We start from the raw sequence: 55308 nt of genomic DNA, 5'->3' as shown, positions 1-55308 counted from the left end.
ACGGCACCCGCGATCGCACCGGCGGCGATACCGGCCAGGATGCCCACCGGCCGGTAGGCGACCTTGCTCAACCCCTTGCTCACCCACGCCTCCCTCGAATGATCATCAGCACCACGGCGGTGACGATCGCGCCCGCCGCGAGGGCGACGAACGGCGCCGGCCCGTGCCGCCCCCGCACCGGCGGATGGGTCAGGGCAGCCTGACCACGGACCCGGGCGACGGTCAGCGCCGCCTGCTCCCGGACCCGCTCGCGCGCCTGGTCCGCCGAGGACTTCAGCCGCTTCTTGACGTCGGCCTTGGCGGCCAGCGCCTCCACCGTCTCGCCCAGCTCGACCCGGGTCCGCCGGATCTCCGCCCGCAGCGCGTCGGTGTCGCCGGTGCCGTCGCCGTGGCCGTTGCGCGTCCCGTTGTGTGTCATGCCCGTCCCCTGTCCTTCACGGCCGCGCTGACCACGTCGACGTCGGCCCGCAGGCTCTGCACGGTCGCCTGCGGCACCGGCGGAACCGCCTGGCTGACCTGCTTCTTGCCCAGCAGCGCGAGGACGCCGGCGATCAGGAACACGACCGCCGCCACGATCAGCGCGGCGGCCCACGCCGGTAGCACCAGGGCCAGCAGCAGGATCGCGGCGGTGATCAGCGCGCCGAGGCCCAGGAAGGCCAGTGCGCCGCCGCCGGCCAGCAGGCCGACGCCGATACCGGCGTGCTTGCCCTTCTCTGTCAGCTCCGCGCGGGCCAGCGCGAGCTCGTCCCGGACCAGGCGAGACACCTGCTCCGTCGCCCGCTGGACCAGCTCGGCGGTGGAGGGCTCGCTTCCGTTGTGGGATGTACGGACGTTCGCCACGTCAGCCATGCTGTCCCCCTCTCGTCGTCACCGCGCTGTATGCCCGAAGTAGCCGCCCGCCAATCCTGCGTGCGAAGAAGGAGCAGGGCGTCCCGCACGAGGTCCCCGGGAAACCTTGCGTCAAACCTGTCCGGCCCGCCCCGTTCGGGCGTCCTCACCCGATGAGGGCCGGTGGGCGGTGACGACCACACCGCCCACCGGCCCTCATCGGCACGCATCCGGGGTCAGCGCCGCGCCTCGACGGGCTCGTCGGGGCCGACGAAGGCCTCGCTGCGCGCGTCGCCGTCGTCGCTGCCGCCGAAGAGGCGGGCATCGTCGGGGACCTCCCCGTCCTCGAAGCGGCGGGTCCGGCGCTTGGGGTGCACCCACTGCCAGGGCAGCGAGGCGGTACCGTCGCCGACCTCGGCACGCAGCCGTGGCAGCGCGGTGGGCCGCTGGTCGCGTACCCACGCCACCATGTGCTCGCGGACCAGGCAGCGCAGGTCCCACAACGCGCCGGCGCTGGCGGCGCTCACCAGCGCCCGCAGCTTGACCATGCCGCCGGTCGCGTCCGTCACCTGGAGTACGCAGACCCGGCCGTCCCAGAGCTCGGTGCCCTCCACCAGGCGACGCAACTCCTCCCGCATCGCCTGCACCGGCAGCGACCAGTCGACGTCGAACTCCGCGGTGCCGAGCACCGCCGCCTCGGTACGCGTCCAGTTCTGGAACGGGGTGCTGGTGAAGTAGGAGGTGGGCAGGATGAGCCGGCGGTCGTCCCAGATCTGCACCACCACGTAGCTGAGGGTCAACTCCTCGATCCGGCCCCACTCCCCCTCGACCACGACCACGTCGTCCAGACGGACCGCGTCGCTGAAGGCGAGTTGCAGCCCGGCGAAGACGTTGCCGAGCAGACTCTGCGCGGCCAGCGCGGCGACGATACCGACGACACCGGCGCTGGTCAGCACACCGGCGCCGATGCCGCGCACCGCCGGGAACGTCATCAGCATCACGCCGACGGTGAGCACCACGATCACCACGATGGTCACCCGGCGCAGCATGACGACCTGGGTGCGGACCCGGCGGGCGTGCCGGTTGTCCGGCACGTCCACCCGGAACCGGGCCAGCGCGGTGTCCTCCACCACCACCAGCAGCGAGGTGACCAGCCAGGCGGTGGCCGCGATGACCGCGAGCACCAGCATGTGCAGAAGCGCCTGTCGCCACCCGGTGCCGACCGCGTAGCCGGTGCTGAACCGGACGGCGAACTGCACGGCGAGCACGGTGGCCGCGATCTGGAACGAACGGTGGGCGTGCTCGGTCAACTCCATCAGCAGTCGTGAGCGGTGGCCCCACCGCCGGATCGAGCGATGCACCACCTCGACCACGGCAATGGCGATCGCCGCTGCGGCGAGCGCGGCGACGACCGTCACGAGGTAGCTGTGCACGTGTGATTCTCCTTCCGGACCGACAACAAGATCCACGCAAAGGGGCAAGTTTGCCCCAGAACGCCGTCACCGGCCACCGCAACGCCGCTGCGGTGGCCGGTGACGGAGGGGGCGGAGTCAGACCTTGCGGTAGCGGGCCTGGAGGAATCAGACCTTGCGGTAGCGGGCCTGGAGGAAGCAGTAGAGGCCGAAGGCGGCGATGCCCAGCCCGACCAGCGACAGCAGGATGGTGCCGAACGCCTGGTCCCGCAGCGTCCGCAGGGCGGCGTCCAGGCCCCGGGCCTTCTCCGGGTCGTAGTTCACCGCGGCCAGCACGACCAGGAAGCCGGTCACCGCGAACGCGCTGCCCCGGGCGGTGTAGCCGGCCATGCCGAGCCGCCGGGCGAGCTGGGTGGTCTTGGCGTTCATCTCGCCGGTCTTCAGCCGCTTCATGAACTTCTTCTTGACGCCGTAGATGAACATGCCGACGCCGACGCCGACGAGGACCAGGCCGGCGAGACCGACCAGCCATCGGCCACCGGTCGACTCCATCAGACGGGCGGTCAGCTCCTCCTGCTGGGAGGCGCTGTCGGAGTTGGCGTTGGAGAAGACCTTCCAGGCCGTCCACGCCAGCCAGAGGTAGATGACCGCGCGGGCGGCGGAGAAGACCCGCTCCTTGATCCGGTCGTTGCCGCTCTCGGTCTGGTGCCCGACGGCGGCTTCGAGGCCCTGCCAGATCGCCATGGCGACCATGCCGACGGCGATGGCGATGACCACGAACGTGCCCATCGGCTGCGCGGCGAGGGTCCGCAGCGCGCCGGACTGGTCACCGTCGTCGGAGGAGTTGCCGAATGCGATCTGCAACGCCAACCAACCGAACAACAGGTGCACGATCCCGTAGCCGATGAAACCGGCCCGGGCGAGGAGTTCCAGCCACCGGCTGTCCGCCGTTCGGGCGGCGGTGGCTTCGGCGTTCCGGGTGAGAGACATGGGCCATCAATCTCCGGACGCGAAGATTTCCAAACGTGTCCAGCCGTCGCCGGAAAGCGACGGCTGGACGGCCGGATCAGGCAGTTGTCGGCGTCAGCCGGAATTGCGCGAAATGCGTACCTTGACCTCGGCGTCGGTGACGCTGTCCAGGGTGACCGCCAGGCCGCCGACGTCGGCGGCCTGCTGCCCGACGGTCAGCGACAGTTGCTCACCGGCGACCTCGATGGTCACCACGTCGTCCTGGGCCTCGACGAGCCGGGCCTCGACATTGAGGATGTTGGCACGCGCGTCCACCCCCCGGTCGAAGGTCACTGTGCAGGCGTCCAGCCCGCAGTCGGTGCGGGCGCCTTCGGAGCTGCATCCCATCAGCAGGGCGGCACCGAGCGCGAGCCCGGCCAACAGACCGGCCGACTTACGGGTGGGGACCCTCCAGGCGAGGGTGCGCCGGCTGCGGCCGGCGGGCGATCGGTTCGTCACCGCCTCAGCGTACGAGACGAAGGCGAACGGCCCCGGCGCGCCGAACCGGCGGTGGAGAATGGGCCGGTGAGCATGCTGGTCGAGGAGAACGCCGCCAAACACCGCTACGAGATCCTGGTCGACGACGCGCTGGCCGGGTTCACCGCATACCTTCCCCGGGGCGAGGCGCTGGTGTTCACGCACACCGAGGTGGACCCGGCCTTCCAGAACAGGGGCGTCGGTGGCGCACTGATGCGCGGAACCCTGGACCAGGTCCGCGCCCAGGGGCAGCGGGTGGTCCCGCAGTGTCCGTTCATGCACGCCTACATCGAGCGCCACCCCGAGTACGCGGACCTGGTCACCAGCCCGACGTGACGGCGGCACCCGCCAGCAGCTCGGCCACGGCCCGGCCGGCGGCCCGGGTCGCCCCGTGCGTGGCGACGTGCACCGTGCCGGCGACCAGTGCGGGCACGCCCAGCTCCACCACCACGGTGTCGGGCCGGTCCGCCAGCACCCGGTCGACGGCGCTCCGCATCCAGTCGTGCCGGTGCAGATCGCGCACCACCAGCACGAGCGGTCGGTCGACGGCGCCCCGGGCCGGATCGGTGGGCACCTCGCCCCGCGCGTAGCGGGCGCTGGTGGTGCCCGGCACCAGCGCGGTCAACGGCGCGGCCACTCCCCACGGGGTCTCCGCCCCGATCGCGATGTTGTGCGGCGGGTGGAACTCCACGACGTGCGCCGGAGCGGCCAACGGCAGCTCGGCGCCTCCGTCGGCGCGGGTGACCCGGATCGCCCGGCGCGCGGCGACCAGCCCGACCGCCGAACCACCGGTCGTCACCGGGGTACGCCCACCGGCCGTACGGGCGGCCACCGTCCAGGCCGCGAGCTGGCCGACCCGTTTCGCCGCCTCGGCCAGCCGCTCCTCCGGCAACTCCCCGGCCACGACCGCGTCCACGATGGCGTCGCGCAGGTGGCGGGCGGTCTCCTCGTCGGCGTGCTCGCCGCCGACACAGATCGCGTCCGCTCCGGCGGCCAGCGCCCGCACCGCCGCACCGGCGAAGCCGTACCGACCGGCGACCGCCTCCATCTCCACGGCGTCGGTCACCACCACGCCGTTGAAGCCCATCTCCTCCCGGAGCACACCGCTCAGGATCCGGGTGCTCAGCGTCGCCGGCAGCTCCGGATCCAGCGTCGGCACCAGCAGGTGACCGGTCATCACCGCCTGCACGCCCGCCTCGACCGCAGCCCGGAACGGGGCCAGCTCGACGGCGTCCAGCCGATCCCGGTCGCCGGTGATCCGGGGCAGGTCGTGATGCGAGTCCACCCGGGTGTCGCCGTGCCCCGGGAAGTGCTTGGCACAGGCGGCCACGCCGCCGGACTGGAGGCCGCGTACCCAGGCGGTGGTGTGCCGGGCCACCACCGACGGATCGGCACCGAACGAACGCACACCGATCACCGGATTGTCCGGATTGGAGTTCACGTCGGCGTCCGGCGCGTAGTCCAGGGTCACGCCCAGCGCGGCGAGTTCGACGCCCAGGTCGCGGGCGACCTCCTCGGTGAGGGCCGGGTCGTCCACCACGCCGAGGGCGAAGTTGCCCGGCCGGGTGCTGCCCCGACCCGACTCGATGCGGGTGACGTCGCCCGCCTCCTCGTCGATCGCCACGATCACGTCCGGCCGCTCCGCGCGCAGCCCGGCGGTGAGCGCCGCCACCTGCTCCGGGTCCACGACGTTGCGGCTGAACAACACCACCGCGCCGAGGCCGTCGCCGAGCCAGCGGCAGACCCACGCGGGCGGTACGGTGCCGACGAACCCGGGCTGCAGGACCGCGGCCGCCAACGCCGCCAGATCCCCGTTCGCTCGCTGACGCTCGCTCATGCCCGCCCTCCGCTGCGCTCCGGGCCGCCATGAGGCACCACCGCACTGCACCGATGATTCGCTCGCTGACGCTCGCTCATGCCCGCCCTCCGCTGCGCTCCGGGCCGCCATGAGGCACCACCGCACTGCGTTGAAGATTCGCTCGCTGACGCTCGCTCATGCGGTCGCGTACCCCCGTCATCCTCCGCCGCGGACTCCCCCCGCCACCCGGCGGTGCAGCAATGGTCACACCGCGCCACCGAATAGTCAATAAACCTTACAGTTGCCTTGGGAGCGCTCTGCCAGCAGAGTGCGGAGATGGACCCGCTGCTGTTGCTCGCCGATGCGACGAGCCCGGCCGACATCCCCGGCGTACGCCTGCTCGGCCTGGTGGTGGGCGGCCTGCTGCTGCTCGTGGCCATCCGGGCGATGTTCCGGCGCTGACGTCGCGACCGGGTGTGACCCGCCCCCGCCGGGGTACCGCCTGGCCCTGGACACCATCACGGCGAGGGGGCACCCATGAAGATCGGCTACTTCCTGTCCACTGAGGAGTACCCGCCAGAGCAGTTGCTGGCGCAGGCGCAGGCCGCCGAGCGCGCCGGCTTCCAGGCGCTCTGGATCTCCGACCACTATCACCCCTGGACGGACGCGCAGGGCCAGGCCCCGTTCGTCTGGTCGATGATCGGCGCGTTGAGCCAGACCTGTCGCCTGCCGGTCACCACGGCGGTGACCTGCCCCACCGTGCGTATCCACCCGGCGGTGCTGGCCCAGGCGGCGGCGACCAGCGCGGTGCTGCACTCCGGGCGGTTCGTGCTCGGGGTGGGCTCCGGCGAGGCGCTCAACGAGCACATCCTCGGCGACCACTGGCCGCAGGCCGGCGTCCGGCTGGAGATGCTCGAGGAGGCGGTCGAGGTGATGCGGAAGCTGTGGGACGGCGGCTTCGTCAACCACCACGGCAAGCACTACCGGGTGGAACACGCCCGGATCTACACGCTGCCCGAGACGCCCCCGCCGATCTACGTCTCCGCCTTCGGCCCCAAGGCGGTGGAGATGGCCGCCCGCATCGGCGACGGCTTCGTCAACACCATGCCCGACGCCGAGCTGGTGGGCCGGTTCCGGGACAACGGCGGTGGCGACAAGCCGTGCCAGGCCGGTTTCAAGGCGGCGTACGCGCCGACCGTGGAGGAGGGCATGCGGCTGGCGTACGAACGTTGGCCGACCGAGGCGATCCCCGGTGAGCTGTTGCAGGTCCTGCCCTCGCCCCGGCACTTCGAGCAGGCCGCCAAACTGGTCGACCCGGAGGCGATGCGGGAGGCGTTCGTCTGCGGCAACGACGCCGACGCGCACCTGGCGAAGATCGAGGCGTACGCGAAGGCGGGCTTCGACGAGGTCTACGTGGCCAACACCGGGCCGAACTGGCAGGGGTTGATGGACCTGTACCAGCGCGACGTACTGCCCCGACTGCACTGAGCGACGACGTGGCGGAACTCGCGCTCCCTCGTGGCCGGACCGGCGTTTCGGCGCTGGTCCGGCCGGGTACCTGCGGCCTTCGATGAAGCTCACCACGCACTCGATGTCGTTGCGCCGCGCGGCGCGCAGCCTGTTCGGCTGGTCCACCCTGCGCCCCAACCAACTGGCCGCGATGCGCGCGGTGATGCGGCGGCGCGACGCGTTGGTGGTGCTGCCCACCGGCGCCGGCAAGTCGGCGATCTACCAGATACCGGCGAGCCTGATCCCCGGCCCGACCGTGGTGATCTCGCCGCTGCTGGCTCTGCAACAGGACCAGATCGCCGCGCTCAACGAGCGGCAGCGGGCGGAGTTGCGGGCGGTCCGGATCAGTTCGGACGAGTCGCCGGCCCAGCAGGCCGAGGCGATCGCCGAGATCCGGGACGGGCGGGCCGAGTTCCTCTTCATCACCCCGGAGCAACTGGCCAACCCGGAGCGCCTGGCCGAGGTGCGCGCGTTGAAACCGGCACTGGTCGCGATCGACGAGGCGCACTGCATCTCGGCCTGGGGGCACGACTTCCGTCCGGACTACCTGGCGCTCGGTCAGCTCATCGAGGGCATCGGACGGCCGCCGGTGGTGGCGCTGACCGCCACCGCCTCCCCACCGGTACGCGACGACATCGTGGCCCGGCTGCGGTTGCGCGAGCCCGAGATCGTGGTGTCCGGGCTGGACCGGCCGAACCTCTTCTTCGAGGTGGCGCACTGCCCCACCGAGGACTACCGGTGGCGACGGCTGATCGCGCTGCTGCGGGACGACGAGCGACCGGGCATCATCTACGTACCCACGCGGCGGGCGGCCGAGGAACTCGCGGCCCGGATCACCGACGCCGGCTACCCGGCGCAGTTCTACCACGGTGGGATGTCCGCCAGCGCCCGTGCTCGGCTGCACGAGGCGTTCCTCGCCGACCAGGTGCCGATCATGGTGGCCACGTCGGCGTTCGGCATGGGTATCGACAAGCCGAACATCGCCTGGGTGGTGCACATGGCGCTGCCCGACTCGCCGGACAGCTACTTCCAGGAGATCGGCCGGGCCGGACGCGACGGCCAGCCGGCCCGTGTGCTGCTGCTCTGGCAGGCCGAGGACGTGGGGCTGCAACGCTTCTTCAGCGGTGGTCTGCCCGACGCCACCGAGCTGCGGGACCTGGCCGCCCTGCTGCGTCAGGGGGCGGCCACCAAGAAGGGGTTGCGCGAGGTGACCGGGTTGGGGCCGCGCAAGCTCGGGCAGTACCTCGCTCTGCTGGAGCAGGTCGGTGCGGCGCAGCCCCGCGCCGGGCAGCGGATCGGCGCGCCGCGCTACTCGCCGACTCCGGTGGAGGCCGCCGAGGCGGCCGTGGCGGAGGCCGAGCGGCAGCAGAACCTGACCCGTTCGCGGACCGACATGATGCGGGCCTTCGCCGAGACCACGGCCTGCCGGGGGCAGACGCTGCTGGCCTACTTCGGCGAGCAGATGACCCAGATCTGCGGGCACTGCGACAACTGCCACGCCGGCACCAGCACCGCCGACGACGGCGCGGTGGGTCCGTTCCCGGTGCACAGCCAGGTGCGGCACCCCGAGTGGGGCGCCGGCCTGGTGCTCAGCTACGAGGACGACCGGATGACGGTGCTCTTCGACGAGGTCGGGTACAAGACGCTGTCGGTCAGCGTGGTGTCCGAACAGGGACTGCTGACGCTGGACTAACCTGAGCCCGCCGCGATGGCGGCGGGGACATACCGGACCCGGCGCGGCCAGCACGGATGGCGCGTGACCGGGGACCGGACGACGAACGGGAGAGGCACGGTCGTGATCGAAGAGCCGACGTACACCGCTTTCGGTTTCTCCGACGAGGAGTGGGGGCTGCTGGTCGGCCTGCCGCAGGCGGTGCTCACCGCAGCGAGCGCCGCGGAGTCCGACAGCACCCGGGCGACGATGGCCGAGAGCGCGGCCGGGCTGGAGACCATCTCCACCGGTCGGGAGTCGGCCAGCCCGCTGGTGGCCGCGGTGGCCGGGGAGATCGTGACCCGGGTGGGCGACCCGGAGGCCGGCGAGGAGTTGCCGGTGATCGCGCCGGAGGACCCGCGCGCGTACGCCGAGGACGTGCTGGGCCGGGCCAAGGCCGCCGCCGCCCTGCTGGCGGCGAAGGTGGACGAGGGCGAGGCCGGCGCGTACCAGCACTGGCTGGTGGAGATCACCGACCAGGTGGTCGGCGCGGCCACCAGCGGCGGCATCCTCGGGCTCGGGGGCAGCCAGGTCAGCCCCTCGGAGCGACGCTTCCGGGACCGGCTGGCCCAGGTCCTCAACGACTGAGCGACGACGACGAGAAGGGGGCGACGTCCGTCGGACGTCGCCCCCTTCTCGCTCGTGCGGATCAGCCGATCCGGCGGCGGAACAGCACCGCCGAGAGCAGCACCGCGACCGCCAGCATGCCCAGGCACCACGCCGCCGCGCGGACCGGCGCCGAACCGACCGGCAGGTCGAGCAGCAACCCGCGCAGCGACTCGATGACCGGCGTGACGGGCTGGTGCTCGGCGAAGCCGCGCAGCCAGCGGGGCAGCGTCTCGACCGGCACGAAGGCACTGCTCGGGTAGGGCAGGAACATCACCAGGAAGGTGTACCCGCCGGCCGCCTCGGGGGTACGGGCCAGCAGCCCGAACGCCGCCGACAGCCAGGACACCGCCAGCAGGAACAGCAGCAGCACCCCGGCGGCGGCCAGCCAGCGCAGCGGTGCCACGGCGGGACGGAACCCGATGGCCACCGCGACGGCCAGCACCAGCACGGTGGAAACCGTGTTGCGGGCGATGCTGGCCACCACGTGACCGCCGATGATCGAGGTCGCGCCGACGTCCATGGTGCGCAGTCGCTCGATCATGCCGTTGGTCATGTCCGTGGTGACGCTCACCGCCGTGCCCGCCGCACCGAACCCGGCGCAGAGCAGCAGCACGCCGGGCACCACATAGGTCACGTACGCCGAGCCGGTGTCGATCGCCCCGCCGAAGAGGTAGACGAAGACCAGCATCAGCATCACCGGCAGCAGCAGCGAGGTGAGCAACGCGTCGACGTTGCGGCGCGACAGCCGGACACAGCGGCCGATCATCACCGCCGTCTGCGATCCGCGTACGGCCAGCTCAGACATGGGTCACCTGCTGTCGGGTGGGCACCGGAGCGCCGGTGAGGGTGAGGAAGACGTCGTCGAGGGTCGCCTCGCGGACGGTGAACCGGACCACCCCGTGACGGTCCGGATCGATCTCGTCGAGCAGGGCGCGCACCTGCGGCGCACTACCGTCGGTGGCCACCGACAGTGTCAACCGGTCCGGGTCCCGGCCGGTGACCCGGTCGCCCAGCCGCCCGGCCGCCTCCCGTATTCCGGCCTCCTCGCGCCAGGTCAGCTCCAGCCGGTGCGCGCCGAAGCGGCGCTTGAGGTCGTCGGCGGTGCCCTCGGCGGCGATCGCTCCGTGGTGCAGCACCGTGATCCGGTCGGCCAGTCGGTCGGCCTCCTCCAGGTACTGCGTGGTGAGCAGCACGGTCACCCCGGTGCGGGCCAGTTCGCCGACGACCTCCCAGAGCCCCTGCCGGCTGCGCACGTCCAGGCCGGTGGTGGGCTCGTCCAGGAAGACCACCGACGGCTGCCCGACCAGGCTGGCGGCGAGGTCCAGGCGGCGGCGCATGCCCCCGGAGTAGGTGATCGCCTGCCGCCCACCCGCGTCGGTCAGCGCGAAGCGTTCCAGCAGGTCGGTGGCGCGCTTGCGGGCCGTCCGCCCGGACAGCCCGGCGAGCCGGGCCAGCATGGTCAGGTTCTCCAGGCCGGTCTGGGTGTCGTCCAGGGCGGCGTGCTGGCCGGCGAGGCTGATCGTCCGCCGGACCTGCCGCCGGTCGCGCACCACGTCGTGGCCGGCGACCCGGGCGCTGCCCCCGTCGGGCCGGGTCAGCGTGGCCAGGATCCGCACGGTGGTCGTCTTGCCGGCCCCGTTCTGGCCGAGCAGCGCGTGCACGCCGCCGGCCCGGACCCGCATGGTCAGCCCGTCGAGGACGACGAGGTCGCCGAAGGACTTCCTCAGCTCGATCAACTCGACCGCCGGTGGTCCGTTCGTCATGGCCACTCTCCATTTTCTGCGTATGGCGTACGCTTATATGCGTAGACCATACGCAGAAGCTACGATGAGGGTCAAGCCCGGCCGGTGGAGGTGGAAGTGAGCGACGGTCCCGACGTCGACCTGCCCGAGAACGTCGCGCTCGCCTGGGGGCTGCGCGAGCGTCCGAGCCGTGGCCCGAAGCGCGGCCTCAGCCTGGAACAGGTGGTGGCCGCCGGGATCCAGGTCGCCCAGTCGGAGGGCCTCGGCGCGGTGTCGATGGGCCGCGTCGCCCGTGAGCTGGGCGCGGCGACGATGTCGCTCTACCGGTACGTGCCGACCAAGCACGACCTGCTCGACCTCATGGTCGACACGGCGTACGGGCCGCCCCCGCCACCACGTGGTCCGGACGAGGGCTGGCGCCCCGCGCTGACCCGCTGGGCCGAGGGGAACCTGACCGCGTTGCGCCGACAGCCGTGGATCCGACACGTGCCGATCAGCGGCCCGCCGATCAACCCCAACCAGGTCCGCTGGCTGGAGTACGGGCTGACCGCCCTGGCCGGCACCGGCCTGCGCGGCACCGAGCGCGTCTCCACCATCATGTTGGTCAGCGGGTACGCCCGGAGCTGGGCCACCACCACCGCGGACCTGATGGAGGCGGCGGTCCGCAGCGGGCAGACCCCCGACCAGGTGGGCCTGCACTACTGGCAACACCTGGCCCGGCTCACCGCCGACGGGCCGTACCCGGCGATCCACGAGCTGGTCGCCGAGGGTGACGACGAGGACGACTACGTCGACGCCGAGTGGCGCTTCGGGCTCGGCCGGGTGCTGGACGGCGTCGAGGTGATGATCCGGACGCGCACGGCGGGCGGCCGGTGACCGCTCAGGACCGGTCCAGCAGGTCGAGCACGGCACGCTCGGCCTGCTCGCGCCCGGTGTCCCGGGTCACCGGCACCACCACGCCGTCGTGGAACAGGTCGACCACCCGGGGGTCCACATAGGACGTACGGGCCACCGTCGGCGTGTTGCCGAGCAGCTCCGCGACCTCGCGCATCACCCCGGCCACCGCTCGCCGTCGCGCGGTGACCGACCTCGGCGTCCCGAGCACGGCCAGCTCGGTGGCCGCCCGGACGGTGGCGTGCCAGGTGCGGAAGTCCTTCGCGGTCATCTCGCCGCCGCTGGCTTCGCGCAGGTAGTCGTTGACCTCGTCGGCCCGGACGTCCCGCCACTGCCGGCCGTCCCAGTAGCCGAACAACCGGTCCGCCTCCCGGCGACGGCGGCGCAGGTGGGTCAGCACCCGACACAGCTCCGGGTCGGAAACCCGGCGGACCTGCTCGATGCCGCCCTTGGCCGGGAACTCGAAGACCACGCAGCCCTGGCGGGACCGGGCGTGTTCGGGGCGGAGGGTGGCCACGCCGAAGGTCGGGTCGTCCCCGGCCGCGTACTGGTCGCTGCCGACCCGGAAGGTGCCCATGTCGAGCAGCCGCGTCACGGTGGCCAGCACCCGCTCGCGGCGCAGCCCCCGCCCGGTCAGGTCGAGGCCGACCCGTTCCCGCAGCACCGGCAGCCGGCGGGCCACCTCCAGCACGTGGTCGAACTTCGCCTCGTCCTGCCGCTGCCGCCACAGCGGGTGGTAGAGGTACTGCTTGCGCCCGGCGGCGTCGATCCCGGTGGCCTGGATGTGCCCGTTCGGGTGCGGCGCGATCCACACCTGCCGCCAGGCCGGCGGGATGACCAGCGCCCGCAGCCGGGCCAGATCGTCCGGGTCACGCACCGGCGCGCCGCGCGGGTCGACGAACGACCAGCCCGGACCGCGTCGCCGGCGGCCGTATCCCGGCCGACCCGGATCGCTACGCCGCAACCGCACGGTCCGCCCGCACCACCCGTTCCACCTCCTCGACGGCGGCCAGCACCGCGTCGACCCCGACGGCGGCGACCGCCGGGTGACCACCTACCCCGTCCCGGGTCGGGCATGCGCCGGCCCAGAGCACCCGGTGCCGCCGTCGCTCCGGCGGCGGCCCCCAGCGGGCGGGCGGGACCGGACCGAAGATCACCACCGACGGGGTGCGGTAGCCGGTGGCCAGGTGCGCCACGCCGGTGTCCCCGCTGACCACCAGCCGCGCCCCGGCGACCAGGGCGGCGAGCTGCCCGAGATCGGTCCGCCCGGCCAGCACCGCGTCGGCGGGCAGACCGGCCTCGTCCGCGACCCGTACGGCGGTGGCCCGCTCCCCCGTGCTGCCGGTCAGCACCACCCGGTGGCCCCGGCCGGTCAGGTCCCGGGCGAGGGCGGCGTACCGCCCGGACGGCCAGCGCTTGGCCGGCACCTTGGAGCCGGGATGCAGCACCGTCACGCCGGTCGGCATGCTCCCCGGCAGCGGCCGGAGCAGGTCCAGGTCGGTCCGGTCGGTGGGGATCCCGTACCAGCCCAGCAGCCGGCACCAGCGCGCCACCTCGTGCTCCTCGTCGTCCCACCCGGGCCCGTCGGCGTGCTCCGCCCGCACGTCGGCGAAGGCGAACAGCCGGTCCGGGCCGGTGGTGGCGAGCAGCCGGTGCGAGCGCGGTCCCCGGCCGTGCAGGTTCACCGCCACCTCCACCGGCCCGCCGGGAGTCCCGATCCGGTCCAGCCCGTCGGTAGGCAGCAGCCGGTCCACGCCGCCGACCAGCTCGACCAGCGGGCCGAGCCAGGACGGCGCGGCGAGCACCAGTTCGCGGTCCGGGTACGCCGTCCGCAGCGCCCGCAACGCCGGGACCGCCGTGGCGAGGTCACCGACGCCGAGGGCACGCAGGACCAGGATCACGGGTACGAGGTCTCCTGCTCGGCGCAGACCACCATCTCGCGTACCGCGCAGCCGGCCGGTTGGGAGAGCGCGAACATCACGGCGGCGGCGGTGTGCGCCGGGTCGTTGAGGATCGCGTCCGGCCCCGGCCGGTACTGCGCGTCGCGGTCGTCGAAGAAGGCGGTCCGCATGCCGCCCGGCACCAGCAGCGTCACGTTCACCGACCCGGCCAGCTCGGCGGCGAGCGCGCGGGTGAACCCGACCACGCCGAACTTCGCCGCGCAGTACGCCGTGGCGTCGCTGACCGCCTTGACCCCGAGCGTGGACGCCACCGTGACGACGCTGCCCCGGGCGGCGGTCAGGAACGGCAGCGCGGCCCGGATCACCGCGGCGGTGGCCAGCAGGTCCACCGTGACGATCCGGTCCCAGGTCTCGCCGGGCACGTCGGCCAGTCGGCCGGGCACGTCCACCCCGGCGGCGGTGACCACCGCGTCGAGCCCGCCCTCGCGCTCGGCGAGCTGCCGGGTGGCGGCCTCCGCCGCGCGGGTGTCGGCCAGGTCGCACTCCGCCCAGGCCACCCCGTCGCCGGGCGCCTGCCGGTCCAACACCAGGGGCCGCCCGCCGGAGCGGGCCACGGCGTCGACCACCGCCGCGCCCAACCCGCTGGACCCGCCGGTGACCAGCACCGTGCGTCCGGTGCCGGGCGCGCTCATCGGGACACCCCCACGCCGGTACGCGTCGCCGTCGCCGCGATCAGCCCGGTGGTGGACCGGCCGTCCAGGTACGGCACCACCACCGTGTGGCCGCCCCAGCGGCGCAGGATCTCGGCCTCGGGCAGGCAGTCGTCGTCCCCGCCGCCGGTGGCGTAGTCCCCGCCCTTGACCCAGATGTCCGGGCGCAGCCAGGACAGCGCCGCCGCCGGGGTCGACTCGTCGAAGATCATCACCGCGTCCACGCAGCTCAGCGCCGCCAGTAGGCGACTCCGGTCGTCCTGCCGCACGACCGGCCGGTCCGGTCCCTTGAGTCCGGTGACGCTGGCGTCGGAGTTGAGGCACACCACCAGGCAGTCGCCGAGTTGCCGGGCGGCCTGGAGGGTCGCCACGTGACCGGCGTGCAGCAGGTCGAAACAGCCGCCGGTCGCCACCACCGTCCCCCCGGCGGCGCGCACCCGGGCCACCGCGGCGGCGGCTGCCGCCACCCCGACCCGGTCACCGGCCACCGCCGTGTGCACCGCCTGCGGCGCCCGTCGCACCGGCAACGGCAACGCGGTCGCCACACCGCCGTCCGCCACGTACGCCGACGCCTCGGTCACCGCCTCCTGCACCGCCTCCGACAGCAGCGCGCCCCGGCCCAGCGCCAGGCCGGCGGCGACCGCGAACCGGTCCCCCGCGCCGCAGGTGTCGCCCTCGGCGGCCACCGGCGTCGGCACCACCAGCGGCGTCGACCCGGCGTGGCTGAGCAACGCGCCGTCGGCACCCAACGTCACCGCCACCGCGCCCGCCCGCCAGCGTTGCCGCAGGCGCTCGGCGCCGTCGGCGGCGGTGGCCAGCCGGGTGGCGGCGGCCGGCGCCTCCACCAACTCCTGCACCTCCGACTCGTTCGGCGTGACCAGGTGCACCCCGGGCACCGCCGCCGGTCCGCGCGGATGCGGGTCCCAGACCACCGGGGCCCGGGTCGCCGCCAGGGCCGCCCGCAGCGCGGGCTGCCGCGCCACCCCCCGGCCGTAGTCGCTGACCAGCACCACCGACGCCCGCTCGATGACGCGCAGCACCGCCTCGGCGGGTTCACCCGGCGTCTCGGCGCCGCCGCCCCGGTCGTGGCGCAGCAGCACCCGCCCACCGGCCCGCAGCCGGATCTTCTCCGGAGTGGACCCGGCCAGCCGCAACGGGTACACCTGCACCCCGGCGGCGGCCAGCAGCACCCCCAGCCGTGCCCCACCGGCGTCGTCGGCGAGCGCGGTGACCAGCACCACCTCGGCGCCCTGCGCGGCGGCGAAGACGGCGGCGAGCCCGGCCCCACCGGGCCGGTCGACGTGCGCGGTCTCGTCGAGCACCGGGACCGGCGAGTCCGGACAGAGCCGGTTCACCACGCCCTCCACGTCCCGGTCGAGCAGGGTGTCGCCGACCACCACCACGGGTCCCCTCACGCTTGCCTCCTCACGCTTCGACCGGTCGGCCGGCCCCACCGTCCAGCACCACCTCGACCCCGGCGCGGACCGGACCGGCCGCCGGTGCGTCCGACGCCGCCGGCACCACCGGCTCCACGTACGCCACCGCCGGCTGCTCGACCATCGCCCGCTCCACGTACTCGCAGAGCAGGTGACTGGAGACCAGATGCAGCTCCTGCACGACCTGGGAGTCCGGGCAGTCCACCGCGAGCGCCTCGTGGACGGCGTCCGCGAGCGGATTCGGTGCCGGCCCGGTGAACGCCCAGCACCGCAGCCCGGCCTGGCGACCCGCCCGCGCGGCGGTCAGCAGGTTCGTGCTGCCACCGCTGGTGGAGAGCAGCAGCAGGACGTCGTCGGGGCGGCCGTGCGCGCGGACCTGCCGGGCGAAGACCTCGTCGTAGCCGTAGTCGTTGCCGATCGCGGTCAGCGCCGAGGTCTCGGCGTGCAGGGCGATGGCGGACAGCGGTTGCCGGTCCTCGCGCAGCTTGCCGACCAGCTCGGCGGTGAGGTGCTGCGCCTCGGCGGCGCTGCCACCGTTGCCGGCCACCAGCAACCGGCCCCCGGCGGTCAGGTGCTGCGCCAGGGCAGCGCCCCACCGGGACAGCAGCGGCTCGCACCGCCGGTACGGCGTCAGCGCGGCGGCCAGGTGTGCCAGGTGCGTCTCCAGCGGGTTGCGCCCCGGCATCAGGCCACCACCCGGGTCGGCCGGTGCACGGCGGCCACCTCGGCGTAGACCTCGGCGAGTCGTTCCGCGGTGACCGTCCACGAGTAGTGCTGCCGAGCGCGCGCCCGGGCCGCGCCCGCGTACGCGAACCGGCGGATCCGGTCGTCGAGCAGCCCGGCCAGCGCCTCGCCCAACGCCCTCGGGTCCCGGGCCGGCACCAGGTCCCCGGTCACCCCGTCGACCACGGTGTCCCGCAACCCGCCCACGGCGGTCGCCACCACCGGCACCCCGCACGCCATCGCCTCCAGCGGGGTCAGGCCGAACGGCTCGTACCAGGGGGCGGCGACCAGGATGTCCGCCGACCGGTACCAGCGACCCATCTCCTCCCTCGGCACCGCGCCGACCAGCCGGACCCGGTCGGCCACCCCGCAGCTACGGGCCAACGCGCGCAGCCGCCGGGCGTACGGGTCGGTCTCCAGCAGCCCGGCGGGCGGGCCGCCCACCACCACGCACTCGGCGTCCGGCACGTGTGCCATCGCGCGGACCACGGTCTGGAAGCCCTTGCGTTCCACCAGCCGTCCGACGGTGAGGATCCGGGCGCGTCCCGGTTCCCGCTCGGCGGCCGGGCCGAGCGGGGCGAACGTGCCCAGGTTCACCCCGGACGGCACGACCGTCATCGCCGAGCGGGGCACCCCCATCCGGACCAGTTCGCCGACCTCGTCGCGGCACTGCGCGATCACCCGGTCCACCGACCGGCCGAGTTGCAGTTCGTAGCCGATCCGCCGGGCCGGGCTGGTGTCCTGGACGCCCTGGTGACGGCGCTTGACCGTGCCGAGCGCGTGGTACGTCTGCACCACCGGCACGCCGACCTGTCGACCGGCCTGCACCGCCGCCAGCCCGCTCATCCAGAAGTGCGCGTGGACCACCTCGGGCGTCCAGTCACCGCGCCAGCGCTCCACCAGCCAGGCACCGAACGTCCGCATGTGCGGCAGCAGCGCGTCCTTGGCCACCGGCTCGGCCGGTCCGGCGGGTACGTGCACCACGTCGTAGCCGTCCGGGCTGCGCACGGTCACCGGCAGGTCCACCGCGTCCCGCCGGGTGTAGACGCGGACGTCGTGCCCGGCCGCGGCGAGCGCGGCGGAGAGTTCCGCGACGTGCGTGTTCTGGCCGCCGGCGTCCTCCCCGCCCAGGATGGCGAGCGGGCTGGCGTGCTCCGAGATCATCGCTATCCGCATACTTCCTCCTCCAGCAGCCGGTCCCAGTCGGCGAGGAAACGGTCGAGGCCGTAGCGTTGCCGGGCGGCGGCCCGGGCCGCCTGCCCCGCCTGCCGGGCCCGCTGCGGCTCGGCGACGAACCGGGCGGCGGCCCCCAGCAGCTCATCGACGCGGGTGTCCAGGGCACCGGCGTCCGGCGGCACGGCCATCACCGCCTCGGTGCTGGCCAGCGCCACCACCGGCATCCCGATGCTCATCGCCTCGATCAGGCTCAGCCCGAGCGAGGTCCACCGGCACAGGTGCAGGTACGCCCGGCGGCGCGCCAGTTCGGCGTGCATCCGGTGCTGCGGGACGTCGTCGTGGCTGGTGAGGCGGTCGGCGGGCAGGCCGAGGTGCTCGGCGAGCCCGGCCACCTTCAGGCCGAAGACGTCCAGCGGGGCGATCTCGGCGAACCGGGGCAGCAGGTCGGTGCCGGTGACCCGCCACCGGCGTACCGGTTCGTTGATCACCACGGCCAGTCGGTCCAGTTCGCCGGTGTACTCCACGACCGGCGGCACGATGCCGTGGTCGACGACCGTGGTCCGGGTCCTGCCGGTGTCCCAGAACAGCTCGTTGAAGGCGGTCACGTGGGCGACGAGCAGGTCGTCTCGGTCGGCCATCGGGTGGCGGCTGTGCGGCACGTCCCCGTCCTTCGGGGTGTTGTGCTCGACATAGATCGCCGGCACGTCGCGGCCGGGCCGGCGGCCCAGCCACCGCTGGGCCAGCTCCCACTCCTCGGGGCGTTGCAGGAGGACCACGTCGACGTCGGTGTCGCGCAACTGTTCCGGGCTCACCTCGGCGGCGCTCTCCGGCCAGGTGTACGTGCGGGCCCGGCCCAGCCCGTACGGCCCCCGGTCCGGTGTGGCCGGGACCAGGTAGCGGTGTTTGCCGTGCACGAACGACGTGGTCCACGAGCCGTGCACGTGCCAGAGCAGGATGTTCATCGGCCGCCTCCGGTGGACACCGTCGTGCGGAACACGGTCGGACGGGTGGGCACCCGGTCCGGTGGTACGCCGAGCAGCCGGAGCGCGTCGACGACCGCGCCCGGGGAGATTCCGCTGAGGCAGGGGTGACCGGGCACCGGGCAGCGTGCGGCGCGGGTGTCGCGGCATCCGGCGGCGGCGTCGCCGAGGCGTACCGTCGGCACCCGCCAGGGACCCCACTGTCCGAACGGGACGGTGGGGGCGAACAGGCTGACCACCGGCACCCCGGAGGCGGCGGCCAGGTGCGCCGGGCCGGTGTTGCCGACCACCAGCGCGCCGGCACCGGCCACCACGGCGGCCAGCTCGGCGAGCCCGGTCCGGCCGCCGAGGTCGCGGGCGTACCGGCCGGCGACCCGGGCGGTCAGCTCGCGTTCCTGCGGGCCGCCGGTGACCACCACCCGGTGACCGGCGGCGGCCAACTCCCGGGCGATCCGCTCGGCCAGCTCCGGCGGGCAGCCGCGCGCGGGCGCGTCCGAACCCGGGTGCAGCACCACGTATCCGGGCTCGCCGGCCTCCGGCGGCGGGGCGAGTCGCGGGCGCAACCGCAGGCGCGGCTCGTCGTGGGCGGGCAGCGCGTACCCGGCGGCGGCGGCCAGCGACAGCGCGCGTTCGGCCTCCGGCACACCGGCCGGCACCCGGTGCCGGACGTCCAGCAGGCTTCCCGGGTAGTCGTCGCTGATCGCGGAGATCCGCCGGACACCGGCCATCCGCAGCAGCAGGGCCAGCGGCAACGGCGACTGGTGGAACGAGGTGAAGACGACCGCCTCGTCGGCGTCGACGGCCGCCAGGCGCGCGGTCAGCGCGGCCATCTCGGCCGGGTCGACGGGTCCGGGCTCGGGGTCGATCCACGGCAGCCGGTGCTCCACGATCTCGTCGACGCCGGGCAGCAGCTCGGCGGCGGCCCGGCCGCGCGGGCCGCAGAGCAGCACCACCCGGTCCGCCCCGGCGGCCACCGCCCGGATACCGGGGCCGGTGACCAGCACGTCCCCGACCGAGTCCGACCGCACCACCAGCACCGTGCGCCCCGGTCCCGCGTCGGGCGGCGGCGTCGGGCGTAGCGCCTGCTGGCGACGCAGGATCTCGTCCACCGCCGAGGGCAGGTCGGCGGCGAGCCAGCCGGCGGCGGCGACCTCCTCGGGCCGGGTGACCGGGGTGGGCACCAGGATGCCCGCCGCACCGGCGGCCAGCGCCGCCGTGACGTCCCGGCCGATGTCGCCGACCATGACGCAGCGCGCGGGTACGGTGCCGAGCGCCCGGGCGACGGCGTGCACCAGCCCGGGTGCGGGTTTGCGGCAGGCACAACCGTCCCCGTCGTCGTGCGGGCACACCTGCCACGAGTCGAAGGGGCCGAGCAGGGCCTCGACGCGACGGTGCACCCGGTCCAGGTCCGCCTCGGTGAACAGGCCCCGGGCCAGCCCGGACTGGTTGGTGACCACGGCGAGCCGCAGACCGGCCGCGCGCAACCGGTCCAGCGCGGCCCGCGCACCCGGCATCGGGCGCACCTTGTCCGGGTCGCCGTTGTACGGCACGTCCTCGACCAGGGTGCCGTCGCGGTCCAGCAGCACCGTGTCGAACAGGACCGGACCGGCCCGGTCGACGCCGGCCAGCACCCCGGCTGACCTGCGCTGATCCGGCTCCCCACGGTCCTGTCGCACGGGCGGCGGGTTCCCTGCGCCCCGAGGAGTAAACGTCGATCGGGGCGTGGCCGACGGGTGTCCCGCACCGACCGACGCACCGCCGCTCGCGGGTGGCCTTACCCACGGCCCCCGAGAAGCTAACCCGTGACGCCGTTAGCCGGGCCACCCACCTGGGTACGGCCTGTTCGTGGCGATCGTGGAGCGAATCATCGAGGCACCGGTACGGCAGGTCTGGGCCGTGCTGGCGGACGGGTGGACCTACAGCGACTGGGTGGTCGGCACGGCGCACATGCGTAACGTCGACGACGACTGGCCCCGGGTGGGCACCCGGCTGCACCACCGGGCCGGCCCCTGGCCCTTCTCCCTGGAGGACTCGTCCCAGGTGTTGGAATGCGAGCCGGAACGCAAGCTGGTGCTGCGGGTCAAGCTCTGGCCCGCCGGCGAGGGCGTGGTGGTCTTCACCCTGGAACCGACCGGACCCAACAGCACCCGCGTTCTGCTCGGCGAGGACTTCGCCGCCGGCCCGCTGCGCTGGCTGCGCACCAAGATCAATGACCTGGTGCTGCACCAACGCAACAAGGAGACGCTGAGTCGGCTCGCGGACATCGCCCGTCGGCAGAAGGCACCGGACTGACCTGGGCAGGGGGAGCCGATTCCCCCTGGAACGGACAAGTGGCTACGCTCACGGGGAAGCCTGTCCGCAGACCGAGGATGTCCCCCATGATCGAACCCGTCCAGTTACCCACGCCGTGGGGGGACGCGCGCCTGACCGTCGTGGTACCCACCTACAACGAGGCGGGCAACCTGCCACTGCTGGTCGAGCGCCTGCTCGCCCTGCCGTTGCCGGGCCTGAAGGTGCTGGTCGCGGACGACAACTCCCCGGACGGCACCGGCGAGGTGGCGGACAAGCTGGCCATCGAGCACCCGGAGCGCATCGAGGTCGTGCACCGGCCGGGCAAGGAGGGTCTCGGCCGGGCGTACGTGGACGGGATCAGCCGGGCCCTCGACGGCGGGGCCGAGTACGTGGCCCAGATGGACGCCGACCTGTCCCACCCGCCGGAGGCCCTGCCGGGGATGCTCGGCGCGCTGCTGTCCACCCAGGCGGGTGTGGTGATCGGCTCCCGCTACGTGCCCGGTGGCGAGCTGGACGAGAACTGGCCGCTCTACCGGCGGGCCCTCAGCGGCTGGGCCAACCTGTACGTGCACACGCTGCTGCGAGTTCGCATCCGGGACCTCACCGCCGGGTTCAAGATCTGGCGGGCCGACGCGCTGCGCGACATCGGGTTGGAGCGGGTGCAGTCCAACGGCTACAGCTTCCAGGTGGAGATGCACTACCTCGCCACGAAGCTCGGGCACACCATCCTGGAGGTGCCGATCCGCTTCGAGGAACGGCGCGACGGCGACTCGAAGATGACCACCGCCACCAAGATCGAGAGTGCGTTGATGCCGTTCAAGCTGCGTACCCGGCATCGCGGCATCGAGCGCTGAGCCACCGCGCGGGCCGCGACCGACCGCGTCAGCGGTACACGGCCCGGTGTGCGGTGTCCACGACCCGGCGGTAGACACCACCGGTGAGCATCCGGTCCCGGGCCAGCGCGGCCCGGGCCGCGTTCGCCCCCGGCGCCCCGTGCACCCCGCCGCCGGGATGCGCCGACGCGCTGGCCAGGAAGAGCCGGTCGACCGGGGTGTCCGCGCGGCCCAGTCCGGGCACCGGGCGTAGGAACAGTTGCTGGTAGGGCGCGGCGGTGCCACCACCGAGGGCACCGCCGACCAGACTCGGGTTGGCCTCCTCCAGATCGGCCGGCCCGAACACGTGCCGGCCCACCACCAGGCTCCGGAAGCCGGGCGCGGCGGCCTCCAGCACCGCCTCCATCCGCTCCACGTGACCGATCACGTCCTCGCTGCGCCAGTGCCGGCGGAACGGCAGGTGCGTGTACGACCAGAGCGACTCGGTGCCCGGCGGGGAGTGGCTGGGGTCGGCCACCGTCATCTGCCCGACCAGCAGGAACGGGTCGCGGGGCAGCTCACCTCGGGCGAGCGTGGCGGCGTAGCCGGTCAGCCCGCCGAGATCCGCCCCGAGGTGCACGGTGCCGACGGTGGCCAGCCGTGGATTGGTCCACGGCACCGGGCCGGACAGCGCCCAGTCCACCTTCAGCGTCGAACCGTCCCAGCGGAAGTGCGAAAGGTCCGCCACCAGCCTCGGCGGTAGCGCCGCCGCGCCGACCAGGTCCAGATAGAGCGCGGGTGCGGGCACGTCGGCCAGCACCGCCCGGCGGGCCCGGTACAACCCGCCGTCGGCGGTGCGTACGCCCATCGCCCGGCCCCGGGCCACCAGGACCCGGTCCACCCGGGCGTCGTGCCGGATCCGGCCGCCCCGCTCGGTCAGCCGGGCCACCAGCGCGTCGGTGATCTTCTGCGCCCCGCCGGTCGGCACCGGCCAGCCGACCTGCTGACCGAGCATGACCAGCAGCCAGCCGTACACGCCGGAGCCGGCGTCCTCGGTGGACAGATCGGTGTGCAACGCGCAGCCCGCCATCAACGCCGGCCCGCCGGCACCGGCGAACAGCTCCTCGCCGAGGCGGCGCACCGGCAGGACCATCCGCCGGGCCAGCCGCAACGCGCCGCCGGTGTGCAGCCGACGCAGCATGTCCAGACCGGGGCGTACCGGCGGGAACGGGGTGGTGATCAGGTCCAGCATCGGGTCGGCGATGTGCTGCCACTGCGCGTACGCGGCCAGCCAGCGCTCGCCGTCGCCGGGCGCGAACTCCTCCAGCGACGCCGCCGTGACCTCGGGGTCGCGGTTGAGCAGGGCGGCCCGGTCGTCCGGGAAGAGGTGGGCCAGCACGTCCGGGGCGTGCCGCCAGGCCAGCCCGTACCGGGTCAGGTCGAGCCCGCGCAGCACCGGGGAGGCGTAGCCCAACGGATAGAAGGAGCTGTAGAGGTCGCTCAGGTAGCCGGGGGCGGTCACCTCGGCCGAGCGCACCGCGCCACCCGGCGCGCCGGTCGCCTCCAGCACCAGCACGTCCCAGCCCGCGTCGGCGAGCAGGTTGGCGGCGACCAGACCGTTGTGGCCGGCGCCGACGACCACCGCGTCGGCGGTTTCGGCGCCGAGAGAACCGGACGGCATCATCCACCGACGCTACCCGGGCTCAACCGGGCGAAACGTTTGCCCGGCGACCATCCGGGCATGCAGCGCGCCATGTACACGGTTGCGCAGCTCATCGGTGGGGTGTGGGGAGCCGGCGGGGAGGCCGGTGACCTGGTGGTGCACGACCCGGCGACCGGCACCCCGGTGACCGGCGCGCCGGTCGCCACGGCCGACGAGGTCGGCAAGGCGGTCGCGGCGGCGCGCGGCGTGGCGGCCGAGTGGGCGGCGACCCCACCGGCCGACCGGGCCGCCGCGCTGCACCGGGCCGCCGACGCGGTGGCCGCCGCCGCCGACGAGCTGGCCGAGGCGACCACCGCCGAGATGGGCAAGCCGCTCGCCGACGCCCGGGGCGGCGTCGAGGCCGGCATCGCCACCCTGCGGCAGTACGCCGAACTCGCCCCGGCCCGGGGTGGACGGACCCTGCACGGCGCACCCGACGCCCTGGACTTCATGACACCGCAGCCGCGCGGCGTGGTCGCCGTCATCACGCCGTGGAACGACCCGGTGGCGGTGTCGTGCGGATTGCTCGGTGCCGCCCTCGTCACCGGCAACGTGGTGCTGCACAAGCCGAGCGAACGCGCCCCGGCGACCGGGTGGCTGCTGGCCCGCGCGTTCGACTCGGCGCTGCCGGCCGGTGTGCTCTCGCTGCTCACCGGCGGGGCGGAGACCGGCGCTGCGCTCGCCGGTGCCGAGGTGGACGTGGTGGCGCACGTCGGGTCGACCGTGACCGGCCGGGCCGTCGCCGCGGCAGCCGCCCGCAGCGGCGCCAAGGTGCTGCTGGAGAACGGCGGCAGCGACCCGTTGATCGTGGACGCCGACGTGGACCCGGTCTGGGCCGCCGGGCAGGCCGCGACCGGCGCGTTCGCCAACGCGGGACAGATCTGCGTGGCGGTGGAGCGCGTCTACGCGCACCGCGACGTGGCCGAGGACTTCGTCGCCGCACTGGTGGAGCGGGCGGCGGCGCTGCGCGTCGGTCCGGGTGGCGACCCGGCCACCGACCTGGGTCCGCTGGTCGACCGGCGGCACCGCGACCAGGTACACGGGCAGGTGACGGCAGCGGTCGCCGACGGGGCGCGGATCCGGGTCGGCGGGACGCTGCCGGAGGGGCCGGGCGCCTTCTATCCGGCCACCGTGCTGGACAACTGCCGGCACGACATGGCGCTGGTGCGGGAGGAGACGTTCGGGCCGGTCGCGCCGGTGGTGGTGGTCGACTCGTTCAGCGAGGCGCTGCGGTGTGCCGCCGACTCGCCGTACGGGTTGGCCGCGACCGTGCTGACCGGTTCGATGAGTCACGCCCAGCGGGCCTGGCGGGAGCTGCCGGTGGGCACGGTGAAGGTGAACGCGGTCTTCGGCGGTGCCCCGGCCGGGGCGGCCCACCCGCGTCGGGGCAGCGGCCAGGGCTTCGGTTACGGCCCGGAGCTGCTCGACGAGTTCACCGCCACCAAGGCGGTGCACATCGAGGCGCCCGGCGGCGGGCACTGGTGAGACCGCGCCGGTACGCCGAGGGCCCCGAGCCGCGCCGGTGACGGCGAGGTCGGGGCCCTCGGGATATCGGTCAGTCGCCGCGTGCCTTGGCGGTCTGCCGGTTGTTGGCCTTCTGGATGGCGGTGACCAGTTCCGGCTTGGTCATGCTCGACCGGCCCCGCACGTCCAATTCGCGGGCCCTGGCCATCAGGTGTTCCTTGGGGGCGTTCGCGTCCACCCCGCCGGCGGTGGGTGCCCGTCGTTCCGGGCCGCCCCCGGCAGCCTGCCGGTCGCTCGGGCCCTTGCGGCCCTTCGGCTCCCAGTGGTCGCCCACCTTCTCGAACTCGTGCTTGACGGCGGCGAAGGCGGTCCGGTGCGCCCGCTCCCCCTCGCCGTACGTCTCGACGGCCGAATCGTGCGTCTTCTCCCAGGTACGCTGCGCCTTGTCCGGGGAGCGCCGCAGCGTGCTGGGCAGTACCTCACGCCCGGGCATCTCGATCCTCCTCCGTGGTCGGGCCATTCCCACTGGCGTTCCCTGTCCGCGCGGTGGCAAACCCCGGTACCCGGTTTGACGTCGCGTGGACGGGGGTACCGGCCGGGCCACCCGGCGTACCCTGGTGCCGGTCGTCAGCAGGGAGCGGTGATGACCACGACGAACCCGGACGCCCCGGCCGCCGAGCCGCCGGTGTCCGCGCTACCCGGCCGGATCCGGCAACTGCACTGGTCGACCTGGCGCGGCGTGCTGGTCCGCAGCGTCCGCAACTACCTGCAGGACAACTGCACCGACTGGGCCGCCGCGCTGACCTACTACGGGGTGCTCGCGCTCTTTCCCTCCACCGTCGTGGTGGTCGCTCTGGTCGGGCTGGTCTCGGACGGGGAACGCACCGTCGACACCGTGCTCGACCTGGCCCGGGACGTCGGGGCGGGGTCCGTGGTGGCCAACGAGAACTTCGTCGGCGTGGTCCGGGGCGTGGTGGAGCAGAACAGCTCGGCCGGGGTGCTGCTCAGCTTCGGTCTGCTGGGTGCGCTCTGGTCCGCCTCCAACTTCATCGCCTCGTTCACCCGCGCCTCGAACACGATCTACGGGGTGACCGAGGGGCGACCGGTGTGGAAGCTGCGGCCGATCCAGATCGGGCTGGCGGCGCTGTCGCTGGTGCTGCTCGCCGTGGTGGCCACCGGACTGATCGTCAGCGGCCCGGTCGCCGACGCGGTCGGCGACCTGGTCGGCGCGGGAGGCGCGGCCCGTACGGCCTGGTCGGTGGTGAAGTGGCCGGTGCTGGCGATGATCGCGATGCTGCTGATGTCGTTGCTGTTCTGGGTGGCGCCGAACGTCCGTCAGCCCCGGTTCCGGTGGCTCACCCCGGGCGGGGCGGTGGCGCTGGTCGCCTGGGCGCTGGGTTCCTTCGGCTTCGGCCTGTACGTGGCCAACTTCGGCTCGTACGACACCACCTACGGCAGCCTCGGCGCGGTGATCGCCTTCCTGGTCTGGCTCTACGTGTCCAATTCCGCTCTGCTGCTCGGGGTGCAGATCAACGCCGAGTTGCAGCGCGGACGGGTGCTCCAGTCCGGCGCGAGCGACGCCGAGGAGCCGGTGCTGCCGCCCCGGTCGCCGGCACCTTCGTGACCCGGTGCCGCGTTTACCGCCCCCCTCGCCGGGTAGCGCAGAAGGTATGGAACGCGGCAGCAGCAAGCACGCACCGAGAGTCGACGAGCAGATGGAGCAGGAGGTCAACGGCCTGGTCCAGGGGCCGGGGACCGGTGGCTCACGGGTCGACGAGTTCCGGGTGCCGGAGCCTGCGGGCGAGGACCAGCCGGAGACGACCACCGTCGTCGGCGGCGAGACCCGCAGCGGCACTCCGCAGGGCATGACGTCCGAGGACGTGGAGGCTCGCAGCCGGTTGGGACGGTTCATCACGATGACCGCCCTGCCCGGGGACCGGGCGGCCCTACTCGCCAACGCGCGGGAGAACGAGGCGCCGGACGACCTGCTCGCCGAGTTGGAGCGCCTGCCGGAGGGCACCCGGTACCAGACGGTGTCCGAGGTCTGGGCCGCGCTCGGCCACAAGAACGAGACGACGCGCTGGTGAGGACGGCCCTCTGCGGCCAGCCCCCGCACCGGCGCAGGAGAGGATCCTGATGAGTGGTGTAACCGAGCACGTCGACGTCTCCGTCCCGATCCGGACGGCGTACGACCAGTGGACGCAGTTCGAGGAGTTCCCCCACTTCATGGAGGGCGTCGAGGAGGTCCGTCAGCTCTCCGACACGCTCACCCACTGGACCGTGGAGATCGCCGGGGTCAAGCGCGAGTTCGACGCCGAGATCACCGAGCAGCTCCCCGACGAACGGGTCGCCTGGCGCTCGACCGGCGGCACCAAGCACGCCGGGGTGGTCACCTTCCACCGGCTCGACGAGCAGACCAGCCGGGTCAGCCTCCAACTGGAGTTCGACCCGCAGGGTGTCCTCGAACAGGCCGGCGACAAGCTGGGCGTCGTGGACCGCCGGGCAAAGGGTGACCTGCAACGCTTCAAGCAGTTCATCGAGCGGCGCGGTCAGGAGACCGGCGCCTGGCGAGGAACCGTCGACCGACCGCAGCCCTGATCCCTCCCGTACCTCCCGCCACGGCCGCCGCTCACCCGGCGGCCGTCGCCATTGCCGGCGGTCGCGCCGGTGTCGTCGCCGGTGCCGGCGGTCGCGTCGGTGCGCCGTTTGGCCGGTGCGGGTGGGGGTAGGGCGAGGGTATGAGCGACGACAGGGTGTGGCGTGACGAGGAACGGCTGCCGTTGGAGGAACTGGACCGGGCGGTCGCCCGGTCCACGCTCGACGGGCAGTCCGACGACGTGACCGGCAACGACGCCGGTGAGGAGGCCGCGTTCGGCCACGGCCCGGAGGCCGCCGACCGGGGTACGCAGGTGCCCGGCACCGGTCGCGAGCCGACCGACCCGGACCGCGCCCACCGCCCCTCCACCACCGGTCGTACCGGCCCGGACACGCTCTGACGACACCACCGGATCATCGCCGAGAAGTGCGCGGCCTCGCCTTCTGCGGGGCCGACACGCTCATGATCGGCGGTGATTGGGTCAGCCGGACGGATCGGGATTCGGACGGGTCGGACAGATTCGGCCGTTCGGCTGACGGCAACGCCGCGACGGCGCGCAAGACTTTCGGGATGCATCAGGGCTCCGGCTTCCTCACCACGCGTCAACGCCGCCTGGCATGGCTCGGCTTCCTGCTCGCCGCCGCTCAGGCGCCCGTCTCCGCCAGGTTCACCGAGGACAGCTCCTGGCTGTTCAGCTTGGTTGTCGCGCTGATGGTGGCGACTGTGATCATCGCGGACGACACCGCGCGCCGCCGTCCGGCGGACGCCCGCCCGACGGAGTAACACTCTGCGCCGGGTCTCACCCGGCTTCCTGCGGGCGGGCCTCGTGACCCGCTCGACCACGGGTACGACGCCGCTCCTTCATCTCCGCCTCGTACAGGTGCCGCCGGCCCCCGACCAGCTCGTCGCGGGCCGCCCGGTCCAGGTCACGGAAGAGCGCGTAGTACCCGTCGTCGAAGTCCTCGACGATCTGGAACGTCCAGCGACCCGCGATCACGTTCCGGCCCACCAGCTCGTCGGCGATCCGGTCGGCGATCGCCCCGTGGCCGGCCGCGCGGAACATCCGGACCGCCTCGTCCAGCATCAGGTCGGCGTGGCCGATGCGCTGATGCATGGAGTAGAGCTCGCCCCGGGCGCGCTCCACGCACTCCAGCGCCTCGCTGAGCTTGCCGAGCGCCTCCACCGTGTCGTCGCTCACACCGGCCGGTCGCCGGTGCCGCTCGTCGGGGCCGTCGGTGGTGTCCATTCGTGCCTCCCTGCTACCGCCACTGCCCGGTTGGGCGGTCGCGCGTCCAGGTCCGGACCCCGAGACGACGACCGGCCGATCCCCTGACCAGCCGAGCGGCCGAGGTCGCCGCCGGTCCGAGTTGGCTAGATTCGTTCCCCATGCGCGTGCCGTCGAACCGGGTTCGGACCCGGACCACCGTCGAGGACAACCGGTCCACCCTGATGACGCTCGCCACCACCGTGGGCCTCGACGGGCTGGCCGCCGCCGGAGCACTGCCCGGGCTGCTCGCCGTGGTCGACCAGCACGCCGCCGCGGTGCGGGACAGCCTGCACGGGGACCTCACCCCGCTGACCACCGCGGCCCTGGCCGGCTACGCCGAGGGGCTCCGGGCCGCCGCCGCCGAGCACGGCTGGCAGCCGCCGGCCGCCCCGGTCGAGTGGGCCGAGGCGGACTGGGTGCTGGTGCGTCTGCTCGCCGTCTGCGCGCTGACCGCCGCGCTGGACACCCCGGCTCCGCAGCCGCCTGCGCTGTGACGTGAACGGGTGCCCGCCGTGTGGCGGACACCCGTCCCGGTACGCGTACGGTCACCGACCGAACTGCTGGGTCTCGTCACCCGAGGTCCCGGACTGGTACGTACCCCGCCCCCCGGACATCGAGGACTCCTGTCCCCTCGACATCGTCTGGGAACGCTCGGCACCCGCCCGGTCGGCCATCTGCCGCTGCATGTCGCTGCGTCCGGCCTGGGCGCCCTGCCGCTGTTCGCGGACGGCCCGCGACTCCTCCGCGATCCGGTGGAGCCAGCCGTCCCAGCGGTTCTGCATGGGCTTGACCAGACCACCGCCCACGCCGACGATCAGGATGCCGGCCACCGTGGCGAGCACCGCGATCAGGACCGGAGTGGTGACGGTGGTGGCGATGCCCACCTGGTTCAGCGCCGCGATGACGCCGAGCGCGATGATGAAGACCGCCGTCAGGTCGGCCAGCACCCGCCCGTACGACAGACCGCCCAGCGCCCCGCTGACGAGGTCCCGCACCGCGTTGGCGATCGCCGCGGCGATCACCACGATCACGATCGCCACGAAGGCCCGGGGCAGCCAGGCCACCACGCCGCCGATCAGGTTGCTGATCGCGTTCGGACCCCAGACGCCGAAGGCGAACTGAAGCGTGAACAGCAGTACGGCGTAGTACGCCAGGCGCGCCAGGATGTCACTGGCGTCGTACCTGGTCCGTTCGAGCGCGCGCTTGATGCCGCCCCGTTCGACCGCGCGATCGAACCCCACCCGTTCCAGGACCGCATCAACGATCTTGAGCACGGCTCTGGCGATGAGCCATCCGACCACCAGGATCGCGATGAACGCGATGGCCCTCGGTACGAACAGCAGCACCGACCTCCACATGTCGGCCACAGCGTCACCGATGTTGACCTGCCTGGCCGCCAGGGTTTCCGGCATGATGTCCCTCCTGTCGCATGGACTGCCCCGCGCGCTTACCCCAACGTCGGGACGGCACGCCGCGCAGGTCACCTGCTTTTTCCCGACACATCCCGACAGAACGGCTCTGACCTGCCCTGATGTCCCGGCACGAACCGCCGGGCGCATGATCGGAAACACGGGTCGAGGGGTCGGGCTAGGCTGCGGTCATGCCAGGAACGGTCGGGCGAGTCCCCACGCCAGCAGGCCAGGCGCCCCGCGCGCCGATGCCGCGCGCCGCGACCGTCGTCGGCCACCACGAGTGGGGCGCGACGGTGCTGGGCACCCGCGAGTCCTGGGACCCGGCGGTCCGCGCCGCCGTGGAGGTGGTGCTCGCCTCACCCGCACCGATGGCGCTGTACCTCGGCGACGAGTTGCTGCTGCTCTACAACGACGCGTACGCCGAGCTGATCGGTGACCGGCACCCGCAGGCCGTGGGTCGGCCCGCCGCCGAGGTCTTCGACCAGGTGTGGCGGCTGCCCGGCGTCGGTGACGTGGTGGAGCAGACCTACCGCACCGGTGAGCCGTTCCTGGAGAAGGAGGCACCCCTTCCGCTGCACTCCGACGGTCTCGACCCGTCCGTCTACATCTGGGCCTGCTCGACCGTCCGCGACAGCGGCGGCCGGATCGCCGGGGTGCTGTCGGTGGTCGCGGAGACCAATCCGGCGACCCGCCAGTTGCAGGAGCTGAGCGAGTTCGCCGCGGCGCTGTCCGGCACGCTGACCCTCGACGACGTGGCCCGGGTGGCGCTGCGGTACGCGCTCACCTCGTTCGACGCCGACCGGGTCTCGTTCGCCGTCGACGACGCCGGCGGTGGGGGCGGTTGGCGACTGGTCCGCCGGGTCCGTGGGGAGCTGGTGGACGAGGCGGACGAGCGGCTGCCCCCGCTGTGGCGGCGCGGGCCGGCGGACTGGCCGGCACCGGCGGCGCTCAGCGCGGGTAGCGGCCAGCCCCGGTTCGTCGACGACGGCGAGCCGCTGCGCGACATCGCCGCCGACCGGCACGACCAGCGGGTCCGCGCCCTGGCGGCAGTGCCGCTCCGCGCGTCCGGGGTCCGCGGCGCGCTCACCGTCGGCTACCGCACCTCGCACGCCTGGACCGCGCCGGAACGGGCGCTGCTGGCCGCGTCGGCCGAGCTGGTCGGGCAGGCGACCGAACGGGCCCGCCGCTTCGAGACCCAGCACGGCACCGCTCAACTGCTCCAGCGCAGCATGCTGCCGGAGAACCTGCCCAGCCTGCCGCTGCTGCGGATCGCCGCCCGCTACGACCCGGGGGTCGACGGCAACGCCGCCGGTGGCGACTTCTATGACGCGTTCGTGCTGCCCACCGGCGACCTCGGGGTGGTGCTCGGCGACGTGGCCGGGCACGACGTGCAGGCCGCCGCCCGGATGGGACAGGTCCGCGCCGCGCTGCGGGCGTTGGCGCTCAACGACCCGCGCCCCGACCAGGTGCTCGCCGGTCTCGACCGGCTGGTCACCAGCCTCGGGTCCGAGACCGGCACGTACGAGCTGTTCGTGACCGTGGCGTTCGGCGTGATCGACGTGGAGCGGGAGCAGCTCACCCTGGCCAGCGCCGGCCATCCGGCGCCGCTGGTGCGGCGCTGCGGTCCCGGGGGCGAACCCCGGGCCGAGTACGTGGACGTGCCGACCGGCGCGCCGCTGGGCATCGGCTACCACCCCGCCACCGGCACCGTCGCGTTCTCCCCCGGCGACACCCTGCTGCTGTTCAGCGACGGCGTGGTGGAACGCCGACGGCAGGGGCTGTCGCACGGCCTGGCCCGCCTGGCGGAGTCGGTGGCCGCCGCGCCCAGCGGTGACCCGAGGGCGTTGTGCGCCGCCGCCACGGCCTCGGTCCCCGGCGCCACCGAGGACGACGTCGCGGTGCTGGCCGTCGAGTACGCCCTGCGGCCGAGCCGGTCGGCACGGATGGAGGTGCCGGCCGAGCCGACCGCCCCGAGCCGGGTCCGGCACTGGATGACCGCGCTGCTCACCGAGTGGCGGGTGGCCGAGTCGGTGATCGGCGCGGCGGTGCTCTGCACCAGCGAGTTGACCACGAACGCCCTGCTGCACGCCGGCACCGAGGCACGGGTCGAGATCGACCTCAGCCCGGAGCGCCTACTCGTCTCGGTGGCCGACTCCGGGTCCCGGGGCACGGTGACCCGGGCCCGCACCGACACGCTGAGCAGCCGGGGCCGGGGGTTGGGCCTGATCGAGGAGCTGAGCGACGCCTGGGGCACCGACCCCACCGTGCGCGGCTCGACCGTCTGGTTCGAGATCCTGCTCCCGCCCGCCTGACCACCCCGCGCCCGGCGACTGACCGTCCCGACCGGCGGCTGGTCGCCGGGGACCGCGCGTCAGGTCAGGCGCTGGACCAGGGCGCGGCCGAGGTCGCGGCCGGAACGCCAGGCGGTCTGCACCCGGGACTCGCCGAAGGCGTCCCCGGCCAGCCCGATCCCGTCGCCGTCCAGGTGGAACCCGGCGGCGGTGTCGGAGGTGGGCCGGGCGTACGTCCAGCGGTGCACGTGCACGTGCTCGGCCCGGTCGGGCAGCGCGAACAGGTCGCGGACGGCCGCCTCGACGGCCGACGCGGCGCCGGTGGGCTGGGCGAGATGACCGGCGGCGAACTCCGGCGTGGTGTGTGCGACCAGCACCGGTGCGCCGTCGCCGCGCCGGTCGCCGTCGTCGCAGACCAGGCTGAGCAGCGGATGGTCGTTGACGAAAGCGCCCCGGAAGTCGGCCCAGCGTCGGGTCGGAAAGCGCAGCACGGCGGAGAGCGTCGGCGCCCAGCGCTGCCGCCCGGCCGCCTCGGTGGCGGCGGCCAGAGCCGGGTCGAGCAGCAGCGCCGCCTGCGGGCCCGGCATCGCCAGGACCGCCGCCGCGCACGTCGTGCCGTCCACCAGCGGACCGGCCTCGACGCCGAGCACCAGCCGGTTCACCACCACGGGCAGGTCGCGGGCCAGGTGCTCGACGAGTGACCGCAGTCCTCGGGGAGCGGCCCAGCGCATCGGCCCGGGGACCTCACGCCGCCCGGTGCCGTCGTAGGAGACGAAGGTGTCGGTCCACTCGCGGGCCAGGCCGGCGGCCTCCCACTCGCGTACCACCTCGGCGAACTCGGGATCGCTCACCGTCAGGTAGGCGGCGCCCAGGTCGGCGGGGCGGCCGTCAAAGCGTTTGCTGGCCATCCGTCCGCCGGCCACCCGACCGCGTTCGCGGATCTCCACCGGCACGCCGGCCCGCGCCAGTTCCCCGGCGCAGGCGACGCCCGCGATACCCGCACCGACCACCACGACACCCGCCCGATCCAGTCCCATCGGATGATCGTATTCGCGACCTGGCCCGGGTGGCGGCGACCGAGCGGTGCCCGTCGATCCTCCGGATACTTCCGGAAGGTCTTCACAAGTTCGCAACCGGCCCGTACTTTGTCGGACATGTGGGAGCGCTTCCACGCACTGTCTTCGATGCATACGAGGAGCAGTACATGAGAACCCGAGGCACCTATGCCGTGGTCGGCGCCGTCGCGACGGCACTGACCGTGGTCGCCACCGTCGGCGTGGGCGCGTTGCGTCCCGCGCCCGCAGCCGCCGCCGACTCCGTGTTCTACGTCGATCCGGACACCAGCGCCGCCCGCTGGGTGGCCGCCAACCCGAACGACTCCAAGGCCGCCGTGATCCGGGACCGGATCGCCAGCGTCCCGCAGCCGCGCTGGTACACCACCACCAACACCTCGACCGTACGCGCGGAGGTCAGCTCCTTCGTCAACGCCGCCGCCAACGCCGGCAAGATCCCGATCCTCGTGGTCTACAACATCCCCAACCGCGACTGCAGCAACCACAGCGGCGGCGGTGCGCCCAACCACACCGCCTACCGACAGTGGGTGGACCAGGTCGCCGCCGGGCTCGGCGGACGGCCCGCCACGATCATCCTGGAGCCCGACGTGCTCCCGATCATGACGAGCTGCATGAACGCCAGCCAGCAGGCCGAGGTCCGGGCCTCCATGGCGTACGCCGGCAAGGCGCTCAAGGCCGGCTCGTCAGCGGCGAAGGTCTACTTCGACATCGGCCACGGCGGATGGCTCGCACCCAGCGAGGCGGCCGCTCGACTGAACGCGGCGGACGTCGCCAACAGCGCCGACGGCATCTCGGTCAACGTGTCGAACTACCGCCGCACGGCCGACGAGGTCTCGTACGCCAAGCAGATCATCCAGGCCACCGGCAACTCCCGTCTCAAGGCGGTCATCGACACCAGCCGCAACGGCAACGGCCCGGCCGGCTCGGAGTGGTGCGACCCGCCGGGGCGGGCGATCGGCACGCCGAGCACCACCGCCACCGGCGACTCGGCGATCGACGCGTTCCTCTGGGTGAAGCTGCCCGGCGAGGCCGACGGCTGTATCGCCGCCGCCGGACAGTTCGTGCCGCAGCGGGCGTACGACCTGGCGATCGCGGCCGGCCCCCCGCCGACCACCACCCCGCCGACGACGACCCCGCCGACCACCACTCCCCCCACCACCCCGCCGCCGACCACCACGCCGCCCCCGTCCAACCCGCCCGCCGGCAACTGCGCGGTGACGTTTACCCCGAACACGTGGGCCGGCGGCTTCACCGCCGAGATCCGGGTCACCAACCGCAGCGGGGCGCTCACCGGCTGGACGCTCGCCTTCAACGCCGGCTCCGGCGTGCGGCTGAGCAACGGCTGGAACGGCACCTGGAGCCAGTCCGGTGACCGCATCGAGGTCCGCAACGTCGCCTACAACGGCAGCGTGCCCAGCGGCGGCACGATCAGCGTGGGCTTCCAGGGCACCTACAGCGGCAGCAGCCTGCCGACGCCCGGCCCCTTCACCCTGAACGGCGGCACCTGCGCCTGACCGGCGCGCTCCCAGGACCACACCGGGCCCTCGGGCCACCACCACAGACCGGGCCTCCGGCCGACACCGCGACAGCGGTGGCCGGGGGCCCGGTCGTCTGCCCGGCCGGTACCGGATCCGCCACCGGCGTTACCGCTCGCCCCGGACGGGAACGCGACTACAGACGAAGGAGGAGACCCATGACCACACAGTCGAATCCCTCGGCGTGGCAACCCGGTGTGACCGGCGGCGGCACCCTCCCGTCCGGCCCCGGAGGCCGCACCGCGGCACCCGGTGGCGACGGGCACGGCCCAGCAGCCGGGCCGCCGACCGTGACACTGGGCGCCTACCCGGACTATCCGTCCGCGCAACGCGTCGTGGACTATCTGGCCGACAACCGCTTCCCGGTCGAACGGACCGCGATCGTCGGCACCGACCTCACCCTGGTGGAGACGGTGCTCGGTCGGCTGACCACGGCCCGGGCCGCGCTGATCGGCGCCGGCACCGGTGCCTGGCTCGGACTCTTCATCGGCCTGCTGTTCGGCATCTTCACGGTCGGCAACTGGCTGGCCGTGCTCCTGGTCGGCCTGGTCATCGGTGCCGTCTGGGGTGCCGTGTTCGGCGGCGTCGCGCACGCCATGACCGGCGGCAAGCGGGACTTCACCTCGGCCAGCTCACTGCGGGCCAACCAGTACGCGGTCACCGTCGAGGCGGACGTGGCCGAGCAGGCCCGACAGCTCGTGGGCCGGCTGCACCTGGGCGGTCGCCAGGCACAACCGGCGACCTGACGCACGCGAGGCCCACGGGCGGGAACTTTCCTGTCCGTGGGCCGTTTCGCGTGGTCAGGGCCGCCGTCCCGACCGCCCTACGACAAAGCCCCCGGCCACCGCCGAGGGCTTTCCGTGCTGCGCTGGATCAGGCCCGCTTCGCCAGCTCGATGAAGCTGCGCCACGCCGCCGTGCCGAAGGCCAGCGCCGGGCCGGTCGGGTCCTTGGAGTCCCGCACACCGACGACGCCTCGCCGTCGGCGACGTGGTCCGCGCGCCGGAGGGCGCCTACGAGCCCGGCTGACCCTGTACGTCGCCGAGGTGGTCGACCGGATCGAGCGCGACGGCACCGTGTGGATCGAGGTGTACGGGCACGAGGTGCAGGACGACCGGACCCTCCGCCCCCGTCGCCGGTACGCCCGGGTCCGCCCGGACCTCGCGGACGTCCTCCCCACACGCCGGTGGTGAGCGCGTGGGACGCAGCGGCGAGGGCCTCCGTCTCCCCGGGCGTGTACCTCCTGACCCGGGAAGCGTCCCCGCAGTTCAGCACACCCGTCCTGGTGCGGGTCATCCGGAAGCTGGATCGGCCCACGTACGAAGGGTGGGCGTGGGTGGACGTGTACCAACTCGACCGGCACGGGGACGCCACCGTCCGACGGTCGCTGTTCCTCAAGCCCGTAGGGATGCGACCGGTGCAGGTCCCACCCGTCCCGTACGCGCAGCGCTCCCGGCCGCGCTCACCGCGAGGTCGCGACCGTGAGCAGACGGCACGAGGTGGGTAGATTTGTTGCCGCTGGAGCGACAACAAATCTACCCACCTCAGCCTCGCGCGGAGTGGGGCCTCCAGGCCGGCGGCACGATGACCGCCGAGAGCGGCGGGTCGTGAATCCGGTGCCGGCGAACGGGGTCCGCAGCCAGCACCAGCGCAAGTCCGGCCCGTGACGGCACGTACCAGGTGCGGCACGCCGAGGCGTGTCCGCTCGGACGACCACCACGGACGTACCCACCGCGCACGCTCGGGCGGAGTCTGCGGCGAGTCGCACGCGCCGGGCCGGGTCGGTGGCCCGTCTGGTCACGCCGAGAAGAAGCCGCCGCGCATCGCGACCGAACCGGGCGCGCGACCGGCGCGGTGCCGCCGACCGGGCCGAGTCACACCCGGGTAGGACCGCCCGCCCCGGATGCCGCGGCCATCCCCCGGCCGCGCACCGGGGCGGGCTCTCGCCGCACTCACCCGTCAGGGGCGGTCGCCCTGACCGCCGGTGTGCGGCACCCGCTCCGCCGGGACGACCCCGAGCCGGCCGGCCTGGTAGTCCTCGAACGCCTGGATCAGCTCGTCCCGGCTGTTCATCACGAACGGGCCGTACTGCGCCACCGGCTCCCGGATCGGCTGCCCGCCCATGATGTAGAGGTCCAGCGTCGGGGTGCGGCTGTCCTGCCGGGCGTTGGCCTTGAACCGCAGCGCGTCGCCCGGTCCGTGCACCGCGAGCTGTCCGGTACGGACGCCGCGCCCGTTCGCGCCGACCGTGCCCCGGCCGCCCAACACGTACACCAGGGCGTTGAAGTCCGGCCGCCAGGGCAGGTCGACCTGCGCGCCGGGCTCCACCGTCACGTGGGCGACGGTGATCGGCGTGTACGTCGATCCGGGTCCCTGGTGCCCGCCGATCTCACCGGCGATCACCCGGACCAGCGCGCCGCCGTCCGGCGTGGTGACCAGTGCCGCCTGGTTGCCCCGGATGTCCTGGTATTTCGGCGGGCTCATCTTGGCCACCCTGGGCAGGTTGACCCAGAGCTGGGTGCCGTGGAACAACCCACCGCTGACCACCAGGTGCTCCGGCGGCGCCTCGATGTGCAGCAGGCCACTGCCTGCGGTCATCCACTGGGTGTCGCCGTTGGTGATGGTGCCGCCACCACCGTGGCTGTCCTGGTGGTCGAAGATCCCGTCGATGATGTACGTGACGGTCTCGAAGCCTCGGTGCGGGTGCCAACTGGTCCCCTTCGGCTCGCCCGGCGCGTACTCCACCTCGCCCATCTGGTCGAGGTGCAGGAACGGGTCCAGCTCGGTGGTGGGCACCCCGGCGAAGGCCCGGCGCACCGGGAAGCCCTCGCCCTCGAAGCCGCTGGGCGCGGTGGTCAGCCGGCGGACCGGCCGAATGACGGTGGTGGACTCGTCGAGCTTCGGCAGCCGGGGCAGGACGAGGACGTTGTCGACGGTGATGGCGGGCATCGGAAGCTCCTTCAGCTCTCGCGGGGGGCGGCGTCGGGGGTGCCCTGCAGCCGCTGGCCGAGTCGGGTGAAGACCGTGGTCAGGCAGGCGATCTCGGCGTCGTCGAGGTCGTCCATCAGGTGGGTGCGGACCGAGCGCAGATGGTGCGGAGCGGCCTCGCGCAGCGCCATCAGCCCGGCGGCGGTGAGCACCGCCTCGCTGCCGCGCCCGTCGTCCGGACAGGGCTGCCGGGCGACCAGGCCGCGTCGCTGCATGGAGGAGACCTGGTAGGTCAGTCGACTGGGCGAGAAGACCAGTCGACCGGCGAGCTCACCCATCCTTAGTCGCTGCCCCGGGGCCTCGGCGAGCAGCACCAGCACGTGATAGTCGGCGAAGCTCAGCTCGCTGGCGGCCCGCAGGTCGTCCTCCAGCCGGGTGAACAACCGCTGGCTGGCCTCGATGTACGCCCGCCAGGCGGCGAGTCGCACCTCGCTCAGGCTCTCGGTCACGGCGCCACGGTAACATGTATTCAAAATTTGAACAATGACTCCCGGAGCAGGCACCATCTGCACCACAAACCCAGGTGAATGATGTGGTCAAACTTTGAAGCGCCACCGGCGAGACCCCGCCGATCATGGAGTACTGGCGAGGGTTCCGGGGCTTATGTGCCTTGTATCGCTACCACAAGTCCATGATCGCGGGGGGCGTGCCCGCGCGACGAGGGGCGTGCCTGCCGTGGAACACGCCCCGCGCCGGCCGCGACGGCTGTGCCACACTGTGCCGTCGTGGAACTGACCGCCCCCGGCCTGCTGCTACGCCCCTGGAGCACGGCGGACGCGCCCGCCGTGCTGGCGGCCTGGCACGACCCGGCCATCGCCCAGTGGAACCCGCAGGGCAACGCGTTCGACCTCGACGCCGCCCGCCAGTGGGTGCACTGGCGGGCCGACTGGTCCCAGGGCACCCACGTCTCGCTGGCGGTGGCCGACCCGACCCGGCCGGAGATCATGCTCGGCTCGGTGTCGCTGCACCGAATCCACGCGGGCGACGCGTCGATCGGCTACTGGACCGTCGCCGCCGCCCGCCGGCAGGGCCTCGCCTCGGCGGCGGTCAGCCGGCTCACCGAGTGGGCCTTCCGCGATCTGGGCCTGCACCGCATCGAGTTGTGCCACGCGGTCGCCAACCCGGCCTCCTGCCGGGTCGCCGAACGGGCCGGGTATCCGGTCGAGGGCACGCTGCGCCAGTCACACCGCTACGGCGACGGTCGACGCCACGACGAACACCTGCACGCCCGCCTCGCCACCGACTGAGCCCGCAACCGGTCACGGGGTAGCGACGATCGGGTCAGGAGACGGCGAAAATGCCGGCCACGCCCAGCAGGACCATCACCAGTACGGCCAACAGCGCCCCCCGCTCGCTCTCCACCGCCTGCTCACGGTGCTCGGTCACGGAGTTCGTCATCTCGCCGGGCATGGTGCGGCCTCCTCGCTGCTCGGGCCGAAGCCGGGCGTACGCCATCGGCACCGAAGGCCGACGGGGCGAGCCCGATCCGGATGGGTGAGGCCGGGACGGCCTCCGGGCGGGCACGCCGACGCGCACGACGATGTCGCCCAGCTCACCGGGGCGTACCGACCCGCGACTGGCTTACCCATCTGGACCAGGGAAAACCCGAAAGCGACCCGTATTTCTTCGCTGGTGGCGGCGTCGGTGTCGCTCAGCCGAGCGCGGGCAGCGGGCGCTCGGCGTACGGCGCGTCCGCCGACCCGGACTCCGGGGCGTCGAGCACGGTCAGACCACCCGGGTACGCGAAGGACCCCCGTGGGGAGTAGTAGCCCCACCCGATGGTGAGCGGATTCTCCGGCCGCAACGCGTAGACCGGGTGCTCCGGGTCCAGAAACTCCACCGACTCGATCTCGAAGGAGGTGGACGGCTCGGCGACCACCGGATAGATACTGCTGACCAACCGGCCGTGCAGCGCGGTGACGTACCGGTGGTGGCCGTTGTGCACGGTGTGCCCGGTCTCCCCGGCGCGCACCCGGGCGCGGATCACCGGCGCGCCGTCGATGGTGGTCTCGGTCACCAGCTCGTGGCCGTTCACGGCGATGGTGGTGTCGCCGGTCAGCGCGGGGGCGCCCCGACCGAGGGCGTACCGGCGGACCAGCTCGCTGGAGGTCACGTAGTGGGTCCACCAGCCCCCCGGGGTCACCCCGTCGGGAGCGTCCACGCCGGCCAGGGTCACCCCGAGATAGGTCAGCGAGTACGCGCCGAAGCCGGAGGTCTGGCTCGCGTCGTCGACCACGTACTGGTTCATGAAGACCTGACCGTCGGGATGCGGGTGGAGCCCGGCCGGCACGAGCGCCGCCACCGCGTCCGGATCCGCCGGCAACCAGCTGAAATACAGCGTCCGGCAGTTCACGACGAGTTGGGGCACCGCGGGGTCGAGCACAACACCTCCGGTCGACAGTCCCTCGCGACGCTATGCCCGGTCCCACCGACGGGACAACGACGGATAGGCGACAGTCGTCGAACCGCCCCGTCGACATCTCCCCCGATCGGCGGCGCGGGGCATCCGTCCGTCCGGGCCGTCGCGGGCGACGACCGATGAGGGGATCGTCCGAACCGCCCGGTCTTGATCACGAATCACCCTTCGATCCGGCGGCACTTCATGGATGAATGACCGATTGAGACTGTTTCATGCCTTGAAATCACTTAAGCACATCGTCCGTTCGGCTAGATTTCTGCGGCACGATCAGGCTATGGTGACTCCCGAACGGACTAACAGGCTCTAAACCAAAGCGTCACGTCTTTATCCGCGGACGAGGTGCAGGGAGGACCACCATGACCGCGCTCACCGAAACGGCGACCGCCCCGGCGCCGAAGCTCGACCCACGTTCGCTCTCCGACAGCGCCACGGACCTACTCAACGCGATGGCCGCGCTGCCGGCCGGGCACCCGTCCCGGGCCGCGCTGCGCGACCGGGCGATCGAGGCCTGGCTGCCGCTGGCCAACCACCTCGCACACCGCTACAGCGGACGCGGCGAGCCCACCGACGACCTGGCCCAGACCGCCGCCGTCGGCCTCATCAAGGCCATCGACAAGTTCGACCCCACCCGGGGCGTCGACTTCGCCGGCTACGCGATCCCCACCATCATCGGTGAGCTCAAGCGGCACTTCCGCGACCGCACCTGGGACATCCGGGTCCCCCGGCGGCTCCAGGAGCTGCGGCTGGCCATCTCCGACGCCAACAGCTCGCTGTTGCAGACCCTGGGTCGCTCGCCGACGGTCGCCGACATCGCCACCCACCTCAGCCTCACCGAGGAAGAGGTCCTGGAGGGCCTGGAAGGCGCCCGCGCCTACAACGCGGTGTCGCTGTCCACCCCGACCGGTGACGGTGACCGGGCCACCGAGCTGGGCGACATGCTCGGCGGCGAGGACAGCGAGTTCGAGCTGGCCGAGCTGCGGGTGGCCCTCGGGCCGGCGCTGGCCACGCTGGACGAGCGCGAGCAGAAGATCCTCACCCTGCGCTTCTACGGCAACCTCACCCAGTCGCAGATCGCCGAGCAGATCGGCGTCTCGCAGATGCACGTGTCCCGGCTGCTGGCCCGGGCGCTGACGAAGCTGCGGGGGCAGCTCGACGGTACGTACTAAGAGGGGGTGGCGACGGTGGCCGGGTCCGCAGGGACCCGGCCACCGTCGTGTCCGCCGCCACCGGCTCGGCCCGTCGGCCCACCCGGGCCGGCGCCCGCGTCGGCCGAGCCGGTGGGGCGGACGACTCAGGTGGCGGACGGCTCCCGCCACATCGGCCAGAACGGCGTGTCGTCGGGCAGCCGGAACGGCTCCGACACCCGGTATCCGTGCCGCGCGTAGAGGTCGCGGCCGATCTCGCTGCTCGCTTCCAGATAGGCCGGTACGCCGTGGGCGTCCAGCCAGGCGTGGTGGTGCCGCAGCAGCGCCGAACCCACCCCCTGCCCCTGGCGGTCCGGCCGCACGGCCAGCAGCGCCAGGTGATGGTGGTCCCGGTGCGGGTGATGGGCGGCGAACAGCTCGTCCAGGTGGACGAAGCGCGGCGTCCACTCCCCGCACGCGGCGGCCAGCCGGGCGTCGTAGTCCTCCGGCGGCGGCAGCGGCTCACCGACCGACGGCAGCCAGACCGCCACCCCGGCCCGGTCGGCGGTGCCGAACACCAGCCCGTGCCGCATCGCGTGCGCCACGATGATCTCGAAGTTCCCGGCCAGCACCGCCTCCCGCTTGGCCTCGTCCGGGACCAGCCACCGGGTGGCGTCCAGGACCAGGAAGGACTCGGCGATGCGCTCGGCCACCCAACGGGTGTCGGCCACGTCGAGACGGACGATCGTCGGAGCGGTCATCGCCGCACCTCCGCCTCGACCGGCGACGGCGGGGCCACGGCCGCTGCGGCGCTCTCCGCCCCCAGACCGATCCGGGCGTACGTGTCGGGTCGACTGCTCCGCAACGTCAGCCCCCAGAGCGCGCCGAGCAACGCGGCCACCGGGTACACCGCCGGGAACGCCCAGCGCAGCGGGGAGTCGGGCTCGACGCCGAGCAGGTTGGCGAAGTTCTGCACGGCCAGCACGATGATGGCGGTCAGCGCGACCGCCGCGATCCCCGGGGCGACCAGCCGCCGCCAGAGCGTCTCCTGCTCGGCGTTGCGGGCGAAGTAGACGATGATGGCGACCGCGGTGGTCGCGATCAGCAGCAGCACACCGAAGCCACCGCTGGTGCCCAGCCAGAAGAACAGTTGCAGGACCGGGTCCCAGCCGTTGAACGCGTACAGCAGGATCACCACCAGGCCGAGCGCGCTCTGCGCCAGCGAGGCGGCCTGCGGAGCGCCGGTCGTCGGCGAGGTCCGCCCGAACACCGCCGGCAGCACCCGCTCGCGGCCCAGCGCGAAGGCGTACCGCGCGGTGGTGTTGTGGAACGAGATCATCGCGGCCAGCACCGAGGTCAGGAAAAGCGCCTGGCCGATGGTGAGGACGGTGTCGCCCAGGTGCGCGCCGGCCAGGTTGAAGATCAGCTCCACGCTCTGGGTGCCGGCCTCCTCGACGATCCGGTCCGGGCCGACGGCCACCGTCATGCTCCACGACGAGAGGGCGTAGACCACCGCGATGATCGCCACCGAGAGGTAGGTGGCCATCGGCACGGTCCGCTGCGGGTCCTTGCTCTCCTCGCTGAACACCACCGCCGCCTCGAAGCCGACGAAGCCGAGGATGGCCAGCACCAGCACCGCGCCCAGGCCGGGCACGAAGAAGTTGTCCGGCGAGAACGCCGCGAAGCTGACGCTGCCGCCCGCCGGGTTGCCCAACTGGCCGAGGTCGAACAGCACGATGACGGCGATCTCGGCGCAGAGCAGCGCGGCCAGCACCATGCCGTTGATGTCCACCCGCAGCAGCCCGAGCAGGCCCACCAGCGCCCAGGCCAGCAGCGCCACGATCCACCACTGCGGCGTCACGCCGAACAGCCGGTCCAGCACCGGTGCCGCCGCGGCGCCGATGGTGCCGTAGAGCCCGACCTGGAGGGCGTTGTACGCGATCAGCGCCACCCAGGCCGCGCCCACCCCGGCCGGGCGGCCCAGCCCCCGGGCCACGTACGCGTAGAAGGCGCCGGCGTTGGCCATCCGGCGGGCCATCGCCACGTAGCCGGCGGAGAAGAGCGCCAACACGGCGGCGACCGCCAGGAAGGCCAGCGGGATGCCGAGCACCCCGACGACGCCGTAGCCGGTGGTGACCACACCGGCGACCACGGTCAGCGGCGCCGCCGCGGAGAGCACGAAGAACACCACCGAGGGCACCCCGAGGCGGCCACGGGCCAGTGCCTCGGAGACGTTGCTCGGTCGTGGGGTTGTCACTGTCGAGGACATGACTGCTCCGGATGTCAGGGAGGGGAAGAGGGGAACCGGCTCAGGGAATGCCGCGCAGCACGGCCGCGCCCACGGCGGCCTCGGTCTGTCCGACGAGTTCCTTCAGCGGAGCCGGCAGGGCCGGAATGATCAGGTTGAGCCGGTGGTGGGCGCGCGGACCCGCGCTCCACAGCACCTCGCGGGTCAAGCCGGCCGCCGCCACCAGCCCGAGCAGCAACGCGTCGGGCACGTGGGGCGGATCCGCGCGTTCCAGCGCGGCGCGCAGTCGGGTGGCCGGCCAGGCCGCGACGTTGAGGTCGGTCGGCACGTACGTGACGCTGGTCCGCAGCAGTCGGCGCGTCTCCTGCCGACGCAGCACCCCGGCCCGCGCCAACCTCTCCCCCACCGAGGTCACCGCCGTCTGGGCGAGGAAGCTCAGCCAGGTCCGCACCGCCTGGTGCTGTTGCTCGCCGATCAACTGGTCCAGCACGGTGTGCGCCAGCGCATCGCCCGGTGGACGCCGGTCGACCACGGTGACCTGTCCGGCGGCGACCGTCACGTGTCCATAGAGGACCAGCTCGCCGAGCAGGCCGGCGGCCAGGCCGAGACTGGTGGCGGCCGGATGCAGCTTGGCCTTGCCCCGGGTGTCGTTGTGGGCGATCAGGAAGAACTCGTCGGCGATGAGCACTCGTCCCCCCGGGTCGACCGTCCATAGTGATCGCTAACCGCAGGCAAGGATGCACCGAGAGCAACTGCAACGCAACTCCCGTTTTTGGCAGTTGCACTCCGTGCTGACGCGACCTGGGACTTTTCCCGTGACAGACTCGGAGGGTGACCGCGAGCCCCACCGTTCGCCGCCGCCGCATCGCCCGGGAACTCCGCCAGTTGCGCGAACGCGCCGGCATGACCCTGGACGTCGCCGCTCGGCAACTGGACATGTCCAAGAGCAATCTCTCCCGCATCGAGAACGCCCAGATCGGCATCAAGCCGCGCGACGTCCGGGCCGCGTTGGCGCTGTACCAGGTGACCGGGAACGACGCCGAGGCACTCATCGAGATCGCCCGGGGCGCCCAGCAACGGGGCTGGTGGCAGCACTACAGCGACGTCCTGCCCGAGTGGTTCGAGTTCTACGTCGGACTGGAGGCCGAGGCGGCCACCCTGCGCACGTACGAGGCGGAGGCGGTGCCGGGCCTGTTGCAGACCGAGGCGTACGCCCGGGAGGTCTACCGGCTCACCGCGGGCGAGGACGACATCGACCGCAAGGTGGCCGCCCGACTGCGCCGCCAGGACGTGCTGCGCAGCGACGAGCCGGCCGAGCTGTCGGTGGTGCTGAACGAGGCGGTGCTGCTACGCCCCGTGAGCGAACGGGCGGTCATGGCGGAGCAACTCGCCCACCTGGAGCGCACCGCGCAGCTACCCAACGTCACCATCCAGGTACTTCCATTCGCAGCCGGCGGCCACCCGGCGATGAACTCGCCGTACGTGATCCTCACGTTTGCCGACGCCGCCGACGCGGCCGTGGTCTACCTGGAAAACCTCTCGACAGGCCTGGCACTGGAAGAGGTCGCGCAGGTGCGCTCGTATAGCCTTGTGCACGAGAGGCTGCGACGTCTGGCGCTTGATCCAGCGGCGTCTTTGGTGCGCCTGAAGGAAGCTTCTCGTTACTTTACGTGACCGTTCGGCGCGGTCACAGTCGGTATCGACGAAGGGATCGCGATGACCGCGCTCGACCTGTCCCGTGCTAACTGGCGCACCAGTACGCGCAGCGTGGGCAACGGCAACTGCGTCGAGGTCGCCGTCGTCGACGGTCGGGTGGCGGTACGGGACAGCAAGGACCGCCCCGGCCCCGTGCTGACCTTCCCGTCGTCGGCCTGGCACACCTTCGTCACCGGCGTCGACGAGGTCCGCGCCGGCTGATCCGCCGCCTCGGCGGGCACCGTCGAGGCGAGGTGCGGCGGGCACGTCGGCCGTGCAGTCGACCGAGGCGGAGCGGACACGACGACCCGGGCCGGAGGGCCGGTGCGAGACTGGGCCGTGCTCTCCGACGTACCCCTCGACCTGCCGGTCCGTCCCGCGCTGCCGGCGCTGGTGGCGGCACTGCGCGCGGCGGGCGCCGCGATCCTGGTCGCCCCGCCGGGCACCGGCAAGACCACGCTCGCCCCGCTGGCGGTGGCCGACGCCGTCGCCGGACGGGTGATCGTCGCCCAGCCCCGACGGGTGGCCGCCCGTGCCGCCGCCCGGCGGATGGCGACGCTGCTCGGCGAGCGCGTCGGTGACCGGGTCGGCTACGCGGTGCGCGGTGAGCGCCGGACCGGCGCGCGGACCCGAGTCGAGGTGGTCACCACCGGGCTGCTGGTCCGCCGGTTGCAGCACGACCCGGAACTGGCTGGCGTCGGCGCGGTGCTGCTGGACGAGGTCCACGAACGACAGCTCGACGCCGACCTCGCACTCGCCTTCAGCGTGGAGGCCCGTGCCGCGTTGCGGCCGGACCTGTGGCTGCTGGCGATGTCGGCGACCCCCGAGGCGGACCGCTTCGCCGCCCTGCTCGGCGGGGACACGCCCGCGCCGGTGGTCCGGGCCGCCTCGGCGCTGCACCCGGTGACCCGGGTCTGGGCACCGCCGGCGCGGCCGGTACCGCCGCCCGGCGCTGGGCCGGTGGACCGGGTGCTGCTGGACCACGTGGCCGCCACCGTCCGGCGGGCACTCGACGAACAGGACGGTGACCTGCTGGTCTTCCTGCCCGGTGTGGGCGAGATCGCGGCCGTCGCGGGCCGCCTGGCCGCCCTGCGCGACCACGTCGACGTGCTCCGGCTGCATGGTCGGCAGGACGGCGCCGAGCAGGACGCCGCACTGCGCCCGGGACCGCGACGGCGGGTGGTGCTGGCCACCGCGGTGGCCGAGAGCAGCCTGACCGTGCCGGGGGTGCGGACCGTGGTGGACGCCGGCCTGTCCCGGGTCGCCCGGCTGGACCTGGCCAGGGGGCTCGGCGCGCTGGTCACCGTGCCGGTGTCCCGGGCCGGAGCCACCCAGCGGGCCGGACGGGCCGGCCGTGAGGCGCCGGGGCACGTCTACCGCTGCTGGTCACCGGCGACCCACGAGCGGCTGGCGGCCCAACCGGAACCGGAGATCGCCACCGCCGACCTCACCGGCTTCGCGCTCGACCTGGCCGCCTGGGGCGTACCGGACGGCACCGGGCTGGCGCTGCCGGATCCGCCCCCGACGGCGGCGATGACGGTGGCCCGGGAGACGCTGGGCACGCTCGGGGCCCTCGACCCGGACGGCCGGATCACCGCCCGGGGACGCGCGATCGCCGCCACCGGGGCGCACCCCCGGCTGGCCCGGGCCCTGCTCGACGGTGCCGCCCGGGTGGGCGCCCGGCGCGCCGCCGAGGTGGTCGCACTGCTCGCCGAGGAGTCCGTCGCCGGTGCCGGGGACGACCTCGCCGCCGCCTGGCGTCGACTGCGCGACGGCGTCGAGCCGGGTGCCACCGCCCGCTGGCGGACCGAGGTACGCCGACTGCGTGCCGCCCTGCCGACCGGCACCGCCGAGGACCCCGCCGGGAAGGCCCTGCCGGACGACCTGGCCGCCGGGTTGCTGGTCGGCTTGGCGTACCCAGAGCGGTTGGGCCGGGTACGCCGGGCGGGCGGTTCGGCGTACCTGATGAGCGGCGGGACCGCTGCGGAGCTGGCGCCCGGGTCGGCGCTGGCCGGTGCCGGGTGGCTGGCCGTGGCGGTGGCCGACCGGGCGCCCGGCACGCCGGCCGCACGGGTCCGGCGGGCGGCGGTACTGGACGAGGCGACCGCCCGCGAGGTCGGTGCGCTGCTGCTGCGCACCGACCGGGAAGTCGGCTGGTCCGGCGACGACGTGGTGGCCCGGGAGGTGGTCCGGCTGGGCGCCATCGAGCTGGTCGACCGGCCGCTGCCCCGCCCCGGGTCGGCGGAGGTCGCCGCCGCCCTGCTGACCGGGCTGCGCGACGTCGGCCTCGACCTGCTGCCCTGGACACCGGCGGCGCGGGCGCTACGCGACCGGCTGGCCTTCTGCCGACACGCGCTCGGCGACGACTGGCCGGACGTCACCGACGAGGCGCTGCTGGCCGGCGCACCGGACTGGCTCGGACCCGAGCTGGCCCGGGCCCGGCGGCGCGCCGACCTGGCCCGGATCGAGGTGGCCGGTGCGCTGCGCCGGCTGCTGCCCTGGTCGCTGGCGGGGCGACTGGACGAGCTGGCCCCCGAGCGGATCGCCGTGCCCAGCGGGTCCCGGATCCGGGTGGACTACACCGACCCGGCCGTGCCGGTGCTGGCGGTACGGCTTCAGGAGACCTTCGGCTGGGCGCAGGCACCCCGCGTCGGCGGCGGTCGGGTGCCGGTGCTGCTGCACCTGCTCTCACCGGCGGGCCGGCCGGTGGCGGTCACCGCCGACCTGGCGTCGTTCTGGCGCACCGGCTACCGGCAGGTGCGCGCCGAACTGCGCGGACGGTACCCGCGCCATCCCTGGCCGGAGGACCCGACCACGGCCGCGCCCACTCGGCGGGCCGGGCGCGCCTGACGTGAAAGGAAGGGTCCCCTGCTAACGCCTGGTGCATAGCAGGGGACCCTTCCTAACATCCGTCAGCCAGCGCCGCGCCCACCCGTCGGCAGCGCGCGGTCCGAGCGCGGCTGCGCGTCAGGGCTCGTCGACCACGTCGGCGATGACCACGGTGATGTTGTCCGGGCCACCGGCGCGCAAGGCCAGGTCGATGAGCTTGCGGGCACACAGGTCCCGGTCCGGATGGGCGGCGAGCACCTCGGCCAGGGTCTCGGCCCGGACGACGTTGGACAGTCCGTCGCTGCACAGCAGCCAGCGGTCGCCGTGGCGGGGCAGCATCGTGGCGAAGGTCGGGGAGACCTCGTCGCCCTGCAACGCCTGGGTGACCACGGCGCGACGGGGATGACTGCCGGCCTGGTCCGCTGTGATCACCCCCTGGTCGACGAGCATCTGCACGAACGTGTCGTCCCGGGTGATCTGCTTGAGCACGCCGTCGCGGAACAGGTACGCCCGGGAGTCGCCCACGTGGGCCAAGGCCAGGCAGCTCCCGGTACGCGCGAAGAGCAGCGCGGTCAGCGTCGTACCCATCCCCTGCCGCTGCGGGTCCTCGGTCACCGCCTGCCGGATCCGGGTGGTGGCCAGCGCGATGCCGTCCTGCAACGCGGCGACGAGCGCGTCCTCGGGTATCTCCACGTCCAGCGGCGCCACCGCCTCGATGGCGATGGCGCTGGCCAGGTCGCCCGCGGCCATCCCGCCCATGCCGTCGGCGACGGCCACCAGCCAGGCCCCGGCGTGCAGCGCGTCCTGGTTGCCGCTGCGGATCAGCCCACGGTCGCTCGTCCCCGCGGAACGCAGCTTCAGGGTCATGGGACGCAGCCTGCCAGGAGAAGGGCTCCGTTGTCTCTAGGAGATCAGGACGACCGGGCGTGGCGCGGCGAATCTCACTGGCCGACGGCCCCCGAGCCCATCGGACCGGATCGATTGACAGCGCCCGTCCGCCCTGGAAACATGCCCGATACCTGGGAGCGCTCCCAGGTTTTCCGCACACGCCCACCACCATTCCGTCCCGTTCGTCGGAAGGAATATCCGTGACGCCATCCCGACGTCGCCTCGCGGCGCTCGCCGCGGCGACCACCGTGGCGCTGGCCGCCGTGAGCGCCGGCACCGCCCACGCCGATCCCCCGGCCGAGGCCCCCGAACAGATCACGAACGGCGATTTCAGCACCGGCGTGTCGCCGTGGTTCTCCTTCGGCACCGGCCCGCTCGGCGTGACCGACGGTCAACTCTGCACCACCGTCGCAGGCGGGCTGGCCAACCCCTGGGACGCCGGCATCGGCCAGGACGCGGTGGCCCTGGTCGCCGGCGCCGAATACACCCTCGGGTTCGATGTCACCGCCACCCCCGGCAGCAACGTCACCGCCGTGCTGCAACTGGGCAACGCCCCCTATACCGGCTACTACTCGGTCACCGCCGCCGCCACCCCCACCCAGCAGCGGATCGAGCGGACCTTCGTGGCACCCGAGGACGACGAGCGCGCCCAGCTCATCTTCCAGGTCGGCGGCGCCGCCGAGGGACAGACCGTCTGCCTGGACAACGTCTCGCTGCGCGGCGGCAACCCGCCCGAGCCGTACGTGCCGGACACCGGCCCCCGGGTCCGCGTCAACCAGGTCGGCTACCTGCCCGGCGGCCCGAAGAACGCCACCGTCGTCACCGACGCCACCACGGCCCTGCCCTGGCAGCTGCGCGCCGCCTCCGGCAGCGTGGTCGCCAGCGGCACCACCACGCCGCGCGGTGTCGACCCGGCCTCGGCGCAGAACGTGCACTCCGTCGACTTCTCCTCCTACCGCACCCCCGGGCAGGGTCTGACGCTCGCCGTGGACGGTGAGGTGAGCCACCCGTTCGACATCTCCGGCGCGCTCTACGAGCGACTGCGCTCCGACGCGTTGCAGTTCTTCTACATCCAGCGCAGCGGTATCGCCATCGACGGCGACCTGGTCGGCGACGAGTACGCCCGCCCGGCCGGTCACCTGGGCGTCGCCCCGAACCAGGGCGACACCGACGTGCCCTGTCAGGCCGGTGTCTGCGACTACCGGCTCGACGTGCGCGGCGGCTGGTACGACGCCGGTGACCACGGCAAGTACGTCGTGAACGGTGGTATCGCCACCTACCAGCTGCTGAGCACCTTCGAGCGGACCAAGAACGCCGCCACCGCCGGATTCGGCGCCGCCCTCGGCGACAGCACGCTGCGGCTGCCGGAGCGCGACAACGGGGTGCCCGACATCCTCGACGAGGCCCGCTGGGAGCTGGAGTTCCTGCTGCGGATGCAGGTGCCGGCCGGCAAGCCGCTGGCCGGGATGGCCCACCACAAGATCCACGACCGGAACTGGACCGGCCTGCCGTTGCAGCCGGAGGACGACCCGGAGCCGCGCGAGCTGCACCCGCCGTCCACCGCCGCCACGCTCAACCTGGCCGCCGTGGCCGCGCAGTGCGCCCGACTGTTCGCCCCGTACGACGCGGCGTTCGCCCAGCGCTGCGGCACCGCTGCCAAGACCGCGTACGCGGCGGCCAAGGCCAACCCGACCCGGTACGCCAGCCCGACCGACGGCAACGGCGGCGGCGCGTACGACGACAGCAACGTCACCGACGAGTTCTACTGGGCCGCCGTGGAGCTGTACCTGACCACCGGCGAGCGCACGTACCTGACCGACCTGACCGCGTCGGCGCACCACACCGGCGACGTCTTCGACGTGCGGGGCTTCGGCTGGCAGAGCGTCGCCGCGCTGGGCCGACTCGACCTGGCCACCGTGCCGAACGGGCTGCCCGCCGCCGACCTGGCCCGGGTTCGCGCCTCGGTCACCACCGCCGCCGACGGCTACCTCGCCGAGATCCAGCGGCAGGCGTACGGGCTGCCGATGCCCGGTGACGCCGGCAGCTACTTCTGGGGCGGCAACAGCAACGTGATCAACAACGCGGTCGTGCTGGCCACCGCGTTCGACCTGACCCGCGAGGCGAAGTACCGCGACGGTGCGGTGCAGGCGATGGACTACATCTTCGGTCGCAACGCGCTGAACATCTCGTACGTGACCGGGTGGGGCGAGCACGCGGCGGAGAACCAGCACAGCCGCATCTTCGGCCACCAGCTCGACCCGTCCATGCCCAAGCCTCCGGTCGGCTCGCTCGCCGGTGGCCCGAACGCCGCGCTCCAGGACCCGTTCGTGGAGCAGTTGCTGGCCGGATGCGCGCCGATGTTCTGCTTCGTCGACGACATCGCCTCGTACTCCACCAACGAGGTCGCCATCAACTGGAACTCGGCGCTGACCTGGATCTCCTCGTTCCTGGCCGACCAGGGTGACGCCTCGGCCGTGCCGGCGCCCACCTGCTCGGTGTCCTACACCAACTACGGCTCCTGGCAGGGCGGCACCGGCTTCACCGCCCAGGTGGCCATCCGCAACACCGGCACCAGCGCGGTGAACGGCTGGACCGCCCGCTTCGCCTTCACCGGCGACGCCAAGGTCCGGGAGGCCTGGACGGCGAAGGTCACCCAGGCCGGCGCCACGGTCACCGCCAAGAACGAGTCGTACAACGCCCGGATCAACCCGGGTGCCACGGTGACCTTCGGCTTCAACGCCACCACCGGACCCGGGGCCAACCCCAACCCCGCCCTGGTCACCGTCAACGGCTCACCCTGCACCGTCTCCTGAACCCCGGGTGGGGGCCGTCGGCGACCGGCCCCCACCCGGCTCACTCCCACATCGCCTCGCTTCGTTGATCAAGAGGTTCGGGTCCCGGTCCGTGCTGGATCGGGGCCCGAACTTCTTGATCGTCGCGTGGCAGCATGGCCGGTATGACCGAGATCGTGGTGCGGCGGGGTGGGGTGGCGGATCGGGACAGCGTGTTGCGGCTGCTCGACGTGGCCATCGCGTGGTTGGCGGAACGGGGACGTACCGGGCAGTGGGGTACCGCGCCGGCCTCGACCGACCCACGCCGGATCGGGCAGGCCGACGGGTGGGCCGACGGTGGCGGGCTGTGGCTGGCCGAGGTGGCGGGACAGCCGGTCGGCGCACTGGTGGTGGGCAGTGCCACCGAGTACGTGCCACCCGCCACCGAGGCCGAGCTGTACGTGAACCTGCTGGTCACCGACCGGGCGTACGCCGGTGCCGGGATCGGTGGCCGGCTGCTGGCGCACGCCGCCGAGCTGGCCCGGGAACGCGGCGTGGACCTGCTGCGGGTGGACTGCTACGCGGGCGACGACGGGGCGCTGGTGCGCTGGTACGAGCGGCAGGGCTTCACCGCCACCGACCCGTTCACGGTGCCCCGACCGGACGGCGCACAGTGGCCGGGACAGGTGCTGGCCCGTCGCCTCGACTGAGCCGCCGCCGCCCTGCGGCGCGCCCGCGCTCGGCGCCGAATGGGATCAGCCGGCCTGGCCGCGCAGCTTCGGGAGCACCTGCTCGCCGAACGCGTCGAGGAACGGCCGCTGCTCCTGCCCGACGTGGTGCAGCGCGATCTGGTCGAACCCGAGGTCGATGTACTCCTCCAACCAGCCCAGGTGCCGGCCCAGGTCGGCGGAGATGTTGACCACCTCGGCGAGGCGGCTCATCGGCACCTCGGCGGAGACCACGTCGAAGTGTTCCGGGGTGTCCAGGTCCCAGCAGACCGGTGGCGCGAAGACGTTGCTGCGCCACTGGTCGTACGCGATCGCCTCGGCGTCGGCCTGGACGGGTGCCCAGCTCAGGTGCACCTGGAGGTGCACCGGCCCGCGCCCGCCCGCCTCCCGGTAGGCGTCGATCATCCGGCGCAGGTGTTCGGGCGCGGCGTTGACGGTGATCAGCCCGTCCGCCCACTCGGCGCACCAGCGGGCGGTCTCGACGCTGACCGCCGCGCCGACCAGGGCCGGCGGTTGCTCGGGGCGGCTCCACAGTCGAGCCCGATCCACGCGTACCAGGCCGTCGTGGCTGACCTCCTCACCGGCGAGCAGCGCGCGGATGACGTCGACGCACTCGCGCAGCCGGGCGTTGCGGACGTCCTTGCGCGGCCAGACCTCGCCGGTGATGTGCTCGTTGGCGGCCTCGCCGGAGCCGAGGGCGGCCCAGAACCGCCCCGGGTACATCGCGCCGAGGGTGCCGATCGCCTGGGCGATGATCGCCGGGTGGTAGCGCTGCCCGGGCGCGTTGACGACCCCGAAGGACAGGTCGGTGGCCTGGAGCGCGGAGCCGAGCCAGGACCAGGCGAACCCGGAATGGCCCTGGCGTTCGCTCCACGGCGCGAAGTGGTCGGAGCACATGGCCGCGTCGAAGCCGACCCGCTCGGCGTGGATCACCGCTTCCAGCAGCGCGCGCGGGTGGATCTGCTCGTGAGAGGCGTGGAAGCCGATCGCCGTCATGCCGGCCTTCCCTACCCAGGCCGACCCGGATGTAAGCAGGGGTCCCCTGCTATACACGAGGCGTTAGCAGGGGACCCCTGCTTACATGCCGGCGAGCCCGGGACTACTCGGCGTGCGCGCCCGCGCCGGCGGTGGCCGCGCCCTCACCCACCCAGACGGTCTTGACGTTGCAGAACTCGTGCATGCCCTGCGCCGACAGCTCCCGGCCGTAGCCGGAGTTCTTCACCCCACCGAAGGGCAGCTCCGGGTACGAGGTGGTCATGCCGTTGACGAAGACGGCTCCCGCGTCCAGGTCGGTGGCGAAGCGCTCCTGCTCCTGCGGATCGCGGGTCCAGGCGTTCGACCCGAGCCCGTACGGGGTGCCGTTGGCCACCTCGATCGCCTCGTCGTACGACGAGACCCGGTACAGCCCGGCGACCGGTCCGAACACCTCCTCGCCCCACATCCGCATGTCCGGCCGCAGGTCGGTGACCACGGTCGGCGGATAGAACCAGCCGTCGCCGGTCGGCTTCTCGCCGCCGCAGAGCACGGTGGCTCCCTTGTCGACGGCGTCGCGTACCTGGGCGTCGACCTCGTCGCGACCGCGTTCCGAGGCGAGCGGCCCGACATCGGTGTCGTCGTCCATCGGGTCACCGACCCGCAGGGCCGACATCCGGTGCGCGAACGCCTCGGCGAACGACTCGTACACGTCGGCGTGCACGATGAACCGCTTGGCCGCGATGCAGGACTGGCCGTTGTTCTGGCAGCGGGCGGTGGTGGCCACCTCGGCGGCGAGTTCCACGTCGGCCGAGGGCATCACCACGAACGGGTCGCTGCCACCCAACTCCAGCACGGTCTTCTTGAGTTCCCGGCCGGCGATCTGGGCGATCGAGCGGCCGGCGGGCTCACTGCCGGTCAGCGTGGCGGCCCGTACCCGGGGGTCGCTCAGGATCCGGTCGACGGCGTCGGAGCCGACCAGCAGCGTGGTGAAGGCCCCTTCGGGGAAACCGGCCCGCCGGAACACGTTCTCCAGCAGCAGCGCCGTCTGCGGCACGTTGGAGGCGTGTTTCAGCAGTCCGGTGTTGCCGGCCATCAACGCCGGGGCGGCGAACCGGACGACCTGCCAGAGCGGGAAGTTCCACGGCATCACCGCCAGCACCGGCCCGATCGGCTGGTAGCGGACGAACGCCCGGGTTGCGGAGACCGCCGACGCGTCGGCCGGACGGTCGGCCAGGAACTCCGCCGCGTGCCGGGCGTAGAACCGGCAGGCGCCGGCGCACTTGGTG

General features: G+C 73.3%; 58 protein-coding genes (2 of these 58 cut by a window edge). 26 read left to right on the top strand and 32 right to left on the bottom strand.

Annotation, left to right across the window (positions count from 1 at the left end; genetic code table 11):
- The 6 genes from ACZ31C_RS22730 to ACZ31C_RS22705 all read right to left on the bottom strand — a co-directional run.
- Positions 1-83 carry the 5' portion of a DUF4235 domain-containing protein gene (locus tag ACZ31C_RS22730; RefSeq protein WP_350695110.1) on the bottom strand. Its footprint begins 190 nt before the window's first position, so 83 of the gene's 273 nt are visible here — the first part of the coding sequence; it begins with the start codon at positions 81-83; its stop codon lies beyond the left edge, outside the window.
- Entirely contained in the window at positions 80-418 is a 339-nt protein-coding gene (locus ACZ31C_RS22725; RefSeq protein WP_465796978.1) for a DUF3618 domain-containing protein, read from the bottom strand. The genes ACZ31C_RS22730 and ACZ31C_RS22725 overlap by 4 nt, the downstream gene beginning before the upstream one ends.
- Positions 415-849, bottom strand: a complete 435-nt coding sequence (locus ACZ31C_RS22720; RefSeq protein WP_465796977.1) for a phage holin family protein — start codon at positions 847-849, stop codon at positions 415-417. Before ACZ31C_RS22720 ends, ACZ31C_RS22725 begins: the two co-directional genes overlap by 4 nt.
- 215 nt (positions 850-1064) lie before the next feature.
- Positions 1065-2261 carry a mechanosensitive ion channel family protein gene (locus tag ACZ31C_RS22715; protein ID WP_465796976.1) on the bottom strand — a complete coding sequence of 399 codons (1197 nt, stop codon included), beginning with the start codon at positions 2259-2261 and terminating at the stop codon, positions 1065-1067.
- Positions 2262-2408: 147 nt separating this feature from the next.
- Entirely contained in the window at positions 2409-3230 is an 822-nt protein-coding gene (locus tag ACZ31C_RS22710; protein WP_465796975.1) for a DUF1206 domain-containing protein, read from the bottom strand.
- 93 nt (positions 3231-3323) lie between these two features.
- Entirely contained in the window at positions 3324-3707 is a 384-nt protein-coding gene (locus ACZ31C_RS22705) for a hypothetical protein (protein ID WP_465796974.1), read from the bottom strand.
- Positions 3708-3779: 72 nt separating this feature from the next.
- Here ACZ31C_RS22705 and ACZ31C_RS22700 point away from each other — a divergent pair, with 72 nt between their 5' ends.
- The gene (locus ACZ31C_RS22700) at positions 3780-4061 is read left to right on the top strand and encodes a GNAT family N-acetyltransferase (RefSeq protein WP_350695586.1); all 282 of its coding nucleotides are present in this window, start codon (positions 3780-3782) and stop codon (positions 4059-4061) included.
- Here ACZ31C_RS22700 and ACZ31C_RS22695 read toward each other — a convergent pair.
- Positions 4045-5562: a glycoside hydrolase family 3 protein gene (locus ACZ31C_RS22695; RefSeq protein ID WP_465796973.1), complete on the bottom strand. Its 1518-nt coding sequence runs from the start codon at positions 5560-5562 to the stop codon at positions 4045-4047. The genes ACZ31C_RS22700 and ACZ31C_RS22695 overlap by 17 nt on opposite strands.
- 297 nt (positions 5563-5859) lie before the next feature.
- Here ACZ31C_RS22695 and ACZ31C_RS22690 point away from each other — a divergent pair, with 297 nt between their 5' ends.
- The 4 genes from ACZ31C_RS22690 to ACZ31C_RS22675 all read left to right on the top strand — a co-directional run bounded on the left by ACZ31C_RS22690 (position 5860) and on the right by ACZ31C_RS22675 (position 9331).
- A complete protein-coding gene (locus tag ACZ31C_RS22690) occupies positions 5860-5985 on the top strand; it encodes a hypothetical protein (RefSeq protein ID WP_350695121.1) in 126 nt (41 codons plus the stop codon).
- A gap of 75 nt (positions 5986-6060) precedes the next feature.
- The gene (locus tag ACZ31C_RS22685; RefSeq protein WP_465796972.1) at positions 6061-7011 is read left to right on the top strand and encodes a TIGR03557 family F420-dependent LLM class oxidoreductase; all 951 of its coding nucleotides are present in this window, start codon (positions 6061-6063) and stop codon (positions 7009-7011) included.
- 82 nt (positions 7012-7093) lie between these two features.
- On the top strand, positions 7094-8725 hold the full coding sequence (locus ACZ31C_RS22680) for a RecQ family ATP-dependent DNA helicase (RefSeq protein ID WP_465796971.1): 1632 nt from the start codon (positions 7094-7096) through the stop codon (positions 8723-8725).
- A gap of 102 nt (positions 8726-8827) precedes the next feature.
- A complete protein-coding gene (locus ACZ31C_RS22675; protein WP_465796970.1) occupies positions 8828-9331 on the top strand; it encodes a hypothetical protein in 504 nt (167 codons plus the stop codon).
- Between the two features lie 61 nt (positions 9332-9392).
- Here ACZ31C_RS22675 and ACZ31C_RS22670 read toward each other — a convergent pair whose 3' ends face one another.
- Both ACZ31C_RS22670 and ACZ31C_RS22665 read right to left on the bottom strand, forming a co-directional pair.
- Entirely contained in the window at positions 9393-10157 is a 765-nt protein-coding gene (locus ACZ31C_RS22670; protein WP_465796969.1) for an ABC transporter permease, read from the bottom strand.
- A complete protein-coding gene (locus ACZ31C_RS22665; RefSeq protein ID WP_465796968.1) occupies positions 10150-11115 on the bottom strand; it encodes an ATP-binding cassette domain-containing protein in 966 nt (321 codons plus the stop codon). Before ACZ31C_RS22665 ends, ACZ31C_RS22670 begins: the two co-directional genes overlap by 8 nt.
- A gap of 96 nt (positions 11116-11211) precedes the next feature.
- On the opposite strand from ACZ31C_RS22665, the gene ACZ31C_RS22660 reads away from it, so the two are divergent.
- On the top strand, positions 11212-11970 hold the full coding sequence (locus ACZ31C_RS22660; RefSeq protein WP_465796967.1) for a TetR/AcrR family transcriptional regulator: 759 nt from the start codon (positions 11212-11214) through the stop codon (positions 11968-11970).
- A gap of 4 nt (positions 11971-11974) precedes the next feature.
- Here the strand turns inward: ACZ31C_RS22660 and ACZ31C_RS22655 are convergent, their stop codons facing one another.
- From ACZ31C_RS22655 to ACZ31C_RS22620, 8 genes are read right to left on the bottom strand one after another with little or no spacing between them, the layout of a single operon-like run.
- Entirely contained in the window at positions 11975-12958 is a 984-nt protein-coding gene (locus ACZ31C_RS22655) for a DNA topoisomerase IB (protein WP_465796966.1), read from the bottom strand.
- Complete coding sequence (locus ACZ31C_RS22650) at positions 12942-13889, bottom strand: glycosyltransferase family 9 protein (protein ID WP_465796965.1); 948 nt, start codon at positions 13887-13889, stop codon at positions 12942-12944. The genes ACZ31C_RS22655 and ACZ31C_RS22650 overlap by 17 nt, the downstream gene beginning before the upstream one ends.
- Positions 13886-14581: an SDR family oxidoreductase gene (locus ACZ31C_RS22645; RefSeq protein ID WP_465796964.1), complete on the bottom strand. Its 696-nt coding sequence runs from the start codon at positions 14579-14581 to the stop codon at positions 13886-13888. Before ACZ31C_RS22645 ends, ACZ31C_RS22650 begins: the two co-directional genes overlap by 4 nt.
- Positions 14578-16014, bottom strand: a complete 1437-nt coding sequence (locus ACZ31C_RS22640) for a PfkB family carbohydrate kinase (RefSeq protein ID WP_465796963.1) — start codon at positions 16012-16014, stop codon at positions 14578-14580. Before ACZ31C_RS22640 ends, ACZ31C_RS22645 begins: the two co-directional genes overlap by 4 nt.
- Before the next feature lie 10 nt (positions 16015-16024).
- Positions 16025-16720 (bottom strand): D-sedoheptulose-7-phosphate isomerase, encoded by a 696-nt coding sequence (locus tag ACZ31C_RS22635; protein ID WP_465796962.1) that lies wholly within the window; start codon positions 16718-16720, stop codon positions 16025-16027.
- Positions 16720-17934, bottom strand: a complete 1215-nt coding sequence (locus ACZ31C_RS22630) for a glycosyltransferase (protein WP_465796961.1) — start codon at positions 17932-17934, stop codon at positions 16720-16722. The genes ACZ31C_RS22635 and ACZ31C_RS22630 overlap by 1 nt, the downstream gene beginning before the upstream one ends.
- On the bottom strand, positions 17925-18896 hold the full coding sequence (locus ACZ31C_RS22625) for a glycosyltransferase family protein (RefSeq protein WP_465796960.1): 972 nt from the start codon (positions 18894-18896) through the stop codon (positions 17925-17927). The genes ACZ31C_RS22630 and ACZ31C_RS22625 overlap by 10 nt, the downstream gene beginning before the upstream one ends.
- The gene (locus ACZ31C_RS22620) at positions 18893-20590 is read right to left on the bottom strand and encodes an HAD-IIIA family hydrolase (RefSeq protein WP_465796959.1); all 1698 of its coding nucleotides are present in this window, start codon (positions 20588-20590) and stop codon (positions 18893-18895) included. The genes ACZ31C_RS22625 and ACZ31C_RS22620 overlap by 4 nt, the downstream gene beginning before the upstream one ends.
- Positions 20591-20759: 169 nt before the next feature.
- On the opposite strand from ACZ31C_RS22620, the gene ACZ31C_RS22615 reads away from it, so the two are divergent.
- Positions 20760-21206, top strand: coding sequence for an SRPBCC family protein (locus ACZ31C_RS22615; RefSeq protein WP_396746616.1), 447 nt, complete (start codon positions 20760-20762; stop codon positions 21204-21206).
- 86 nt (positions 21207-21292) lie between these two features.
- Positions 21293-22060: a polyprenol monophosphomannose synthase gene (locus ACZ31C_RS22610; RefSeq protein ID WP_350695142.1), complete on the top strand. Its 768-nt coding sequence runs from the start codon at positions 21293-21295 to the stop codon at positions 22058-22060.
- Positions 22061-22088: 28 nt separating this feature from the next.
- Here ACZ31C_RS22610 and ACZ31C_RS22605 read toward each other — a convergent pair whose 3' ends face one another.
- On the bottom strand, positions 22089-23699 hold the full coding sequence (locus ACZ31C_RS22605; protein WP_465797019.1) for a phytoene desaturase family protein: 1611 nt from the start codon (positions 23697-23699) through the stop codon (positions 22089-22091).
- A 72-nt stretch (positions 23700-23771) separates the two neighbouring features.
- Between ACZ31C_RS22605 and ACZ31C_RS22600 the strand changes: the two genes are divergently transcribed.
- Complete coding sequence (locus ACZ31C_RS22600; RefSeq protein WP_465797018.1) at positions 23772-25205, top strand: aldehyde dehydrogenase family protein; 1434 nt, start codon at positions 23772-23774, stop codon at positions 25203-25205.
- 70 nt (positions 25206-25275) lie between these two features.
- On the opposite strand, the gene ACZ31C_RS22595 is transcribed toward ACZ31C_RS22600, so the two are convergent.
- Entirely contained in the window at positions 25276-25677 is a 402-nt protein-coding gene (locus tag ACZ31C_RS22595; protein WP_396746613.1) for a ChaB family protein, read from the bottom strand.
- A gap of 150 nt (positions 25678-25827) precedes the next feature.
- Here ACZ31C_RS22595 and ACZ31C_RS22590 point away from each other — a divergent pair, with 150 nt between their 5' ends.
- The 5 genes from ACZ31C_RS22590 (at position 25828) to ACZ31C_RS22570 (ending at position 28563) form a co-directional block, all read left to right on the top strand.
- Positions 25828-26808: a YihY/virulence factor BrkB family protein gene (locus ACZ31C_RS22590; protein ID WP_465796958.1), complete on the top strand. Its 981-nt coding sequence runs from the start codon at positions 25828-25830 to the stop codon at positions 26806-26808.
- A gap of 46 nt (positions 26809-26854) precedes the next feature.
- Positions 26855-27271: a DUF2795 domain-containing protein gene (locus ACZ31C_RS22585; protein WP_396746607.1), complete on the top strand. Its 417-nt coding sequence runs from the start codon at positions 26855-26857 to the stop codon at positions 27269-27271.
- Positions 27272-27320: 49 nt separating this feature from the next.
- The gene (locus tag ACZ31C_RS22580) at positions 27321-27782 is read left to right on the top strand and encodes an SRPBCC family protein (protein WP_396746604.1); all 462 of its coding nucleotides are present in this window, start codon (positions 27321-27323) and stop codon (positions 27780-27782) included.
- A gap of 140 nt (positions 27783-27922) precedes the next feature.
- Positions 27923-28180, top strand: coding sequence for a hypothetical protein (locus ACZ31C_RS22575; RefSeq protein WP_350695150.1), 258 nt, complete (start codon positions 27923-27925; stop codon positions 28178-28180).
- Positions 28181-28206: 26 nt separating this feature from the next.
- Positions 28207-28563, top strand: coding sequence for a hypothetical protein (locus tag ACZ31C_RS22570; protein ID WP_465796957.1), 357 nt, complete (start codon positions 28207-28209; stop codon positions 28561-28563).
- Positions 28564-28579: 16 nt separating this feature from the next.
- Here the strand turns inward: ACZ31C_RS22570 and ACZ31C_RS22565 are convergent, their stop codons facing one another.
- Positions 28580-29026, bottom strand: a complete 447-nt coding sequence (locus ACZ31C_RS22565) for a hypothetical protein (protein ID WP_465796956.1) — start codon at positions 29024-29026, stop codon at positions 28580-28582.
- 140 nt (positions 29027-29166) lie between these two features.
- On the opposite strand from ACZ31C_RS22565, the gene ACZ31C_RS22560 reads away from it, so the two are divergent.
- Entirely contained in the window at positions 29167-29541 is a 375-nt protein-coding gene (locus tag ACZ31C_RS22560; protein ID WP_465796955.1) for a DUF6401 family natural product biosynthesis protein, read from the top strand.
- 51 nt (positions 29542-29592) lie between these two features.
- On the opposite strand, the gene ACZ31C_RS22555 is transcribed toward ACZ31C_RS22560, so the two are convergent.
- Positions 29593-30459, bottom strand: a complete 867-nt coding sequence (locus tag ACZ31C_RS22555) for a mechanosensitive ion channel family protein (RefSeq protein ID WP_449953508.1) — start codon at positions 30457-30459, stop codon at positions 29593-29595.
- A 188-nt stretch (positions 30460-30647) separates the two neighbouring features.
- Here ACZ31C_RS22555 and ACZ31C_RS22550 point away from each other — a divergent pair, with 188 nt between their 5' ends.
- Complete coding sequence (locus tag ACZ31C_RS22550; protein ID WP_465796954.1) at positions 30648-32771, top strand: ATP-binding SpoIIE family protein phosphatase; 2124 nt, start codon at positions 30648-30650, stop codon at positions 32769-32771.
- A 59-nt stretch (positions 32772-32830) separates the two neighbouring features.
- Here the strand turns inward: ACZ31C_RS22550 and ACZ31C_RS22545 are convergent, their stop codons facing one another.
- On the bottom strand, positions 32831-33787 hold the full coding sequence (locus tag ACZ31C_RS22545) for an NAD(P)/FAD-dependent oxidoreductase (RefSeq protein WP_465796953.1): 957 nt from the start codon (positions 33785-33787) through the stop codon (positions 32831-32833).
- Between the two features lie 167 nt (positions 33788-33954).
- Here ACZ31C_RS22545 and ACZ31C_RS22540 point away from each other — a divergent pair, with 167 nt between their 5' ends.
- Both ACZ31C_RS22540 and ACZ31C_RS22535 read left to right on the top strand, forming a co-directional pair.
- Entirely contained in the window at positions 33955-35337 is a 1383-nt protein-coding gene (locus ACZ31C_RS22540; protein ID WP_465796952.1) for a glycoside hydrolase family 6 protein, read from the top strand.
- A gap of 179 nt (positions 35338-35516) precedes the next feature.
- On the top strand, positions 35517-36104 hold the full coding sequence (locus tag ACZ31C_RS22535; RefSeq protein ID WP_465796951.1) for a YflT domain-containing protein: 588 nt from the start codon (positions 35517-35519) through the stop codon (positions 36102-36104).
- A 127-nt stretch (positions 36105-36231) separates the two neighbouring features.
- Here ACZ31C_RS22535 and ACZ31C_RS22530 read toward each other — a convergent pair whose 3' ends face one another.
- Entirely contained in the window at positions 36232-36432 is a 201-nt protein-coding gene (locus ACZ31C_RS22530; protein WP_465796950.1) for a DUF397 domain-containing protein, read from the bottom strand.
- On the opposite strand from ACZ31C_RS22530, the gene ACZ31C_RS22525 reads away from it, so the two are divergent.
- On the top strand, positions 36404-36550 hold the full coding sequence (locus ACZ31C_RS22525) for a hypothetical protein (RefSeq protein WP_465797022.1): 147 nt from the start codon (positions 36404-36406) through the stop codon (positions 36548-36550). The two genes, ACZ31C_RS22530 and ACZ31C_RS22525, sit on opposite strands and share 29 nt — an antisense overlap.
- Before the next feature lie 766 nt (positions 36551-37316).
- On the opposite strand, the gene ACZ31C_RS22520 is transcribed toward ACZ31C_RS22525, so the two are convergent.
- Together ACZ31C_RS22520 and ACZ31C_RS22515 are read right to left on the bottom strand one after the other, a co-directional pair.
- Entirely contained in the window at positions 37317-38306 is a 990-nt protein-coding gene (locus ACZ31C_RS22520) for a pirin family protein (RefSeq protein WP_465796949.1), read from the bottom strand.
- Positions 38307-38317: 11 nt separating this feature from the next.
- Entirely contained in the window at positions 38318-38794 is a 477-nt protein-coding gene (locus ACZ31C_RS22515; protein WP_465796948.1) for a MarR family winged helix-turn-helix transcriptional regulator, read from the bottom strand.
- 276 nt (positions 38795-39070) lie between these two features.
- Here ACZ31C_RS22515 and ACZ31C_RS22510 point away from each other — a divergent pair, with 276 nt between their 5' ends.
- Positions 39071-39592, top strand: a complete 522-nt coding sequence (locus ACZ31C_RS22510) for a GNAT family N-acetyltransferase (protein ID WP_465796947.1) — start codon at positions 39071-39073, stop codon at positions 39590-39592.
- A 404-nt stretch (positions 39593-39996) separates the two neighbouring features.
- Here the strand turns inward: ACZ31C_RS22510 and ACZ31C_RS22505 are convergent, their stop codons facing one another.
- Positions 39997-40728 carry an acetoacetate decarboxylase family protein gene (locus ACZ31C_RS22505; RefSeq protein ID WP_465796946.1) on the bottom strand — a complete coding sequence of 244 codons (732 nt, stop codon included), beginning with the start codon at positions 40726-40728 and terminating at the stop codon, positions 39997-39999.
- Between the two features lie 392 nt (positions 40729-41120).
- Here ACZ31C_RS22505 and ACZ31C_RS22500 point away from each other — a divergent pair, with 392 nt between their 5' ends.
- Positions 41121-41930 (top strand): SigB/SigF/SigG family RNA polymerase sigma factor, encoded by an 810-nt coding sequence (locus ACZ31C_RS22500; RefSeq protein ID WP_465796945.1) that lies wholly within the window; start codon positions 41121-41123, stop codon positions 41928-41930.
- Between the two features lie 125 nt (positions 41931-42055).
- On the opposite strand, the gene ACZ31C_RS22495 is transcribed toward ACZ31C_RS22500, so the two are convergent.
- From ACZ31C_RS22495 to ACZ31C_RS22485, 3 genes are read right to left on the bottom strand one after another with little or no spacing between them, the layout of a single operon-like run.
- The gene (locus ACZ31C_RS22495; protein ID WP_465796944.1) at positions 42056-42649 is read right to left on the bottom strand and encodes a GNAT family N-acetyltransferase; all 594 of its coding nucleotides are present in this window, start codon (positions 42647-42649) and stop codon (positions 42056-42058) included.
- Complete coding sequence (locus ACZ31C_RS22490; RefSeq protein ID WP_465796943.1) at positions 42646-44157, bottom strand: APC family permease; 1512 nt, start codon at positions 44155-44157, stop codon at positions 42646-42648. The genes ACZ31C_RS22495 and ACZ31C_RS22490 overlap by 4 nt, the downstream gene beginning before the upstream one ends.
- A 40-nt stretch (positions 44158-44197) precedes the next feature.
- Positions 44198-44824, bottom strand: a complete 627-nt coding sequence (locus tag ACZ31C_RS22485; protein WP_350695176.1) for a GOLPH3/VPS74 family protein — start codon at positions 44822-44824, stop codon at positions 44198-44200.
- 143 nt (positions 44825-44967) lie between these two features.
- On the opposite strand from ACZ31C_RS22485, the gene ACZ31C_RS22480 reads away from it, so the two are divergent.
- From ACZ31C_RS22480 to hrpB, 3 genes are all read left to right on the top strand, one after another.
- Positions 44968-45810: a helix-turn-helix domain-containing protein gene (locus ACZ31C_RS22480; protein WP_465796942.1), complete on the top strand. Its 843-nt coding sequence runs from the start codon at positions 44968-44970 to the stop codon at positions 45808-45810.
- Between the two features lie 42 nt (positions 45811-45852).
- Positions 45853-46053 (top strand): DUF397 domain-containing protein, encoded by a 201-nt coding sequence (locus tag ACZ31C_RS22475; protein ID WP_396746544.1) that lies wholly within the window; start codon positions 45853-45855, stop codon positions 46051-46053.
- A 117-nt stretch (positions 46054-46170) separates the two neighbouring features.
- Positions 46171-48681, top strand: a complete 2511-nt coding sequence (gene hrpB, locus ACZ31C_RS22470; RefSeq protein ID WP_465797017.1) for an ATP-dependent helicase HrpB — start codon at positions 46171-46173, stop codon at positions 48679-48681.
- Positions 48682-48798: 117 nt separating this feature from the next.
- On the opposite strand, the gene ACZ31C_RS22465 is transcribed toward hrpB, so the two are convergent.
- Entirely contained in the window at positions 48799-49527 is a 729-nt protein-coding gene (locus ACZ31C_RS22465; RefSeq protein WP_465796941.1) for a PP2C family protein-serine/threonine phosphatase, read from the bottom strand.
- A gap of 221 nt (positions 49528-49748) precedes the next feature.
- Between ACZ31C_RS22465 and ACZ31C_RS22460 the strand changes: the two genes are divergently transcribed.
- A complete protein-coding gene (locus tag ACZ31C_RS22460; RefSeq protein WP_465796940.1) occupies positions 49749-52361 on the top strand; it encodes a glycoside hydrolase family 9 protein in 2613 nt (870 codons plus the stop codon).
- Positions 52362-52504: 143 nt separating this feature from the next.
- Positions 52505-53029 (top strand): GNAT family N-acetyltransferase, encoded by a 525-nt coding sequence (locus tag ACZ31C_RS22455; RefSeq protein ID WP_465796939.1) that lies wholly within the window; start codon positions 52505-52507, stop codon positions 53027-53029.
- Positions 53030-53074: 45 nt separating this feature from the next.
- Here the strand turns inward: ACZ31C_RS22455 and ACZ31C_RS22450 are convergent, their stop codons facing one another.
- Both ACZ31C_RS22450 and ACZ31C_RS22445 read right to left on the bottom strand, forming a co-directional pair.
- Complete coding sequence (locus ACZ31C_RS22450) at positions 53075-54043, bottom strand: TIGR03885 family FMN-dependent LLM class oxidoreductase (RefSeq protein ID WP_465796938.1); 969 nt, start codon at positions 54041-54043, stop codon at positions 53075-53077.
- Positions 54044-54146: 103 nt separating this feature from the next.
- Positions 54147-55308 carry the 3' portion of an NADP-dependent succinic semialdehyde dehydrogenase gene (locus ACZ31C_RS22445; RefSeq protein WP_465796937.1) on the bottom strand. Its footprint extends 251 nt past the window's final position, so 1162 of the gene's 1413 nt are visible here — the last part of the coding sequence; the start codon falls outside the window, past its right edge — the gene reads right to left on this strand; its stop codon occupies positions 54147-54149.

It is taken from the genome of Micromonospora sp. NPDC023869 (genome assembly GCF_055559695.1).
This window is presented reverse-complemented; position numbering and strand designations above follow the sequence as displayed.

Coding starts and splice junctions, on each gene's coding strand:
- ACZ31C_RS22725 (WP_465796978.1), bottom strand. CDS start 418: ATGACACACAACGGGACGCGCAACGGCCACGGCGACGGCACCGGCGAC.
- ACZ31C_RS22720 (WP_465796977.1), bottom strand. CDS start 849: ATGGCTGACGTGGCGAACGTCCGTACATCCCACAACGGAAGCGAGCCC.
- ACZ31C_RS22710 (WP_465796975.1), bottom strand. CDS start 3,230: ATGTCTCTCACCCGGAACGCCGAAGCCACCGCCGCCCGAACGGCGGAC.
- ACZ31C_RS22700 (WP_350695586.1), top strand. CDS start 3,780: ATGCTGGTCGAGGAGAACGCCGCCAAACACCGCTACGAGATCCTGGTC.
- ACZ31C_RS22695 (WP_465796973.1), bottom strand. CDS start 5,562: ATGAGCGAGCGTCAGCGAGCGAACGGGGATCTGGCGGCGTTGGCGGCC.
- ACZ31C_RS22690 (WP_350695121.1), top strand. CDS start 5,860: ATGGACCCGCTGCTGTTGCTCGCCGATGCGACGAGCCCGGCCGACATC.
- ACZ31C_RS22685 (WP_465796972.1), top strand. CDS start 6,061: ATGAAGATCGGCTACTTCCTGTCCACTGAGGAGTACCCGCCAGAGCAG.
- ACZ31C_RS22680 (WP_465796971.1), top strand. CDS start 7,094: ATGAAGCTCACCACGCACTCGATGTCGTTGCGCCGCGCGGCGCGCAGC.
- ACZ31C_RS22670 (WP_465796969.1), bottom strand. CDS start 10,157: ATGTCTGAGCTGGCCGTACGCGGATCGCAGACGGCGGTGATGATCGGC.
- ACZ31C_RS22665 (WP_465796968.1), bottom strand. CDS start 11,115: ATGACGAACGGACCACCGGCGGTCGAGTTGATCGAGCTGAGGAAGTCC.
- ACZ31C_RS22645 (WP_465796964.1), bottom strand. CDS start 14,581: ATGAGCGCGCCCGGCACCGGACGCACGGTGCTGGTCACCGGCGGGTCC.
- ACZ31C_RS22635 (WP_465796962.1), bottom strand. CDS start 16,720: ATGCCGGGGCGCAACCCGCTGGAGACGCACCTGGCACACCTGGCCGCC.
- ACZ31C_RS22630 (WP_465796961.1), bottom strand. CDS start 17,934: ATGCGGATAGCGATGATCTCGGAGCACGCCAGCCCGCTCGCCATCCTG.
- ACZ31C_RS22625 (WP_465796960.1), bottom strand. CDS start 18,896: ATGAACATCCTGCTCTGGCACGTGCACGGCTCGTGGACCACGTCGTTC.
- ACZ31C_RS22610 (WP_350695142.1), top strand. CDS start 21,293: ATGATCGAACCCGTCCAGTTACCCACGCCGTGGGGGGACGCGCGCCTG.
- ACZ31C_RS22605 (WP_465797019.1), bottom strand. CDS start 23,699: ATGCCGTCCGGTTCTCTCGGCGCCGAAACCGCCGACGCGGTGGTCGTC.
- ACZ31C_RS22600 (WP_465797018.1), top strand. CDS start 23,772: ATGTACACGGTTGCGCAGCTCATCGGTGGGGTGTGGGGAGCCGGCGGG.
- ACZ31C_RS22595 (WP_396746613.1), bottom strand. CDS start 25,677: ATGCCCGGGCGTGAGGTACTGCCCAGCACGCTGCGGCGCTCCCCGGAC.
- ACZ31C_RS22590 (WP_465796958.1), top strand. CDS start 25,828: ATGACCACGACGAACCCGGACGCCCCGGCCGCCGAGCCGCCGGTGTCC.
- ACZ31C_RS22585 (WP_396746607.1), top strand. CDS start 26,855: ATGGAACGCGGCAGCAGCAAGCACGCACCGAGAGTCGACGAGCAGATG.
- ACZ31C_RS22580 (WP_396746604.1), top strand. CDS start 27,321: ATGAGTGGTGTAACCGAGCACGTCGACGTCTCCGTCCCGATCCGGACG.
- ACZ31C_RS22575 (WP_350695150.1), top strand. CDS start 27,923: ATGAGCGACGACAGGGTGTGGCGTGACGAGGAACGGCTGCCGTTGGAG.
- ACZ31C_RS22565 (WP_465796956.1), bottom strand. CDS start 29,026: ATGGACACCACCGACGGCCCCGACGAGCGGCACCGGCGACCGGCCGGT.
- ACZ31C_RS22560 (WP_465796955.1), top strand. CDS start 29,167: ATGCGCGTGCCGTCGAACCGGGTTCGGACCCGGACCACCGTCGAGGAC.
- ACZ31C_RS22555 (WP_449953508.1), bottom strand. CDS start 30,459: ATGCCGGAAACCCTGGCGGCCAGGCAGGTCAACATCGGTGACGCTGTG.
- ACZ31C_RS22550 (WP_465796954.1), top strand. CDS start 30,648: ATGCCAGGAACGGTCGGGCGAGTCCCCACGCCAGCAGGCCAGGCGCCC.
- ACZ31C_RS22545 (WP_465796953.1), bottom strand. CDS start 33,787: ATGGGACTGGATCGGGCGGGTGTCGTGGTGGTCGGTGCGGGTATCGCG.
- ACZ31C_RS22540 (WP_465796952.1), top strand. CDS start 33,955: ATGAGAACCCGAGGCACCTATGCCGTGGTCGGCGCCGTCGCGACGGCA.
- ACZ31C_RS22535 (WP_465796951.1), top strand. CDS start 35,517: ATGACCACACAGTCGAATCCCTCGGCGTGGCAACCCGGTGTGACCGGC.
- ACZ31C_RS22520 (WP_465796949.1), bottom strand. CDS start 38,306: ATGCCCGCCATCACCGTCGACAACGTCCTCGTCCTGCCCCGGCTGCCG.
- ACZ31C_RS22500 (WP_465796945.1), top strand. CDS start 41,121: ATGACCGCGCTCACCGAAACGGCGACCGCCCCGGCGCCGAAGCTCGAC.
- ACZ31C_RS22495 (WP_465796944.1), bottom strand. CDS start 42,649: ATGACCGCTCCGACGATCGTCCGTCTCGACGTGGCCGACACCCGTTGG.
- ACZ31C_RS22490 (WP_465796943.1), bottom strand. CDS start 44,157: ATGTCCTCGACAGTGACAACCCCACGACCGAGCAACGTCTCCGAGGCA.
- ACZ31C_RS22475 (WP_396746544.1), top strand. CDS start 45,853: ATGACCGCGCTCGACCTGTCCCGTGCTAACTGGCGCACCAGTACGCGC.
- ACZ31C_RS22465 (WP_465796941.1), bottom strand. CDS start 49,527: ATGACCCTGAAGCTGCGTTCCGCGGGGACGAGCGACCGTGGGCTGATC.
- ACZ31C_RS22455 (WP_465796939.1), top strand. CDS start 52,505: ATGACCGAGATCGTGGTGCGGCGGGGTGGGGTGGCGGATCGGGACAGC.
- ACZ31C_RS22450 (WP_465796938.1), bottom strand. CDS start 54,043: ATGACGGCGATCGGCTTCCACGCCTCTCACGAGCAGATCCACCCGCGC.